Raw genomic sequence first — 54,759 nt, 5'->3', positions numbered from 1 at the left:
GGTGGGGTGAACGGCGGCGGGGCTTCGAGACGGGCCTGGCGGCCCTCCTCAGCCAGCGAACCGGCTCGGTCCCCGAGGAACGACGGAGTCGTGTCTCGAAGGGCCGAAATACTTAGCACGACTAATGAGTTATGCTAAGCAACCATGACCCCCTCCGTGCAGGCCGCCTCGCGCACCGACACCGGGCTCGCCAGCGAGCTCCGGCTCTCGGTGATGCGGTTCTCGCGTCGGCTGCGCAGCGAGCGGGAGCCCGACAACACCTTGAGCGTGGCGGCGCTGAGCGCGCTGGGGATCCTGTTCCGCGAGGGGGAGTGCACCGTCGGGGCCCTGGCCGCCCACGAGCGGGTGCAGCCCCCGTCGATGACGCGCACGGTCGCGAGCCTGGTCGAGGAGGGGTACGCCACGCGGCGGCCCTCGGAGACCGACGGCCGCGCCTGGCTGGTCGCGCTGACCGAGCAGGGCCGCGAGGTCCTGCTGGCCGACCGCCGGCGCCGCGACGCCTGGCTCGCGCAGCGCCTGCGCGAGCTGACCCCCGACGAACGCGCCCTGCTGCGGCAGGCCGCCCCCCTGATCCAGAGATTGGCCACCAGTTGAGCCCCACGTTCCGCGCCCTGCACAACCGCAACTACCGGCTGTACGCCGCCGGCGGTGTCGTCTCCAACACCGGCACCTGGATGCAGCGGGTCGCGCAGGACTGGCTCGTGGTGCTGCTGGCCACCAACGCCGGCACGGCGCTCGGCATCACCACCGGGCTGCAGTTCCTGCCCGCCCTGCTGCTCTCGCCGTACGCCGGCCTGGTCGCCGACCGGATGCCCAAGCTGCGCCTGCTCAAGATCACCCAGACGGTGATGGCCCTGACCGCGCTGGTGCTCGGCGCGCTGGCCGTGACCGGCACGGTGCAGGTCTGGCACGTCTACGTGCTGGCGTTCACCTTCGGGATCGGCTCGGCCTTCGACGCCCCGGCCCGCCAGAGCTTCGTCAGCGAGATGGTCGGTCCCGACGAGGTCACCAACGCCGTCGGCCTCAACTCCGCGTCCTTCAACGCCGCCCGGATGCTCGGCCCCGCGGTCGCCGGCCTGCTGATCGCGGCCTTCGGCGGCGGCGTCGAGGCGACCGGCTGGGTGATCGTGATCAACGGCCTCAGCTACAGCGCGGTGCTGCTGGCGCTGGCCCGGATGAACCCCGCGCTGCTGCACCTGACGCCCGCCGAGAAGCGCCACAAGGGCATGATCCGCGACGCCGTGCGCTACCTGCGGGGGCGGCCCGACCTGCTGATGGTGCTGAGCGTGGTGGGCTTCGCGGGCACCTTCGGGCTCAACTTCCAGATGACCTCGGCCCTGATGGCCACGCAGGTCTTCGACAAGGGCGCCACGGAGTACGGCCTGCTCGGCTCCATCATGGCCATCGGCTCGCTCAGCGGTGCGCTGCTGGCCGCCCGGCGGACCCGGGTGCGGCTGCGGCTGGTGGTCGGGTCGGCGCTGCTGTTCGGCGTGGTCGAGATCGCGGCCGGCCTGATGCCGACCTACACGGCGTACGCCGTGATCGTGCCGCTGCTCGGCCTGTCGGCGCTGACCATGATCACCGCGGCCAACACCACCATGCAGCTGGCCACCGCGCCCCACCTGCGCGGCCGGGTGATGGCGCTCTACCTGATGGTCTTCATGGGCGGCACCCCGATCGGGTCGCCGTTCATCGGCTGGATCGGCGAGACCTTCGGCGCGCGCTGGACCCTCATCGGCGGTGGTGCGCTGGTGCTGGTCGGAGTGCTCGGCTCGGTGGCGCTGTTCGCCCGCAGCCGGCACCGCCTCGGCGAGGCCGTCGTGGTGCCCGAGCGCGTCGCCGTGGCCGCCAGCGCCTGAGGCGGCGCGCGCCGGGGTGACTAGGCTCCGGCGGGTGAGCGACGAGCTGCTGGTACGCCGCGCCGACGGCGTGGTCGAGGTGACCTTCCACCGGCCGGAGCGCCGCAACGCCTTCACGCGGGAGATGTACGCCGCCCTGCGCGACCTGTGCGAGGAGCTGCACGACAGCCCGCAGGTGCGGGCGCTGGTGCTGCGCGGTGCGGGAGGTCGGGCGTTCGCCGCGGGCAACGAGATCCGCGACTTCGTCGGGGCCGACGCCGTGGCGTACGAGCAGTGGATCGGCGAGCTGCTGCGCTCGCTGTTCACGCTGCCCCAGGTGACCGTGGCGGCCGTCGACGGCGTCTGCGTCGGTGGGGGACTGGCCGTCGCCGCCCACTGCGACCTGCGGCTGGCGACGCCGGGCTCGCGGTTCGGCTACCCGATCGCGCGCACCCTGGGCAACGCGCTCGCGGCGCCGATCGTCTACCGCACCGCCGCCGTCTTCGGGGAGTCGCTGACCCGGGAGATGCTGCTCGCCTCGCGGCTCGTGGGCGCCGACCGCGCCCACGCCGTGGGGGCGGTGATGGTGGTGACCGACGACCTCGACGGCGAGCTGGCCACCCTGCTCGAGGGGCTGGCCCACGCCTCGGGCGTCACGCTGCGGGCCACCAAGGGCCAGCTGCTCGACCGGGCGCAGCGGCTCGAGGTCGCCCCGGACGGCGACGAGGAGCTGCTCCGCGAGGTCTACACGGGCCCCGACTTCACCGAGGGCGTGCGGGCCTTCCTGGCCAAGGAGCGGCCGGCCTTCGAGGGGAGAGCCGAGCGGTGAGCCGGCTGCGCGCCTGGGCCGGCCGGGTCGAGCGCCGGGTCGAGGGGGCCCGGCGGGCGCGCGCGGCCGGACGGGTGCCGCTGGACTTCCGCATCGTGGCCTACGTCGCCCACGGCGCGGCCGGCCGGGTGGTGGTGCGCGCCCGGGTGCTCGACGACGAGGAGCCGGCCGAGACCATCGCCGGCGAGAGGGTGTGGGCGGCCGTGCGGCGCACCGTCCACGGCTTCGTCACCACCGAGCTGCCCGGCGTGCGCCTGCGGGTCGAGGTCGGCGGCGCGTCGGTGGTGGTGGAGAGCGACCAGGACGGCTACGTCCGCGCCGAGCTCGAGGGCGCGTCGCTCCGGGCGCCCTGGACGACGGGCCGGATCGTGCTCGACGAGCCCTACCGCGGCGTCGCGGAGGCCTCCGCCCCCGTGCGGGTCCGGGTCAGCGACGGCCGGGCCGAGCTCGGGGTGGTCTCCGACGTCGACGACACCGTGCTGGTGACCGGCGTGCAGCGCACCCGCGCGATGGTCCGCCAGACCCTGACCGGCTCGGCCCTGACCCGCACCACCTTCCCGGGGGCGCCGGAGCTCTACCGCGCCCTGGCGCGCGCCGACGACCGCAACCCGGTGGCGTACGTGTCCTCGAGCCCGTGGAACCTGCACGAGTTCGTGCTCGGCTTCCTGGCCCACCGCGGCTTCCCGGCCGGCCCGGTGCTGCTGCGCGACTTCGTCACCGGCGGCCACAAGCGCGACCGGATCGAGGAGGTGCTGCGGCTGCACCCCGACCTGCGGTTCGTGCTCATCGGCGACTCGGGCGAGCACGACCCGGAGATCTACGCCGAGACCGTGCGCCGCCACCCCGGCCGGGTGCTGGCCGTGCTCGTCCGCGAGGTCCGGCTCGACCCCGGCGACGGCCGCGTCGAGGCGGTCACCGACGGCTGGTCCCACGAGGTGCCGTTCGTGCTCGCCGCCGACTCGGGCGTGATGGCCCGCCGGCTCGGCGAGCTCGGGCTGATCACCGACGCCGACGTCGCCGTGGTCGCGGCGGCCGCCGCGCGGCGTACGGCCGGGGGCTGAGGGGGCGAAACGGGTGGTCGGGGCGGGCGAAACTGCCCGGCGGTGGGCGACATGTCCGACTCCGCGGGCAGTTTCCCCGGTCGACCGGGGAAACTGCCCCCAGCTCAGCGCAGCGCCATCGACCCCGACACCGTCGGCTCGAACTCGACCCCGCGGTGCTCGGCGACCCGGGCGTCGATCTGGGCGGCGACGTCGTCGGGCCAGGGGGAGGTGGTGCGGGTGGACATGTCCATGTGGAGGCAGATCTCCTCGATCACGCAGCTGATCTGCTCGCGGGTGTCGTCGAGCAGGTAGACCAGCACGTGCATCGCGCGCTCGGAGCGGCCGAGCAGCAGCACCCGCGAGGACACCCGGTCGCCGGTCAGCAGCTCGGAGATGTAGGTCAGGTGGTGCTCGGCGGAGAAGATCGCGAAGCCCTTGTCGACCCAGTTGGTGGGGATGCCGACCTCGGTCAGCGCCTCGTCGAGGCCCTCGCTGGCCATGCCGAGGTAGTAGCGGACGTTCATGTGCCCGTTGATGTCCTCGAAGAAGACCGGCACCGGCCGCTCGCTGTAGGACGGCAGGGCGGCGATCTGGGCGTACGTCGGAAGGGTGCTCACGCCCGCGACCGTACCGGGTCGCCGCCCCACGGCGCTGGACCTGCTCGCAGCCGCCCTAGACTTCGCCGCATGAACCCCCGCTACCGCCGACTGGTCATCCCGGTCGCCCTCGGCGGGCTCATCCTCGTCGTCGTGATCGCCGCCCTCACCAAGTAGCGCCCACGCCTCCTCCTGCCCCACCAGCCCCACCAGTCCCACGGAGCCCCCTGATCGTGGCCGAGCCCCTGCTCCCCGCCCTGTCCCGGCTGCGCGCCGAGATCCTCGACGACGAGCACCTCGTCCGCGCCCTGGCCACCGGTCGCCGACGCGGCCGCGAGGAGCCGCGCTACCGCCGCGTCGAGCTGCGCTACGTCGACCTCAAGGGCGGTCGCCACCTCCAGGTCACGGCGTACGACGGGACGCAGGCGCTCACCTCCAACCACCGCGACCCGCGCGAGGTCCTCGACGACCTGCTCGACCTGCCGTTCGGCAACTGGCACGTCGACACCGACGTGCGCAGCCACCAGCTGCGGGTCACCAAGAAGGGCGAGGCGCTGCTCCACACCACCGAGCGCGCCGAGGCCACCGCGCCGCAGCGCTCCCACGACCAGGCCAAGGAGCGGCTCCTGGCCGAGGACCACCCGGTGCTCCGCGCCCTGGGGATCGCCGACGAGCAGGGCCGGGTGAAGCCGTCGCGGCAGGCGAAGTACCGCCAGGTCGAGGAGTTCCTGCGCGCCCTCGACGCCGCGCTCGACGACGCCACCCGCGCGGGCAGGCTGCGGGTGCCCACCACCGAGGACCCGCTGCGGGTCGTCGACCTCGGCTGCGGCAACGCCTACCTCACCTTCGCCGCCCACGCCTGGCTCAGCGAGCGGCTCCCGGTCGCGCTGACCGGCGTCGACGTCAAGGAGCAGTCGCGCCGCCACAACAGCGAGGTCGCGGCCGGGCTCGGCGTCGACGGCTCGGTGCGCTTCGTGCAGGCCGGCATCGCCGACGTGCAGCTCGAGCAGGCGCCCGACGTGGTGCTGGCCCTGCACGCCTGCGACACCGCGACCGACGACGCGCTGTTCCGCGCCGTGGAGTGGGAGGCCGACCTCGTGCTGGCGGCACCGTGCTGCCACCACGACCTCTCGGCCCAGCTGCGGCGCGAGCCGACGCCGCCCGGGTACGACGCCCTCACCCGCGACGGCATCCTGCGCGAGCGCCTCGCCGACACCCTCACCGACGCCGTCCGGGCCTCGCTGCTGCGGATCGAGGGCTACCGCGTCGACGTCGTGGAGTTCGTCGACAGCGCCCACACCCCGCGCAACACCCTGCTGCGTGCCGTCCGGACGTCCGGCCCGGGCCGCGACCGCAGCGGCGACCGCGAGGACTACGACCGCCTGGTCGGCACCTGGCGGCTGCGGCCGGCGCTGGCCGAGCTGCTCGCCGGCCGCGGGGCGTGACCCGACCGCTCGTCGGCCTCGCGGCGGGGCTGGTGCTCCTCGTGGGCGCGACCACGCCCGGGGCCGCGTCGGCCGCCGACGGCGGGGGTGACGACGGCGGGGGCTCGCGGCAGGTCTTCTCGCTCACCGACCCGCGCATCGACGAGTCCAGCGGGCTGGTCGACCGCGGCGCCACGATGGTGACGACCGACGACTCCGGCAGCGACCCCGTCCTCTACCTGCTCGACGCGGCCGGGCGCACGACCGGCGTCACGACGTACGCCGCGCGGACGCTCGACGTCGAGGCCCTGGCCCCCGGTCGCGGCGACCGGGTCTGGGTCGGCGACATCGGCGACAACCGCCGGGTGCGGGAGACGATCACCGTCCACGACGTCGAGGTGCTGCCGGGGGAGCGGACCGTGGCCGCGCCGGCGTACGACCTGGCCTACCCCGACGGCCCCCACGACGCCGAGTCGCTGCTGGTCGGTCCCGACGGTCGGCTGCTCGTGGTCACCAAGGCGCTCTTCGGCGGCACGGCGTACGCCGCACCCCGCCGCCTGGATCCCGACCGCACCAACCGGCTCGAGCCCGTGGGCCGCGTCGCCGAGCTGGCGACCGACGCCGCCCTCACCCGCGACGGCCGGCACGCGCTGGTGCGCGGGCCGGGCGAGGCGGGCGTCTACGCGCTGCCGTCGTGGGAGCGGCTCGCCACGCTGCCGCTGCCCGCCCAGCCCCAGGGCGAGGGGATCTCGGTCGGCCCCGGCGGGCGGGTCCGGGTCAGCAGCGAGGGCGCCGGCACACCGGTGTGGCAGGTCGCGCTCCCGGACGAGGTGCGCGCGGTGCTGCGGGGCGGGACATCGTCCGGGCCGTCCGACGAGCCGGCGCAGGACCCGGTCGAGCCCGGGAGCGGGCGCCCGACGGCCCCGACGGTCGGCTCCTGGGCCCGCGAGCACCGGGCGGCCCTGGCCGGCGGCGGGATCGCGGTCCTCGCGCTGGCCGGCGCGGGACTGGCCCTGGGCCGCCGGCGCCGCTGAGCGGCGCGCGAGCGCTCAGGCCAGGTGCTCGACGACGTGGTCGACGCAGCGGGTGAGCGCCTCGACGTCGGCGGGGTCGACGGCGGGAAACATCGCGATCCGCAGCTGGTTGCGGCCGAGCTTGCGGTAGGGCTCGGTGTCGACGACGCCGTTGGCCCGCAGCACCGCCGAGACCCGGGCGGCGTCGACGGACCCGTCGAGGTCGACGGTGCCGACCACGAGGCTGCGGTGGGCGGGATCGGCGACGAACGGGGCGGCGTACGACGAGCGCTCGGCCCAGCCGTAGAGCGCCTGGGAGGACGCGGTCGTGCGCCCCACCATGGCGTCCAGACCGCCCTGCGCGAGCATCCAGTCGAGCTGCTCGGCGACGAGGAAGAGCGTGGCGATCGCAGGGGTGTTGTAGGTCTGGTCCTTGCGGGAGTTCTCGATCGCCGTCGGCAGGTCGAGGGAGGCCGGCACCCACCGCGAGGCCGCGACCTCGGCGGCGCGCTCGAGGGCGGCGGGCGACATCAGCGCGAGCCACAGCCCGCCGTCGGAGGCGAAGCCCTTCTGCGGGGCGAAGTAGTAGACGTCGGTCTCGCGGACGTCGACCGGCAGGCCGCCCGCCCCCGAGGTGGCGTCGACCAGCACCAGCGAGCCCGGGCCGCCGACGCGGCGCACCGGCGCCATCACGCCGGTCGAGGTCTCGTTGTGGGGCCAGGCGTAGGCGTCGAGCCCGTCCTCGTCGTGCGGCGACGCGAGCGAGCCCGGCTCGGCCGAGACCACGGTCGGCTCGCCGAGGAAGGGAGCGGCCGCGGCGGCCTGGGCGAACTTGGCCGAGAACTCGCCGAAGACCAGGTGCTGGCTGCGCTCGCGGACCAGTCCGAAGGTCGCGGCGTCCCAGAACGCCGTGGAGCCGCCGTTGCCCAGCACCACCTCGTAGCCCTCGGGCAGGTCGAACAGCTCGGCGAGCCCCGCGCGCACGCGGCCCACCAGCGCCCGGACCGGGGCCTGCCGGTGGGAGGTGCCCATCAGCTCCGCGCCGGAGGCGGCCAGCCGGTCGAGGCGGCCCGCCGGCACCTTCGAGGGACCCGAGCCGAAGCGTCCGTCGTGGGGGAGCAGGTCCTGGGGGATGACGAGGTCGGCCACGGTCCTAGTGTGTCAGCGGTGAGCTCCCGGCTGCGCCCCGTCCCAGGCTGGGAGGTCGTCCCCCGCCCGTTCGACCACCCCGACTCGCAGCGGCTGGTCGAGGAGGTGCAGCAGGAGTACGTCGTGCGCTACGGCGGTCCCGACCTGACGCCGCTCGACCCGTCGTACTTCGAGGCGCCGCTGGGCGCCTTCTTCGTCGGCTACCTCGACGGCGAGCCCGTCGCGACCGGCGCCTGGCGGCGGCGCGACGACGTGGCGTGGGCCGGGACCACCGCCACGGCCGAGGTGAAGCGGATGTACGTCGCGCCCCGCGCCCGCGGCCGGGGCCTGGCGCGGGCGCTGCTCGCCCACCTCGAGGCGACCGCGACGCAGGCCGGCGCCGAGGTGATGGTGCTCGAGACCGGGGAGCGGCAGCCCGAGGCGATCGCGCTCTACGAGTCGATCGGCTACCGGCGGATCGCGGGGTTCGGGTTCTACAGGGACGCCCCGCTGTCGCGCTGCTACGCCCGGGCGCTGGGGGAGCGGCGGTCGTGGGACGACGCCGCCGCCACCTTCGACGACGAGCCCGACCACGGACTGGCCGACCCGACCACCCGCGAGGCGTGGCGGGTGCTGCTGGCCGAGGCCCTGCCGCCCGCCCCCGCGCGGGTCCTCGACGTCGGCTGCGGCACCGGCACCCTGTCCGGCCTGCTGGCGGAGGCGGGCCACGACGTGACCGGCGTGGACTTCGCGCCGGCGATGGTCGACCTGGCCCGCGAGCGGCACCCGGGCGTGGAGTTCCTGCTCGGCGACGCCGCCGACCCGCCCGTGGGTCCGCGGGCCGGCGGCGGGGCGGCGTACGACGTGGTGCTGGGGCGGCACGTGCTGTGGGCGCTGCCCGACCCGGCGGCCGCGCTGCGGCGCTGGGTCTCGCTGCTGGCCCCCGGCGGTCGGCTCGTGCTGGTCGAGGGCCGCTGGCACACCGGCTCGGGCCTGCTCGCGGCCGAGACGTCGCGGCTGCTCGGGCAGGCGGGCCGCGAGGTGTCGCTGCGGGTGCTCGACGACCCGGTGCTGTGGGGCGGACCGACCGGCGACGAGCGCTACCTGGTGGTCAGCCGGCGCTGAGGTCGGGGCCGGGCCGACGTACGGGAGTGCCGGGCGGGCGAACGACGAACGCCCGCTCCGTCCCCGAGGGGACGAAGCGGGCGTCGATGTCGGCCGAAACTGCCCGCCGGGGCGGGCATTCCGGGCGCCGGCGGGCAGTTTCCCCGGTCGACCGGGGAAACTGCCCGCCGCCAGGAGCCTCAGGCCGCGGACGACCCGAACGTCGACACGTCGATCACGAACCGGTAGCGCACGTCGGAGTCGACGACGCGGTCCCAGGCCTTGTCGACGTCGTCGACCGAGATGACCTCGATCTCGGCGCCGAGGCCGTGCTCGGCGCAGAAGTCGAGCATCTCCTGGGTCTCGCGGATGCCGCCGATCTTCGAGCCGGCCATGCTGCGGCGCATGCCGGCGAGCGAGAACGCCTGGTAGGAGCTGTCGCCCTCGGGGATGCCGACGTGGACCAGGGTGCCGTTGAGGCCGAGCAGGCCGAGGTACTTGTCGATCGGCAGGTCGGCGGAGACCGTGTTGACGATCAGGTCGAAGTGGCCCGCGAGCTTCTCGAAGGTCTCCTCCTCCTTGGTCGCGTAGTAGTGGTCGGCGCCGAACTTCTTGCCGTCCTCCTCCTTGGAGGTGGTCTGCGACAGGACGGTCACCTCGGCGCCGAGCGCCGCGGCGATCTTGACGCCCATGTGGCCCAGGCCGCCCATGCCGACGATCGCGACCTTCTTGCCGGGGCCGGCCTCCCAGTGGTGCAGGGGGGAGAACAGCGTGATGCCGGCGCAGAGCAGGGGAGCGGCCACGTCGAGCTCGACGCCCTCGGGGATGCCGAGCACGTAGTTCTCGTCGACGACGATCGAGGTGCTGTAGCCACCGAAGGTGGGCTCGCCGTCGTACTGCTTGCCGTTGTACGTCGGCACCTCGCCCTGGAGGCAGTACTGCTCCTCGCCGGCCTTGCAGTTCTCGCACTCGCGGCAGGAGTCGACGAAGCAGCCCACCCCGACGCGGTCGCCGACGGAGTACTTGCTCACCTCGGAGCCGACCTCGGAGACGATGCCGGCGATCTCGTGGCCGGGGACCATCGGGAACAGGGCCGAGCCCCACTCCTCGCGACCCTGGTGGATGTCGGAGTGGCAGATGCCGGCGAACTTGATGTCGATGACGACGTCGTGGGCACGGGGGGCGCGGCGCTCGATGGTGCTGCGCTCGAAGGGCTGGGAGGCACCGCGCGTGACGAGGGCGTCGGCGGTGCGGGAAGTAGTTGTCGCTTCACTCATGCCCAGCACTGTGCCCAATCGCGGCCAGCTGAAGCAAAATCCGGACAAATACGAAGTGACGAACCTAACCTCGAGAGGACCCCTGGGAGGTCCCCGTGCGCCGATCGCTCTCGCTGCTGCCCCTCGCCGTCGTCTCGGCCCTGCTGGTCGTCGGCCCGACGACCTCGGCGCGTGCCGACGAGCCGGACCCGCCGCCCCCGGTCGAGGCCTACGCGAAGTACGACCCCCAGAGCACCTGCAGCCCCAAGGCCAAGCCCGGGACCGTCGTGGCGCTCGACTACGTCGTGGCGACGTACGGCGGCGCCAAGGGCGGCATCTCGCGGCCCTGCGGCGGCTCGGTCTCCGAGCACAAGGAGGGGCGCGCCTTCGACTGGACGCTGGACGCCGCGAAGGAGGCCGACCGGATCCGCGCGGCCAAGCTGCGCAAGGCGCTGTTCGCGGAGGGCCCGGACGGCGATGCCGCCGAGCTGGCCCGCCGGATGGGCGTCATGTACATCATCTGGAACGACAAGATGTACGCCTCCTACCGCCAGTTCGCGCCCACGCCGTACGTCAGCAGCGCGTGCAAGGGCAAGCCGCTGAGCAAGTGCAGCAAGACGCTGCGGCACCGCGACCACCTGCACGTCTCGCTCTCCAGGGCGGGAGGCGCCGGCACCACCAGCTGGTATGCCGGCCGCCTGCCCGCCCCGAAGTAGGCGACTGGGCTCAGACGACGAGGTCGTCGTCGGCCGAGGCGTTGCCCCAGGCGTCGTTCCAGCCGTCGATCGAGCTGGCCGGGCGCTCGCCCGGACCGGTGTAGATCGCGGAGGGACGGATCAGCCGGCCGGTGCGCTTCTGCTCCAGGATGTGCGCCGACCAGCCGCCCGTGCGGGCGCAGGTGAACATCGAGGTGAACATCGGCGCCGGCACCTCGGCGAAGTCGAGGACGATGGCCGCCCAGAACTCCACGTTGGTCTCCAGCACGCGGTCGGGACGACGCTCGCGCAGCTCGGCCAGGGCCGCCTGCTCGAGCCGCTCGGCGACCTCGTAGCGCGGCGCGTCGAGCTCCTTGGCCGTGCGGCGCAGCACCCGGGCCCGGGGGTCCTCGGCGCGGTAGACGCGGTGGCCGAAGCCCATCAGGCGCTCGCCGTCGTCGAGCAGCTTCTTGACGTACGCCGTGGCGTCGCCGCTCTTCTCGACGTCCTCGATCATCGTCAGCACCCGGGCGGGGGCCCCGCCGTGCAGCGGGCCGCTCATGGCACCGATCGCGCCCGAGAACGCCGCGGCCACGTCGGCACCGGTGGAGGTGATGACGCGGGCGGTGAACGTCGAGGCGTTCATGCCGTGCTCGGCGGCCGAGCTCCAGTAGGCGTCGATGGCCTTGACGTGCTTGGGGTCGGCCTCGCCCTTCCAGCGGATCAGGAACTTCTCCGCCAGCGTGGTGCCCTCGTCGACCTCGCGCTGCGGCACGATCGGCTGGCCCAGCCCGCGGGCGGCCTGCGCGGCGTACGACAGCACCATGACGGCGACGCGGGAGAGGTCCTCGCGGGCCTCGGCGTCGCTGATGTCGTAGGTCTGCTTCATCCCGAGCATCGGCGCCAGCATCGCGACGCCGGCCTGCACGTCGGCGCGCACGTCACCGGTGTGGATCGGGATGTTGTACGGCTCGGCGGGCGGCAGGCCCGGGTCGTAGGCCCCGTCGATCAGGAGCCCCCAGACCTTCTCGAAGGGGATGCGCCCCACGATCTCCTCGATGTCGACGCCGCGGTAGCGCAGCGCCGATCCTTCCTTGTCGGGCTCCGCGATCTGCGTCTCGAACGCGACGACGCCTTCGAGCCCGTGGTGAACCTCGGTCATCTGACCCCTTCCGTCTGCGGGGCATTCTGCACCCAACGCGCTGGTCCGCACGCACTTTGCCCGTGCCCGCCCACGGGCTGGCCGCCGGGGCTGCCCCCGGGAGCAGTGAGGGGCGTCGCGAGGGGTGGTCGGTCCGAGCCGTCGGGGGCACCTCCTAGGTTGGCCCCATGACCACCCCCGACCCCTCCCCGAGCCCCGCGCACGCGAGCGAGCGGCTGGCCTCGCTGCGCCGCGAGTACGCCGACACCGGCCTCGACGCCGCCGACGTCGACCCCGACCCGCTGGTCGTGCTCGCGCGCTGGCTCGACGAGGCCGAGGCGGCTGGGATCCACGAGCCCAACGCCGTGGTCGTCGCGTCGGTCTCGCCCGAGGGTCAGCCGTCAGCGCGGATCGTGCTGCTCAAGGGGCTCGACGAGCGCGGCCTGGTCTTCTACACCAACTACGACTCCCGCAAGGGCCACGAGCTCGAGGCCACCGGCCGCGCCGCGCTGCTCTTCCCGTGGCACGACCTGCAGCGCCAGGTCCGCGTCGAGGGCAGCGTCGCCCGGGTCGCGCCCGAGGAGAGCGCGGCGTACTTCGCCCAGCGCCCCCGCGGCTCCCAGCTCGGCGCCTGGGCCTCCCCGCAGTCACAGCCCGTGGCCTCCCGCGAGGAGCTCGACGAGCGCTACGCCGCGGTCGAGCAGCGCTTCGCCGACGACGCCGAGGTCCCGGTCCCGTCCCACTGGGGCGGCTACCGCGTGGTGCCCGAGGTCGTCGAGCTCTGGCAGGGCCGGTCGGGGCGGATGCACGACCGGCTGGTCTACCGCCGGGGGGCGGACGCCGCCCCGGGGGAGGGGTGGACGCTCGAGCGGCTGGCTCCCTGACGGGAGGTCGGCTCGCGGTGGCCGGGTGGCCGGTGGCGGTCGTCGTGTGGCGGTCGTCGTGTGGCGGGACGTCATGCGAGGTGGCTGCCCGGACGACCGCTCCGCATGACGTCCCGGCGGACGTCGTACGAGGTGGCTGCCGGGGCGACCACCTCGCACGACGCCCGCGCCGGCGCGGCGACCACCTCGTGCGCCGTGGATCCCCACCACCAGTCTTGTGAGTGAGTGCTCACTCACTTAGGATCGGCCCATGACCCCACGCGCGACGCCGATGGCGCCCGAGGAGCGACGGGCGGCGATCGTGTCGGCCGTGGCGCCGCTGGTGCTCGAGCACGGCCGGATGCCCAGCACCCGCGAGATCGCGCAGGCGGCCGGCATCGCCGAGGGGACGATCTACCGCGTCTTCGAGGACAAGGGCGCGCTGCTGCACGCCGTCCTCGAGGAGGTGCTGCGACCGCCCGACACCGCCGACCAGCTGGTCGGGCTGATGGCCTCGCTGCCGGGGCTCGCGACGCGGCTGCTCGTCCTGGCCGAGCGGTCCCAGGCGCGGATGCGCGAGGTCCACGCCACGATGATGGTGATGCGGCCGCTGATGGAGCAGGCCGCCCACGGCCGTGGAGCGCCGCTGGGCCCGCCGCGCTTCCTCGTCGAGGCCAACGAGGCGCTGATGGAGCGCCTGACCCGGGTCTTCGAGCTCTCCGCCGACGAGCTGCGCGTGGAGCCGCTGGTGGCCGCGGCCGCCTTCCGGGCGCTCATGCTCGGCGCGCACAGCCCCGGGATGCCCTCGCCCTCCCCGCTCACTCCCGAGGTCGTGACCCGGCTGCTGCTCGAGGGGTTCGCGCGACCCGACTCCCGCCAGGAGGGGGACGCCTGATGCTGCTGCGGCTCGTGCGCACCCGGTTGCGCCCCTACCGGACCTGGCTGGGCGCGGTCGTGCTCCTCCAGCTGGTCGGCACCATGGCGGCGCTGTACCTGCCCAGCCTCAACGCCGACATCATCGACCGCGGCGTCGCGACCGGCGACACGGCGTACGTCGTGCGCACCGGCGGCGTGATGCTCGTCGTCGCCCTGCTCCAGGTGGCGTGCTCGATCGCGGCGGTGTGGTTCTCGGCGCGCACGGCGATGAGCTTCGGCCGCGACGTGCGCCGCGAGCTGTTCCACCGGGTGGGCAGCTTCTCCCAGCGCGAGGTGACCCGCTTCGGGGCGCCGTCGCTCATCACCCGCGAGACCAACGACGTCCAGCAGGTGCAGATGCTGGTGCTGATGAGCTGCACCCTGATGGTGACCGCGCCGATCATGATGGTCGGCGGCGTCGTGATGGCGATGCGCGAGGACCTCGGGCTGTCGTGGCTGCTGGCCGTGGCGGTGCCCGTGCTGGTGCTGGTGATCGGGCTGATCATCCGCCGGATGGTGCCCAGCTTCCGCGCGATGCAGGAGCGCATCGACGAGGTCAACCGGCTGCTGCGCGAGCAGATCACCGGCGTGCGCGTGGTGCGGGCGTTCGTGCGCGAGCCCTACGAGACCGAGCGCTTCGCCCGCGCCAACGGCGACCTGACCGACGTCTCGATCCGCGCCGGGCGGTGGCTCGCGGCGATGTTCCCCGCGGTCATGCTCATCGCCAACGTCTCCTCGGTGGCGGTGCTGTGGTTCGGCGGCCACCGCGTCGAGGCCGGGCAGATGCAGGTGGGGGCGCTGACGGCGTACCTCGCCTACCTGATGCAGATCCTGATGTCGGTGATGATGGGCACCTTCATGCTGATGATGGTGCCGCGCTCGGCGGTCTGCGCCGACCGGATCATGGAGGTGCTCGACACCGAGTCGTCGGTGGTGCCGCCCCGCGAGCCGGTGACCGAGCTGGCCGACGCCGGCACGCTCCGCTTCGAGCACGTCGGGTTCAGCTACCCGGGCGCCGCGTCCGCGGTGGTGCGCGACGTCTCCTTCGAGGCCCGGCCGGGCCAGGTGGTGGCGATCATCGGCTCGACCGGCGCCGGCAAGACGACGATGGTCGACCTGGTGCCGCGGCTGGTCGACGTCACCGAGGGCCGGGTGCTGGTCGGCGGGGTCGACGTGCGGCGCCTCGACCCCGACGTGCTGCACCGCTCGGTCGGGCTGGTGCCCCAGCAGGCGTGGCTGTTCTCCGGCACGGTGCGCTCCAACCTGGCCTACGGCCGCCCCGACGCGACCGAGGCCGAGCTGTGGGAGGCGCTGACGACCGCGCAGGCCCGCGACTTCGTCGAGGCGCTGCCCGAGGGGCTCGACGCCCCGGTCTCGCAGGGCGGCACCAACCTCAGCGGTGGCCAGCGGCAGCGGCTCGCGATCGCCCGGGCGCTCGTGCGGCGACCCCTGGTCTACCTGTTCGACGACTCGTCCAGCGCGCTGGACCTGGCCACGGACGCCCGCCTGCGTGAAGCCCTGCGACCGGTGACGCGCGACGCGACGGTGCTGGTCGTGGCCCAGCGGGTCTCGAGCATCCGCGACGCCGACCTGGTCCTGGTGGTCGAGGACGGCGCCGTGGTGGGGCGCGGCACGCACGACGAGCTGCTCGAGACGTGCGCGACGTACCAGGAGATCGTCGCCTCCCAGCTGGGCGCGGAGGCGGTCGCATGAGCGCCGACGTCGCGCGTCCCGAGGGCGAGCAGGCCCCCGGCCAGCTCCAGGAGACCGAGCGCGTCCAGTCCGGGGGAGGCCCCGGGCGGGGTGGTCCCTTCGGTGGCGGCATGGTCGGCCAGAAGGCCTCCAGCTTCGGTCCCTCGGCCCGACGGCTGGTCGGACGGCTGGCGCCGGAGCGCGCCAAGGCGGTCGCCGTGGTGGTGCTGGCCGTGGTCAGCACCGGCCTCACCGCGCTGGGGCCGTGGCTGCTCGGCCGGGCCACCGACCTGATCTTCGCCGGGCTCCTCGGCGCACGCCTGCCCGAGGGGCTGTCCCGGGCCCAGGCCGTGGCCCAGCTGCGCGGGCGCGGCCAGGACGAGCTGGCCGCGATGGTGTCCTCCATGGACCTGGTGCCGGGTCGGGGCGTCGACTTCGACGCGGTCGGGCGCGTGCTGCTCGTCGTCCTGGCGGTGTACGCCGTCGCGGGGCTGCTCGCGTTCGTCCAGGGCTACCTGCTCAACGACGTCGTGCAGAAGACCGTGCGGCGGCTGCGGGCCGAGGTCGAGGACAAGGTCAACGCCCTGCCGCTCGGCTTCGTGGACCGCCAGGCCCGCGGCGAGCTGCTGAGCCGGGTCACCAACGACATCGACAACGTCAGCCAGACCCTGCAGCAGACGATGAGCCAGCTGCTGACCTCGCTGCTGACGGTGCTCGCGGTGATCTCGCTGATGTTCTGGATCTCGCCGCTGCTGGCCCTGGTCGCGCTGGTCTCGGTGCCGGTCTCGGTGCTGGTGGCCAAGGTCGTCATGGGCCGCTCGCAGGGCCTGTTCGTGACGCAGTGGCGGCGCACGGGGCGGCTCAACGCCCACATCGAGGAGTCCTTCTCCGGGCACGCGCTGGTGACCGTGTTCGGCCGTCGCCAGGAGGCCGAGGAGGTCTTCGCGGTGGAGAACGACGAGCTCTACCGCGCGAGCTTCGGGGCGCAGTTCGTCAGCGGCCTGATCATGCCGATCATGATGTTCGTCGGGAACCTCAACTACGTCGTCATCGCGGTCGTCGGCGGCCTGCGGGTCGCGAGCGGCTCGCTGTCGCTGGGTGACGTGCAGGCGTTCATCCAGTACTCCCGCCAGTTCACCCAGCCGCTCACCCAGGTGGCCTCGATGGCCAACCTGCTGCAGTCCGGGGTGGCCTCGGCCGAGCGGGTCTTCGAGCTGCTCGACGCCGAGGAGCAGAGCCCCGACCCCGAGCCCGCGGTGGCCGGCGGCACCCGGCCGGGGCCGTCCGGCGTACGCCGCGGGGAGGTGCGCTTCGAGCACGTCGACTTCTCCTACGACCCCGAGCGGCCGCTGGTCCAGGACCTGTCGCTCGTCGCCCGGCCGGGCCAGACCGTGGCCATCGTGGGGCCGACCGGGGCGGGCAAGACCACGCTGGTCAACCTGGTGATGCGCTTCTACGAGGTCAGCGGCGGCCGCATCACCCTCGACGGCGTCGACGTCGCCTCGGTGCCCCGGGCCGAGCTGCGCCGCCAGACCGGGATGGTGCTGCAGGACACCTGGCTGTTCGCCGGGACGATCCGCGACAACATCGCCTACGGCAACCCCGACGCCGGCCCCGAGGACGTCCTCGCAGCGGCGCGCGCCACCTTCGTGGACCGCTTCGTGCACTCGCTGCCGGACGGCTACGACACCCTCGTCGACGAGAACGGCTCCAACCTGTCGGCGGGGGAGCGGCAGCTGGTCACCATCGCGCGCGCGTTCCTGTCCGACCCCGCGCTGCTGATCCTCGACGAGGCCACCTCGTCGGTCGACACCCGCACCGAGCTGCTGCTCCAGCACGCCATGCGGGCCCTGCGCAGCGACCGGACGTCGTTCGTCATCGCCCACCGGCTCTCGACGATCCGTGACGCCGACCTGATCCTGGTGATGGAGGCGGGCTCGATCGTCGAGCAGGGCAGCCACGAGGAGCTGCTCGCCGCCGAGGGTGCCTACGCCCGGCTGCACGCGGCGCAGTTCGCCGCGCCCCTCACGACCTAGGCCGACGCGTCCGCGACGCGAGGAGGGGCCGGACCCGGGGTGTCCCGGGACCGGCCCCTCGTGCCGTGGTGGGGAGGAGCAGGCTCAGCCCGCGCCGCCCCCGCCGTTGTCCAGGGTGTCGGAGCCGTCGTCCTCCTCGGCGGTGGCGCGGCCGTCGGAGGTGCCGTCGCCCCCCGACGAGCCGGACCCGCCCGAGCCGTCCGAGCCGCCGGAGCCGTAGTCGGCGTCGGCGGCCGTCAGCGGCGCGGTCTCCGGGTCCTCCTCGCGGTCGGCCCCGATCGCGTCGTCCTCGTCACCGGTCTGCTCCGGGTGGCGGGCCAGCGGGTTGTCCTCGGTGGGGCGCAGGTCCTCGGGCAGGTCGGCGTCGGCCACGTCGCCCGGCCCTCCCTGGTCGAGCTCCTCGGTCGAGCTGGTCTCCTCGGACGTGTCGGTCGAGGCGGTCTCGTCAGGGGTCTCACTCATGGGTGCGACGTACCCCCGTCCGCTCGGTGCACACGCGACCGACCGGCGGGTCGTCTTACGCCTCGTGCGTCCCACTGGACGTCCTTCCCGGACACCTGGCAGGTGTTGCAACAGACGTCAGGTCACCGATCACCCGGACGTCCGGGTAATCAGCGGCCCCGCGAGACCCCCGGAAAAAAAGTCGTTGAGTCCGGGCGTCGGGCGATCTACCGTGGTCGGACACGGGAAAGGAGGTGGTCCGAGGAATGAGTTCTTCGAGGACGCGTGAGGTGGCTGCCCACTAGCAGCGCACCGCCCAGCCGCGTGAGCGCGCTGGTGAATTCCAAGCAGTCACCCGACCCGCAGACGATCCGGGAACACGTCCCCCGGAGCGGCCCCATCCCGGGGCCACGTCTGCGGGTCGCTGCTTTTCACTAGGATCCGCCCATGGCCGACGACGAGACGATCCTGGCGCTGGAGCACGAGATGAGCGTGCTCATCCGGCGCCTGCGCCGCCGCATCGCCCTGAGGGCGCGGATGGTGCACCCCGACCTGGCGCCCGTCGCCTACTCGATGCTGATGGCGCTGCACGACGGCGGGCCGCAGCGGGCGAGCGCGCTGGTCGAGCTGTTCGCCGTCGACAAGGGGGCGATCAGCCGGCAGGTCTCGACGCTGCTCGAGCTGGGGCTCATCGAGCGCACGCCCGACCCGGACGACCGGCGGGCGGCGATCCTGGCGCTGACGCCGCACGGCCTGGAGCGGATGGAGGCGGTGACGCTCGACCGGCGGGCGGAGTTCCGCGAGAAGCTCGGCGACTGGACCCACGACGACCTGCGGGGCTTCGTCGACGTGATGGCGCGCTACAACGCGTCACTCGAGACCGGCTGACCGCCGGACTCGTCGGTCTCGGGTGCCTTCGGGACCGCAGAGGGGCGCGGCGGGTCCGGGAAGGCGAGCAGCGCCAGCACGTTGAGGGCCAGCCAGGTGACCACGGCCAGCACCAGCACCCGCTCGACGGCGTCCTGACCGGTCAGCAGGCCGCGGTGCAGCAGCCAGGCGACGGGGGAGGAGACCAGCGCGCTGGCGGCGACCACGACGGGCAGCGGGACGCTCACGGCGCGACCAGCATGGCCTCGGCGTCCACGACGCCGACCGAGCGGATCTGGGCCGTCCCGTGGAGCTCGGTGTAGGACAGCACGCCGAGACCGGGCTGGCTGGGCCGCAGCAGCCGCCGCAGGGCGGGACGGATCTGCGGGGCGCAGACGAGCACCGGCTCCTGGCCGGTCTCCTGGCTGGCGCGGACGAGCTGGTCGAGCTGGGTGAGCAGCCGGTGCCCGACCTCGGGGTCGAGGGCGAGGACGGCGCCATGCTCGCCGGGCCGCATCGACTCCAGCATCCGCTGCTCGAGGCTCGGCTCGAGGCTCAGCACGTGCACGGTGCCGTCGCGGGTGTGGGCGGCGACCAGGGCGGGGCCGAGCGCCGCGCGGGCGCTCTCCACGAGCAGGTCGACGTCCTTGGTGACCTGGGCCCGCAGCGAGAGGGCCTCGAAGATGCGGACCAGGTCGCGCACCGAGATGCCCTCGTCGAGCAGCGCCTGGAGCACGCGCTGCACCTCGCCCAGGCTGAGCAGCGTCGGCGTCAGCTCCTCGACCACGACCGGGTGGGTGCGCTTGACCACGTCGGTCAGCAGCCGCACGTCCTCGCGCGAGAGCAGCCGCGAGGCCTGCGTCTGCACCACCTCGGCGAGGTGGGTGGTGATGACGGAGGTCCGGTCGACGACGGTGGCGCCGCTCAGCTCGGCCTGGGTCTTGAGCTCGGTGGCGATCCACTTGGCGTCGAGGCCGAAGACGGGCTCCTGGGTGGGGGTGCCGGGCAGCGAGCCCAGGAACTCCCCGATGGCCAGGACGTGCCCGCGCGGGGCCTCGCCGCGGGCGACCTCGACCCCGAAGACCTTGATGGCGTAGGTCTGGGCCGGCAGGTCGAGGTTGTCGCGGGTCCGCAGCGGCGGGATCACGATGCCGAGGTCGCCGGCGATCTTGCGCCGCAGCGCCTTGACCCGCGGCAGCAGGTCGCCGCCGCTCGCCGGGTCGACGACGTCGATGATGTCGGCGGAGAGGTCGAGGCCGAGCGGGTCGACCTGGATCTCCTGGGCGAGGTCCTCGGGCGTGTCCTGGGAGCGGGCCTCGACCGCGGGCACCTCCTCGGCCGCGGCCGCGGCGGCCGCCTGCTCCTTGCCGGCGCGGGTGGAGGCCAGCAGCAGCAGGCCGCCGGCCAGGATGAACGGCAGCTTGGGCAGCCCGGGGATCAGGCACAGCGAGAGCCCGGCGAAGCCGGCCACGCGCAGCGGCATCGCCTGCGCGGTCACCTGCCGCACGATCTCCGAGCCCATGTCGTCCTTGCCCGTGTTGCGGGTGACGATGAGGCCGGTGGCGACCGAGAGCAGCAGGGCGGGGACCTGGGAGACCAGGCCGTCACCGACCGAGAGCAGGCTGTACGTCGTGACGGCCTCGCCCATGGACATGCCGTTCTGGGCGACCCCGACGGCGAAGCCGCCGACCAGGTTGACCAGCGTGATCACGATGGCGGCGATCGCGTCGCCCTTGACGAACTTCGAGGCGCCGTCCATCGCGCCGTAGAAGTCGGCCTCCGCGTGGACCTCGCTGCGGCGCAGCCGGGCGGTGTCCTCGTCGATGAGGCCGGAGTTGAGGTCGGCGTCGATGGCCATCTGCTTGCCGGGCATGGCGTCGAGGGTGAAGCGCGCCCCCACCTCGGCGACGCGGCCGGCACCGTTGGTGATGACGACGAACTGGATGACGAGCAGGATCGAGAACACGATCAGGCCGACGATGAGCGAGCCGCCGACGACGAAGTGGCCGAAGGTGTCGATCACCTTGCCGGCGTACCCGTCGAGGAGGACGAGCCGGGTGGCGCTGACGTTGAGCGCGAGCCGGAACAGCGTCATCACCAGGATCAGCGCCGGGAACGCCGAGAAGTCGAGGGGGCGGCTGACGAACATCGCGGTCAGCAGGATGAGCAGCGCGACGACGATGTTGAGGGCGATCAGCAGGTCGAGCACGATCGGGGGGAGCGGGACGACCAGCATCACCACGATCATCACGATGCCGACCGGGACACCGAGCTGTGTCAGGCGCTTGAGGGGCAACGGAAGCCTTCCGGGATCGGGCACGACTGTGGGGTCGCACCGTCCCTGGCGCCTCCGTCACCGTCCTGGCGACTCCTGGCTCATCGGCCGGTGGCGGCCGGTCCTGAGGAGAACCGGCGACGTCGTCCGCGGGGCAGCACGTCGGGCACGGCGTCCTCGAGCCGGGGGGAGCGGTGCTCGCCGCCGTGCTGTCCCGACGCCTTGCGGCTGATGACGAACGCCAGCACGGAGGCGACGGCCGCGAACAGCTCGGCGGGGATGGTCTGCCCGACCTCGGTGGAGCGGTGCAGGGCGCGTGCCAGGGGCACGTCGCGCACGATCGGGACCCGGGCCGCGGCGGCGTTCTCACGGATCTTCAGCGCCACCGCACCGGCGCCACGGGCCACCACCAGGGGGGCGGACCGCTCGGGGTCGTAGCGCAGGGCGACGGCGATGTGGGTGGGGTTGACCAGCACGACGTCGGCCGACGCCACGTCCGCGATCATCCGGTTGCGCGCCATCGCCATCTGCTTGGAGCGGATCGCGCCCTTGAGCTGCGGGTCGCCCTCGCTCTGCTTGTGCTCCTGCTTGACCTCCTGCTTGGTCATCCGCGTCTGCTTGCCCATCCGGCGACGCGCGACGGCGTAGTCGACGGCCGCCAGCACCAGGCCGGCGAGGGCGACGTTGCGCAGCAGGGTCATGGCCTCGTCGTTGACCAGCCCGATCGTGGCGCCGAGCGGCACCATGCCGCCGACCAGCGGGACCAGGTGCGCGACCGCCGACCACACGAGCAGCCCCACCAGGGCGCTCTTGATGATCATCTTGACGCCCTCCCACAGCGCCTGCGGCCCGAAGATCCGCTTGAAGCCGGAGATCGGGTTGAGCTTCTTGGCGCTGGGCTTGACCTGCTTGGTGGCCAGCAGGAAGCCGCCCTGGGCCAGCGCGGCGGCGACGCCGACCACCATGACGCAGGCGCCGAGCACCAGCAGGCTCGTGAAGACGTGCATCACGGCGTCCTTGAGCAGTCCGGCCGCGACGTCGAGGGACGCGTCCTGCACGGCCCCGAGCGAGCGGGCCATGATGTCCTGCCACGCGGAGAGCTCCTCGCGCAGCAGCACGGGCGCGGCCATGCCCGCGATCAGCACGGTGGTCCAGCCGCCCAGCTCCTGGGTGCGGGCGACCCGCCCCTCCTTGCGGTTCTCCTTGCGCTTCTGCGGTGTGGCCTGCTCTGTCTTCTCCTCCGACGACATCCGTGGCTCACCCCGCCCCGGCGATGGCGGCCATGGCCTCCTGGCTGAGCTGGACCAGCTTGTCCATGGCCAGGGGGAGCACGGGGAAGGAGAGCCCGAGGAGCAGCAGCGTGAGGCCGATCTTGGCCGGGAACATCACGTTGATGGCGTTGAGCTGCGGCGCCACCTTGGTCAGCAGCGCGAGCCCGACGTCGGCCAGGAACAGCACCCCGATCATCGGCAGCGCGATCTGGACGGCGGTGACGAAGAAGACCTCGAAGGCCTTGCTGATGACCTGGGTGGTGGTGCCGATGTCGGGGCTCTCGCCCAGGGGCAGGAAGCGGAAGGTGCTGAGCAGCCCCCCGATGACCAGCAGGTGGGCGTTGCTCGCGAAGAGCAGCATCGTGGCCAGCATCTGGTGGAAGTTGCCGAAGACGGTGTTGGAGTTCATGCCCAGCGGGTCGTAGGCCTGGGCCAGCGCGAAGCCTCCGAAGACGTCGATGAGGCTGCCGGCGGCCGCCAGCGCGGCGAACAGCAGGAAGGTGGTCATCCCCATGGCGGCGCCGATGGCGACCTGGGTGACGGCGGCGGTCACCAGCCCCAGCAGGTCGGTCGGTACGCCGGTCGCGGCGACGCTCGGCACCACGGTCACCGCCAGGCCCAGCGAGAGCACGACCTTGACCGTGGCCGGGATCGAGCGGCCCATGAACGGCGGGACCACCACCAGCCACGCCGCGATCCGCAGCGAGGCCAGCAGGTAGCCCACCAGGGCGTCGCCGGGGACGGTCAGGGTCATGGCGTGCTCACCCGAGGAGGCCGGGGATGCTCTCGAAGAGCTGCACGGTGAAGGTCTCGAGGGTGTGCAGCATCCAGTTGCCGCACAAGAGCAGGACCACGCCCACGCCGACGAGCTTCGGCACGAAGGAGAGCGTGAACTCCTGGATCTGCGTCATCGACTGGAACAGCGAGACCGCGAAGCCGATCACCAGCGAGGTGACGAGGATCGGGGCGGAGAGCTTCAGCGCGACCAGCATGGTCTTGAGCGCGAGCTCGATGATGGCGGTGTCGGTCACGGCAGCTACCCGTAGCTCGCGACGAGGGCCTTGATGAGCAGCGCCCACCCGTCGACCAGGACGAAGAGCAGCAGCTTGAACGGCAGGCTCACCATCACCGGCGGCATCATCATCATGCCGAGCGCCATCAGCGCGCCGCTGACCACGATGTCGATGACCAGGAAGGGGATGAAGATGATGAAGCCGATCGTGAAGGCCTGCTTGAGCTCGCTCAGCACGAACGCCGGCACCAGCGTCGAGAGCGGCGTCTCGGCCCGGTCCTTCGGCAGGTCGCGCTTGGCCACGTTGGTCAGCAGCTCGAGCTGGGCGTCCTCGGTGTTGTCGAGCATGAACGCCTTGAGCGGCGCGCTGCCGTCGTCCCACGCCTGGGCGGCCGTCTTGGTGCCGTCCATGTAGGGCCGCACGCCCTCGTCGTTCATGCTCGAGAGCACCGGGCTCATGATGAACAGGCTCAGGAACAGCGCCAGCCCCGCGAGCACCTGGTTGGGGGGCGTCTGCTGCAGCCCCAGCGCGTTGCGGGTGAGGCTGAGGACCACCAGGATCTTGGTGAAGCTGGTGCAGGTCAGCACGATGGCCGGCAGCAGCGAGAGCAGCGTGAGCGCCAGGATCGTGGTGACCGAGGTGCTCGGCTTGTCGGTCAGCCCGTCGAGCCGGACCGTGACGTCGCCGTCGCCCTTCCTGCTCGGCCCGACGGGGCCACCGGGGCCGCTGACGTCGGCCTGCGGCACGCCGACGCGACTCGCGACGCGGTCGGCGACCTGGCTCGTGACCTGACCGGTGACCTGGGCAGTGGTGGTCTGGCCGGTGGTGGTCCGCGAGGTCAGCGGGTCGGCCTGCGCGGGAGCCGCGAGGGCCAGCGGCAGCGCCAGGGCGAGACCGCCCAGCACGAGGGCCGCGAGGAGGTGCAGACGGCGGGTCATGCACGCCCCATGGCGACGGTCATCGCCTGACGCCAGGTGCCGGGGCTGAGGATCGAGCCGTGCAGGGGGCCCTGGGTGACGGGCTCGGAGCGGGTCGGGGCGAGGGCGTCGCCGGCGTCCAGGTCGTCGAAGAGCAGCGTCGCGGGCGTCCGGGGCACGACCTCCTCGGCGGGGACGGGCAGCGGCTGGAGCCGGGCCAGCGCGGCGTCGAAGGTGGCGGCGAAGTCGGCGGGCAGTGCCGCGGCGGGTGCTGCCGCGACGGCCGGGGCGACGACGGGCGCGACGACGGGGGCGACGACGGGCGCGAAGGCCGGTGCGGGAGCGGTGACAGGGGCAGGAGCGGCCGCGCGGGCGGCCACCGGGGCCGCGACGGGGGAGACGTGGCCACCGGGGGTGCTGGCGGGCCCGGCCGCGGGGGCGCGGCGGGCGGCCCGACGGGTCCGCCGGTCGGGACGGGCCTCGGAGCCGCCGGAGCGGCCCGGGCGACCCGCGCGGCCGGAGCCACTCGTGCCGGCCTGGGCGCGGGCCGGGGCGAGCAGCGACTCGGGGTCGAGCTCGGTCAGCAGGCTGATCTGGTGCTCGGTGGTGCCCAGCACGAGGGTGCGGCCCCCGACCTCGACGACGGCCACGGCGGTGGATCGGCTCAGCGGCTGGCGGTGGACCACCCGGAGGGGCGCGCTGCTGCCACCGCCCCCGCGGCGGCGGGCGAGGCGGGCGAGCACGAGCACGAGGCCGACGACGACGGCCAGCGACGACAGCAGCCGCACGGTCAGGTCGAGCACGGTCAGCTCGCCCGCGAGTCGATGATCTGGGTGACCCGGAGGCCGAACTCCTCGCCGACCACGACGACCTCGCCGCGGGCGATGAGCCGGCCGTTGACCAGCAGGTCGGCGGGGCTGCCGGCCGCCCGGTCCAGCTCGAGGACGTCGCCCGGCGCGAGCGAGAGCAGGTCGCGCACCGCCATCCGGGTGCGTCCCAGCTCGACGGTCAGCTCCATGTCGACGCCGTGGAGCAGCTCGATGCCGCGTCCGGTGGCGGGCCGTGCCGCGGGCGCCGGCGTCGGGGTCGGGGCAGCGGCGGGGACGACCGCGGCGAGCAGGTCCTCGCTGATCAGCAGGGCCGCGACCGGGCCGAGGCCCTGCAGCGGCACCGCGGTGGCACCGGGCCCCATGATGCCGAGCAGGTCGGCCACGCCGATGTCCTGGGCGGCGTCGGCGCTGCGGCCCAGCGCCGCGGCCGCCGCGTCGACGGCCGGCTGGGTGGCGGCGGCGACGGTGAGGCCGGGCGTGGGGCTGGCGGCCATCGCGTCGACCAGCTCGTGACCGACGAGCAGCCCCAGCAGGTGGGTGGCGGACCCACCCGTGGGGACGAGCACACCGGCGGCGAAGGCCTGGGCGAGGTCGGGGGTGAGCGCCTGGGCGACGCCGGGCTCGACCGGGGTCGAGGACGGCAGCAGCTCGGCGGCGCGGGCCGCGGCGCGGGCCGCGGGGGTCCCGGCGTCGGTGGGGGCGAAGGCGGGGGCGGTCATCGGTCCTCCAGCGAGGCGGCGACGATGAGGGCCGCGAGACGCGTCCCCTTCGTCCCGGCGGTGGCGTGGGCGAACGACGTGGCGTCGGTGACCACGTCGAGGGGCGCACCGGACGGGTGTCCGAGGCGGATGACGTCACCGACGCACAGGTCGTCGAGGACGTCGGGGGAGATGGTGGTGGGCCGGAAGCGGACGCCGACCTCGACCGGGATGGTGTCGAACTGCTCCCGCAGCAGGACCTCCGAGCGGGCCCGGTCGGCGCGCTCGCGCTCCGACACCGGCGCCGGGGCGACGGCGGTGCGCAGGAACGGCAGCAGCCCGCTGAAGGGCAGGCAGACGGTGAAGCGGAACTCCGCGGCGTCCAGGCGCAGGTGCAGCACGGCGACCACGACGGTGTCGCTCGGTGCCCCGACCTGGGCGAACTGCGGGTTGTACTCCACCCCGGTGACCTCGGGCTCCAGGGGCACGATCTCCTGCAGCGAGGCGGTCAGGCCGGTCAGCAGCCGGCTGGTCAGCCCGGAGAAGACGCTCTCCTCGATGTCGGACAGCGGCCGGTCCGGCTGGGGGCCGCCGGCGCCGCCGAGCATGTGATCGACGCAGGTCATCGCGGCCGAGGTGGGGATCTCGAGCACGCCGAGGCCGGGCAGCGGCTCGGCACGGAAGAGGGTGAGGCAGGTGCTGCTCGGCACCGAGGCGGCGTACTCGGCGTAGGTCCGCTGCTCGACCAGGTCGGCGCTGACCTGGGAGACCCGGCGCAGCGTCGAGCTGAAGACCGCGCCCGCCTGGCGGGCGAACTCGTCGAACGCGAGCTGCAGCGCGCGGGCGTGCTCGCGCGAGAGCTGGATCGGCCGACGGAAGTCGTACGCCGCGACCGGACGCTCGCCGGTGCGCCCCTGACGCCGGGTGGCGTGGGGGCTGCGCACACCGGGCGCGGAGGAGGTCATGCCGTACCGATCGACCAGCAGCGACCGGACCTGAGGAGAAAATCAGGTATCGGATCTCGTCGGTCCGTCGTGGGCACCGGACCCGGGTGGGTCGGTGAGGCTCACCGGTGGCTCAGCGGCCACTCACTGGGTGACGAACTCGGTGAAGTACACCTCCATCACCTCGTGGTGGTAGAGCTCGCCGAGCTCCTTCTCCAGCTCCTTCTTCATCGCCCGCCGCTCCTTCGGGTCCAGGACCTGCTCCAGCTTCGCCCCGCTGAAGGTGTCGATCGCGGCGTCCAGCGCCTTGGACCCGTCGGCCTCGTGCGCGTCGGCCGTCATCTGCAGCGCCATCCCCATCCGGAGGTAGTGGCTCTGGGCCAGGTTGATCTGGATCGGGTCGAGCGCCACGACCTCGCCGGGCTCGGGGGCGGTCTCGGGCTTGGGCCGCAGCACGAACCAGTACGCCGCGCCGGCCAGCAGCGCGACCACGAGCACGATGATGATCAGCTTCTTCTTGCCGCCCTTGGCGGGTGCGTCGGCGGCGTCGCCGGTGGCCGGGGGCATGGTGGTCACGGTCACGAGCCGTCTCCTCTCGGGGATTGGTCACGGGAGGCCCCGGCGAGCAGGGCCCTGGTCTCGGCGGGCTGGGTGGAGCGGATCACGATGTCGACCCGCTTGTTGACGGCCTGGGAGTCGGGCTTCGAGGGGTCGATCAGCGGCTTCTCGTGGCCGTAGGCGCTGGCCGTCATCCGCCGGTTGGGGATGCCCTCCTCCTCGTTGAGGTAGCGCAGCACCCCGACGGCGCGGGCTGCCGAGAGCTCCCAGTCGGTCGCGAAGTAGCGCGGCTTCACCGGCTCCTGGTTGGTGTGGCCCTCGATCGACAGCGGCTCGGTCAGGTCGGCCAGCACGGGGGCCAGCTGGTCGAGGACCTCCCGGCCGCGTGCCGACAGCTCGGCCACGTCGGGCTCGAACACCACGTGCCGCGAGACCAGGCTCAGCACCAGCCCGCGCTCGTCGATGGTGGCGCGCACGTCGCTGCCCAGGCCGCGCTTGGCCAGGGCCGCCTCGACCTTGCGCTGCAGGCCGGAGAGCCGCTGGGCCTCCACCTGCGCGTCCTTGCGCACCTGCTGCTCGCGGAGCTCGTCGTACCTGGCCAGCTGCGCGGCCAGCCCGGCGTCCTGCTTGCGCTGGCCGGGCGAGGACTGGCCGGGGGCGATCGGCATGGCGACGGCGAGGCCGGTCTCGTTGAGGATGTTGTCCGACCCGTCCTGGATCGAGACCGACTGCCCGAAGCCGGCGGCCAGGCCGGCCTTGAGCGCGTTGAACTTCTTCTCGTCGACCTGGCTCATGGCGAACATGACGATGAACAGCACCATCAGCAGCGTCACCATGTCGGCGTACGTCACCAACCAGCGCTCGTGGTTCTCGTGCTCCTCCTCGTGGGAGCCGCGGCGGCCCTTGGACACCTCACGCCGCCTCGGCCGTGCCGGGCGAGCCGATCAGGGAGCGCAGCCGCTGCGTCACGACGCGGGCGTTGGCGCCGGCCTGGATGGCGGCGATGCCCTCGATGGCGACCTCCATGTGGGCCACCTCCAGCTCGCTGAGCCGCTTGAGGCGGTTGCCCAGGGGCAGGAAGATGACGTTCGCCGAGGTGACGCCCCACAGCGTGGCCACGAACGCCGCGGCGATCAGGTGGCCGAGCTCCTCGGGCGCCGACAGGTTCTCCAGCACGTGCACGAGGCCCATGACGGTGCCGATGATGCCGATGGTGGGGGCGTAGGCACCCGCGTCGGCGAAGAACTTCGCGGCCTGCTTGTCGTTGGCCCGCTTGGTGTAGACCTCCGACTCCAGGATCTCGCGCAACTCCTCGGGGTCGGTGCCGTCGACGGCCATGGTGATGCCGCGCCGCAGGAAGTCGTCGTCGACGTCGCGGGCGGCCTGCTCGAGGGCGAGCAGGCCCTCCTTGCGGGCCTTCTCGGCGAGCGTGACGACCTGGGGCAGCAGCTCCTCCGGATCGGCGGCGTCGCTGGTGAAGGCGCGCTTGAGGGAGAGGCCGGCGGTCTTGGCGTCCTTCATCGTCCCGCCGGCGATGGTGACCAGGATGGTGGTGCCGAAGACGAGGAGCAGGGGCGGCATGAGCAGCAGGCTCATGGGGTTGCCGCCCTCGAGGACGTTGGCGGTGACGACGACGGCGAAACCGGCGCCGATGCCGATCGCGGGTGCCGCGTCCATCAGTGCTCCTGGGAGATCGGGGTGACGCTGGACAGTCGCGACCGGTCCGGCTGCGCCGGCAGCTCGGGCAGCTCGGCCGAGGACATCCGGTGGCTGAGCGCGAGCACCTGGCTGCGGAAGTGGATGGCCAGCGCGGTGATGTCGCGGGGGCTCTCCAGGACGACGTACTTCTTGCCGTCCACGAGCGTGACGACGGTGTCGGGGGTCTGGTCGACGCGCTCGATGAGGTCGCAGTTCAAGACCAGCGGGGAGCCCGAGATACGGGTCAGGGAGATCACGGTTGCACCTTCCTAGTGCGGTTCCTGGCCGTCCGTGGCCCGGATACCTGGGTCATCGGCCGCCTGCGGGCGGACCTGAGCGGTTCCGGCGTGCACGGGGGCCGGGATCGCTCCCGGCCCCCGCGACGACGTCAGCGCTTGATGTTGACGAGCTCCTCGAGCACCTGGTCCGAGGTGGTGATGACGCGCGAGCTGGCCTGGAACCCGCGCTGGGCGAGGATCAGGTTGGTGAACTCGGCGGCGAGGTCGACGTTGGACATCTCGACCGCACCCGCGACCAGGACGCCGTTGCCGCCCTCGCTGGGCACGCCGAGCTGGGCCGCGCCCGAGTTGGCCGACTCGCGGAACGACGTCTCGCCGACCCGCTCGAGGCCCATCGGGTTGTTGAAGTCCGCGACCGCCACCTGCGCCATGTCGCGCTGCACCTGGTCGGTGAACAGGCCGCGCAGCTTGCCGTCGGGACCGATGGAGTACGACGTGAGCTCGACGCCGGCGGGCACGGCGGGAGTGGCGCCGGCCGTCGACAGCGTGATGTCGCTCAGGCCGCCCGTGCGCTGGCCCGCGGCGTCGAGCTTGTAGCCCTGGACCCGCGCACCCGTGGGGGTCACGAGGGTGCCGGAGTTGTCGAAGGTGAACGAGCCGGCCCGGGTGTAGAGCTGCTCGCCGCTGCGCCGGGTGACGAACATGCCGTCGCCCTGGATCAGCAGGTCGGTGGACCGGCCCGTGGTCTGGGTCGACCCCTGGTTGAGGTTGCTGCTGGTCGCGGCGACCTGGACGCCCAGCCCGACCTGCACCGGGTTGGTGCCGCCCCGGGCGGGGCTCTGGCCGGACGCGGCCGTCAGCATCTGGCTCAGGGTGTCCTGGAAGACCGTGGAGCTGCCCTTGTAGCCGATGGTGTTGGCGTTGGCGATGTTGTTGCCGGTGACGTCGAGCATGACCTGGTTGACGCGCAGGCCGCTGATGCCGGCGAAGAGGGAACGAAGCATGGTGTGTCCTTCGAGGAGAGCAGTGGCCGAGGACCGGTCGGTCCTCGGTGCGGAGCAGCGGGGGTGGGAGCGCCTAGACGCTCGTGGAGGGAACCGTCGGGACGGACGGCGTGGCCGTGCGGGTGCCGTCGTCGACGCGCTGGACCTGGCCGAGCGCGACGGTCGTGCCGCCGACGTCCAGGCTGGGTCCGTCAGCCCCGAAGCTGACCCCGTTGACGAGACCGGTCTGCGAGGTCCCCTCGGTGTCGGTCCAGGTCACGGTGCGACCCACCAGGCCGCTCGCCCCGAAGGACAGCTGGGCCGAGACCAGCTGCGCCGTCTGGTCGGCCACCGCCTGCATCTTCTCCAGCGCGGTGAACTGCGCCGACTGGGCGAGGAACTGTGCCGAGTCGGTGGGGTTGGTGGGGTCCTGGTACTTCATCTGGGCGACCAGCAGCTGCAGGAACATGTCCTTGTCCTGCGAGTTGCCCAGCTTGGTCTTGGCGCTCGTGTCGGCCCCGGGAACGGTGCCGAGCATGCCCGTGTGGGTCACGGGCTCGGTGGCTGCGATGGACACGTGTCCTCCTCACATGCGGAGGTCGACCGCTCCCGGTGGGGAGTCAGGCACGACCGAGGGATGCCGGGAGCTCCAGGTGGAGCCGGCAGTGGTGGTCGGGGTGCCCTCCGTGGCCGCGCCGTGCTCATCCGTCCGTGGATGACGGGCGCTGTGTCGTTGCTGCGGGTCGTGGCCTCCAAGGAGCTGCTGCTGGGGAGCGGACGGGTCGTGGGAGCGGCCTGGCAGGTCGCCGCCGGTCGGGGAGGAGAGGTCGGTCAGGACGATCCGGGCGTCCCGGATCCCGACCTGCTCGAGGGCGCGGGTCAGCTCGCCGCCGGAGCGGGCCAGCGCCGCGCGTGCCTCGTCGCCGGCGGCGAGGCGCACGTGCACCTCGCCCTGGCGGACGGTCAGCACGACGCGGACGTCGCCGAGCGCGGCGGGGGCGAGGTCGAGGGTGAGGCGGTGCACGCCGTCGCCGCGGCGGACCAGCGACGTCAGGTGGGAGCCGACCTCGGCGGGGCTCACCCGCGCCGGTGCGTGGCCCGCGGGGGCGGTGGGCAGCACGCTCGCGAGGGGCGAGCCCGCGCCCGCGGCGCCGGCCGCGCCGAGCAGCGCGGTCGGGACGGTCACGCCTGCGGGAGCAGGGACTGCCGCCTGGCCCGGCGTGGCCTGGCCCTGGCCGGCCGGGCCGGCCTGGCTGGCCTGTCCGTCCGGGCTGCCCTGGCCGGACCTGCCGTCCGGACCGGTCTGCCCGCTGTCCGGACCCGGCTGGTCGGTCCCGCCGGAGGGGACCGGGGTGTCAGGTGCGGCCGGGAGGTCGGTGGTGACGGACGTGCCGGGGTCGGGGGTCGGCGCCGCCGCGGTGGGGTCGGTCGTCGCCGTCGTAGCCGCTGCGGCGTCGGCGGGGGCGGCCGGGACGGCCGCGAGGGCGTCCGCTGCCGCGGGTGCGGTGCCGGGGTCGGCGGCGGCGCCGGACGCGGCGCCCGACGCAGGGCCGGACGCAGCGGCGGCGTCCACCGCGGCGACGCCGGGGTCGGCGGTCGGCGCGGCGGCCGAGGTGGCGGGCAGGCTGGCGGCGAGTCCGGGCACGAGGTGCAGCACCGAGAACACCAGCTCGCTGAGGCCCACCGGGGTCGTGACGACGGTGTCGCCCGTCGTCGACGCGTCGTCGGCGTCCCCGTCGGCGGCACCCTCGGTGACGTCCGCGATCCCGGTGCCGGTGGTCGTGGCGGTGGTCGTGGCGGCGGCGGGGGCGCCCGTCGGGGTGGCGCCGGCCGGCACCGGTGCCGTGGTCGCAGCGGTGGTCGCCCCGGCGGAGCCGGTGATGGCGGCCATGAGCAGCGCGAAGAGACCGGCCTCGGCGTCGGGCACTCCGGTGCCGCCGGCCGCGCCCGCGGCGGTCCCGGCCGTCCCGGGGACGGTGGCGGCGCCGAGGGGCGCCGACGAGGTCAGGCTCATGCGGCCCTCCCGAGGGAGGTCATGATCTTGCGCACGTAGTTCTGGGTCTCCTGGTAGGGCGGGATGCCGTGGTACTTCATGACCGCGCCCGGACCGGCGTTGTAGCCCGCCAGCGCGAGGTCGGTCCGCCCGAAGCGGTGGATGAGGTCGCGCAGCATCCGGGCCGCACCGTCGACGGCCTGGGCCGGGTCGAAGGAGTTGGCCACCCCGAGGCCGCGGGCGGTGCCGGGCATCAGCTGCATCAGGCCCTGCGCGCCGGCGGGGCTGACCGCGCGGGGGTCGTAGTTGGACTCGGCCTTGGCGACGGCCGACAGCAGCGCGGGGCTGACGCCGTACTTGGTGCCGACCCGGTTGAACAGGTCGGCGTACGGCCCCTGCGCGGCGCCCCCGGCGCCGGTGGTGGCGGAGACGGTGGAGGCGCGGCCGGCCGAGGCCGCACCCGCCTCGGGCAGGATCCGGCGGATGACGTCGGGCTTGCTGGGGACGTCGACCAGGCGGATGTCGAGGCCCGTGCGAGGCGCCTCGATCATCTTGCCGCCGCCGATGTAGATGGCGATGTGGTCGACGCCGTTGTTGCGGCTGCTGTTGTCCCAGGCGATGAGGTCGCCCGGCTTGGCCTGGGCCATGCTCGCGACGGGACGCCCGGCGGCGGCCTGCTGGTAGGAGACCCGGGGCAGGTCGAAGCCGAGGTTCTTGTAGACGACCTGGACCAGGCCGGAGCAGTCCATGCCCTTGGTGGGGCTGGTGCCGCCCCAGACGTAGGGCAGCCCGATGTACTTCGACGCCTCGGTGACCACGTCGGCGCCCGTGACGCCCGAGCCCTTGCTGCCCGTGACGGGGACGCCGGGGACGGCGACGGACGTGCTGGGGGTGACGCCGGCCGCGCCGACCGTCGCGCCGGCGGTCAGCGGGTCGGTGCCGTCGGTGGCGGTCGCGGCGGCGACGGCCGACGACAGGCTCTGGGCGAAGTCGGTGCCGGAGGTCGGTGCCGCCCCGGGGGCGGCCAGCTTGGCCAGCGCGGCCTGGAGCTCGGCGATGCGTCCGGTGACGCCGGTGACGGTCACGACGCCTGCCCGCGGGTGCGCCGCCACAGCTGCGTGGCGGCCTCGTCCTGGGCGGCGGCCTCGAGGACGCGACGCTCCTCGAGCCGCGCCAGGCGGCGGCGCTCCTGCAGCATCTCGATCGAGCGCAGCCGGCTGCGGTCCAGCTGCCAGTGCGACATCGCGGAGGCCGCGAGACCGCGGGCGGCGTCGGCCTCCTGCTCGCGCAGCGTGACCACGGCGCTCAGGCCGAGCGCGAGCTCGCGCTGCGCCACGAACTGGGCGGCGTCGGCGGTGCCGGGACGCGGCGCGGCGAGCACCTGCGCCCGGGCCACCGCGAGGGCGTCCTCGGCCTGGCGCTGCTCGCGCGCGGCCTGGTGGTAGCCGAGCAGGCTGTCCTGCTCGCGGACCCGGCGGACCCGCGCCACGACGGCGAGGGGGTCGCGACGGGCGCTCACGGGGTCACCAGCCGGCTGAGGCGGTGCCAGGTGTCGGAGAGGTCGTCGTGGTCGTCCATGGGCTGCTGCAGGAACTCCTCGATCTGGGGCATCAGGGCCAGGGCGACGTCGGCGTCGCCGTCGGTGCCGGGCACGTAGGCACCGATCTCGACCAGCTCCTTGACGTCGCGGTGGGCGGCGAGCAGCCGGCGCACGAGCCGGGCGTCGCGCTGCTGGGTGGGGTCGGTGACCGCGTTGGTGACGCGGGAGATCGACTCGAGCACGTCGATCGCGGGGAAGTGGCCGGCGGTGGCCAGGCGGCGGGAGAGCACGACGTGGCCGTCGAGGATCGAGCGGGCGGTGTCGCCGACCGGGTCCTGGAGGTCGTCGCCCTCGACGAGCACGGTGTAGAGGCCGGTGATGCTGCCCGTGCTGCTGGTGCCGGCGCGCTCGAGCAGGCGGGGGAGCAGCGTGAAGGAGCTCGGCGGGTAGCCGCGGGTCGCCGGGGGCTCGCCGGCCGAGAGGCCGATCTCGCGCTGCGCCATCGCCACCCGGGTCAGCGAGTCCATCATGAGCACGACGTCGCGGCCGTCGTCGCGGAACCACTCGGCGATGCGGGTGGCGACGAAGGCCGAGCGGACCCGCTCGACCGGGGGCGCGTCGGAGGTGGCCACGACCACCACGGAGCGGGCCAGGCCCTCGGGGCCGAGGTCGTTCTCGATGAACTCGCGGACCTCGCGACCGCGCTCGCCCACCAGGGCGATCACGGAGATCTCGGCGTCCGTGCCACGGGCGACCATCGAGAGCAGGCTCGACTTGCCGACGCCGGAGCCGGCCATGATGCCGATGCGCTGGCCGCGCCCGCAGGGGACCAGCGAGTCCAGCGCCCGGACGCCGAGGCCCACCTGGCGCGAGATCCGGGGCCGCGAGAGGGCGGCGGGGGCGGGGTGCTCGACGCTGACGCGGGGCAGCGCGGCCAGGCTCGGCCCGCCGTCGACGGGACGGCCCAGGCCGTCCAGGACCCGGCCGCGCAGCGCGTCGCCGACCCCGATCGTCAGCGGGCCGCCGCAGGGCCGCACGAGCGCGCCGGGGGAGACCCCGGGCAGCGAGCCGAGGGGCAGGCACACCAGGCCGCGGCGGTTGCTCGCCACGACCTCGGCGAGCACGGGCGGCTGGTGCTCGATCTCGAGCAGGTCACCCACCGCTGCCCGCAGCCCCGTCACGGTGACCTGGAGGCCGAGCAGCTCGCCGACGGTGCCGCGCACCGCCGGGCGCACGGCCTCGTGGGCCCGCGCGACGAGGTCGGGGGCCAGCAGGGCGCTCACGCGAGCACCTCGCCGAGGCGCTGCAGGGCGTGGTCGACGCGCAGGTCGAGGACGCCCTCGTCGAGGTCGACGAGCACGTCGGCGCGACCCAGGTTCGCGTCGGCCCGCACCGTGACGCCGGCGGGCCAGTCGGCGTCGGGGTGGTGCGCGACGTCGGGGTGGGCGTGCAGCACGGCCCCGGGCGGCGGCACCGGCAGCGCGGAGCGGACGCGGGCCGCGACGGCGCCGACGCCGGCGGTGGCAGCGGCCTCGCCGACCAGCTCGCGGGTGAGCTCGAGGGCCAGGGCGGCCGCCTGCTGCTCCACCCGGGCGACGGCGTCGGCGATCGCGGCGTCCAGGGCGTGGGCGGCGCGGACCAGGTCGGCCAGCGCGCGGGCGTGCTCCTGCTCCCGGCGGTCGCGGTCCTCGGCGTGCTGGCGCTCCTCGGCCTCGCGGCGGGCGCGGGCCTCCTGGTCGGCGCGGCGGCTGCCGAGCGACCAGCCCACGGCGTACCCCTCGGCGTGCCCGGCGGTGCGGGCCTTCTCCGCGAGGTCCGACATGGCCTCCTCGGTGACGCGGTCGCCCAGGACGCCCCCGCTGCCGAGCCGGGTCCAGTGGCCGCTGCGCAGGTCGGTGACGACCAGCGGCGTGGTCTCGACGTGGTCGGCGAGGCGCAGCACGCGGGGCTCAGACGACGAAGTCATCGTCGCCTCCCCGTCGGACCGTGACCTGGCCCTGCTCCTCGAGCTCGCGGATGACGTGCAGGACGCCCTGCTGGGCCTCCTCGACCTGGGCCAGGCGCACGGCACCGAGGATCTCGACCTCCTCGAGCAGGTCGCTGGCGGCCCGCTCGGAGAGGTTGGAGGCGATCTTGTCGCGCACCTCGGGGGTGACGCCCTTGAGGGCCAGCGCCAGCTGGGCGGGGTCGACCTGGCGCAGCACCAGCTGCAGGCCGCGGTCCTCGATGTGGACGATGTCCTCGAACATGAACATCCGGCTGCGGACCTCGTCGGCCAGCGCCGGGTCGAGGGAGGCGAGTCCCTCCACGATCTGGCGCTCGGTGGAGCGGTCCGAGCGGTTGATGATGTCGACGAGGGGGGCGACGCCGCCGACGCGGGAGGTCTCGACGGGCTGGAGCATCGCCGAGAGGCGGCGCTCGAGGGTGCGCTCGACGGTGCGCACGACCTCGGGGGAGGTGCGGTCCATCACGGCGATCCGGTGGGCGACCTCGGCCTGGGCGGCGGGCGGCATCCCCGCCAGCACGGCGGAGGACCGCTCGGCCGGCAGGTGGGCGAGCACGAGGGCGACGACCTGCGGGTGCTCGTCGATGATGAAGCTGCGCAGCTGCGCGGGCTCCACGTGCTGCAGAGCCCGGAAGGGTGCCTGCACGCTGGCGGCGTTGATCCGCCCCACGATCTGGGCGGCGCGCTCGTCGCCGACGGACTCGGCGAGCAGCTGGGAGGCGAAGCCGATGCCGCCCTGCTGCACGCCCTGGCCGGTGGCCAGGCCGTGGAACTCGCCCAGCACCGCGGCGCCCTCCTCGGCGGAGACGTTCTGCAGCCGGGCGATCTCGGCGGAGATGGCCTCGATCTCGGACTCCTCGAGCCGGCTCAGCACGGCGGCCGCGGCCTCGCGGCCCAGCTGCAGCAGCACGATGGCCGCCTTGCGGGTGCCGGTCGTGGCCAGGGTGGAGACGGTCATCGGCTCTCCACCAGCCAGCCCCGCAGCAGCGCGGCGACGTCCTCGGGCTGGCGCTCGATGAGTTCGACGAGCTCCTCGCGCATGTCGTCCTCGCGGTTGGCCGAGCCCGAGGGCGGCGCGCCCAGGCTGAGCACCCGGTTGTTGGGAGCGGTGAGCTCGCGCTCCTGCTCGCGCTGGAGGGCGTCGGTGCGCAGCTGCTCCACGACGTACTCGGTCGCGTCCTGGCGCTGCTTGCGGCGGCGACGGGCCCGGAGCCAGGCCAGCAGGCCGGCGAGCAGGAGCAGCAGCGCGACGCCGCCGTTGCGGATCAGGGCGTTGCGCGAGCTGGCCGCCTCGGCCTTGGTCTGGGCCGCGAGGTCCTTGGCCGCCGCCTGCTCGGCGGTGCGGTCGAAGGGCAGCACCGAGACGCGCACGCTGTCGCCACGCTTGGGGGTGATGCCGACCGCCGACTCGATCATCGACTGGATCTCGTTGGGGTCGTTGTTGGCGGCCGCGGTGCGGTCCAGGGCGACGCCGATGTGGATCGACTTCAGCGAGCCGGGGGCGGTGTCGCGGCGCTCGACCGTGGTGTCGACGGCGTTGTCGCGGGTGACCGAGGACTTGTCGTACGTCGACCCGTCGGCGCCCGTGGTGCCGGTGGTCGTGTCCATCTGGCCGTCGGGGCCCACGACGCCGTTGGGCACGGCCGCGCCGTCGGCGCCGACGTACTTCTCCTTGTCGACGTTCTCCGAGAGGGCCAGGATCTTGTTCGGGTCGGCCGCGCGGTAGGTGCGCGAGTTGATCTGGGCCTTGTCGAAGTCGAGGTCGGCGGTCACCTGGACGGCGGAGTTGCCCGGGCCGACGACGCGGTCGAGCATCGCCTGGATCTTGCCGCTGACCTGGTCCTGGAAGTCGTTGACGGTCTGGGCGCGGTTGCTGGAGATGCCACCGCCCTGGCCCGAGCCGTCGGAGAGCAGCCGGCCCGAGGAGTCGGCCACGGTGACCTTGTCGGGGCTCATCCCGTCGATGCTGGCGGCCACGAGGTGCACGACCGACTGGACCTGCTGGGGGTCGAGGGTCTGGCCCGGGCTGGTCGAGACCAGGATCGAGGCGGTCGGCGGGGCCTGCTCGTCGGCGAAGACCTCCTTGGGCGGCAGCGCGAGGTGCACGACGGCGCTCTGCACGCCGTCCATCGCGCCGATGGTCTTGGCGAGCTCGCCCTCCATGGCCCGTTTGAAGTCGGTCTGCTCCTTGAACTCGGAGGTCGAGATGTCCTGGGAGTCCAGCAGCGAGTAGCCGCCGTCGCTGCCCGAGGGGATGCCCTGGCCGCTGAGCTGGATGCGCGTCTTGTAGACGTCGTTGCGGGGCACCATCACGGTGGCGCCGCCGTTGGTCAGCTCGTAGGCGATGCCCTGGGTGTCGAGCTCCTCGACCACGGCCGAGGCGTCGGCCGCGGAGAGGTTGCTGAACAGCGGGGCGTAGTCGGGGCGCGAGGCCCACTGGAACATCATGAACCCGGCCATCAGCAGGGCGGCGGTGCCGACGAGGGCGACCGCCTTCTGCCCGGCGGTGTACCCGCCGAAGCTGCGTCCCCAGCCGCTCAGGCGGCTCATCACCTGGTCCTTCATCAGACCGGCATCCTCATGATCTCGGTGAACGCCTCGAGCGCCTTGTTGCGCATCGCGACGGTCAGCTGGGTGGTGACCTGGGCCTCGGAGGCGGCGATCGTGTACTGGTGGATGGCCTGCAGGTCACCCGTGGCGGCCTTGACCGCGAGCTGGTCGCTCGTGGCCTGGGTCTGCTGGAGCCGCTCGACGCCCTTGACGACGAGGTCGCCGAAGCCGCCGCCGGCACCGCTGGCGCCGTCGGGGCCGCGGGGGGAGGTGAGGTCGGAGGCGGGGTCGAGCCGCGGGGTGGCGAGGGGCGCGAAGCCGCCGATGCCCTCGATGCCGGAGACGCTCATCAGCCACGACCGATCTGGAGCGCCGCGGCGTACTCCTCCTGTGCTTGCTTGGTCACCTGGACCGAGGCCTGGAAGCCGCGCTGGGCCATGACCAGCTGCGACATCTGGGAGGCCAGGTCGGTGTCGGGAGCGCGGACGAAGCCCTGCGCGTCGGCCATCGGGTTGTCGGGGGCCTGCTCGAGGCGGCCCTCCGCGGAGCCCTCGACGATCCGGGCGACGCCGACGCCGCCGCCGGCCTGGGCGCTGGCCACGACGTACTGGGGTCGGAAGGCGGCCTCGCTGGTCGGGCGGACGGTGTTGATGTTGGCGATGTTGTGCGCCAGCGTGTCGAGCCACGTCTGGTGCATCCCCAGCGCCGATCCCGCGATGCGCAGGGTGTCGAAGGCGCCCATCACATGCTCCCGAGGGCGGAGCGCAGGAGCGCGTGGCGGTCCGAGACCGCCCGGCTCAGCAGCTGGTACTGGTACTGCGTCTGGACCGCGGCGAGGGTCTCCTTGCGCAGGTCGACGTTGTTGCCGTTGGGGCCCACCGGGGTGTCGGTCGCGGTGCTCACCGCCTCGATGCCGCTCAGGCGGCCGCGGTCGACGTCCCCGCTCTCCAGCGCACCCCGCAGCGACGACTCGAAGTCGACGCTCGACGCACGGAAGTCCGGGGTGTCGACGTTCGCGATGTTGTCGGCGATGACGCTCTGACGCAGCGACACGCCGTCCAGGGCGAGGCCGAGCACCCGGTTGACGTTGTCGGACACGGCGAAGGACACAGGGGACTCCCAGTGCAAGGAGGGTGCCGGTCCTTCGGCGGGGGTGAGCGGTCCGTGCTCGCCCTGTGCTTCGGCACCCAGATGCCCGACCTGAGAGGTTTCGTCACGAACTTTCGTCCGGGACGGGGGAGCGGGCTCGGGTCAGCCGACGAGGTCGACGTACACCGACGGCGACAGCGAGCTCGACGCGCGCTCGGAGGCCTCCTGGCGACGCATCGTGGCCTCGAGCGAGACCGCGAGGCGCTGCATCAGCTCCTGCTGCCGGGCGTGGAGCTCGCGGGCGCGGGGGAGCAGGTACGCCGGCATCGGGCCGCGGTCCGCGGGGGCGATCCACTCGGGCGGGGCCTCGAGGCTGCGCGAGGCCGCCAGCAGCCGCTCGGCGCGGTGCAGGTCGAGCTCGAGGCGGTCCAGCTCGGTCTCCCAGGCCAGCCGGGACGCGCCCGGGACCCGGTCGTCCAGGGGTGACCCGGCGCTCATGCCGGCAGGGCCAGGGCGAGGGCGGCCTGCCGCCAGGTGTCGGCGATCTGGGTCGCGAGGCTGGCGCAGTGCTGCGTGATCTCGGGGTCGCGCCTCACGTTGGCGCGGACGAGCTCGGCGAACAGGTGCTCGTAGATCGCGGCCAGCTGCACGCCGCCCTCGAAGCCCGATGGGTCGAGGCTGCTGCGCAGCTCCAACGCGATGTCCTGGGCGTGGATCAGCTGCTCGCCCGCAGCGAGGTGCTCACCGGCCTGCTGGCACGCGAGCGCGCGCTGCACGTCGAGGACCATCCGGTCGCAGAGCATCACGAGGAGGCGCTGCGGGTCGGCGGTGGCGATCGAGGCCTGCACGTAGGCGGCTCGAGCGAGGGTGGATGTCGTCATGGGGTGCCCTCCTTGGCTTCCCTAGGACTGCGCGAGTGAGCTGATCTGGCCAGCGAGCCACTGGGACTGGCTGTTCATCTGGTTCAGCGCCGTCTCCATGGCGGTGAACTGACGGGTGAGGGTGGTGCGCCGCATCTCCAGCCGGGTGTCCCAGGCGGAGATGTCGCCCTGGGTCCGGGTGATGGCGGTGCCACGGCCCGTGATGGCCGAGGTGAGGGTGCCGGTGTAGCTGTCGCTGGCGCCGGCGGCCGCCTTGCGGAGGCGCTCGGCGAACCCGTCGGCGGGGGAGGCGGTGGTGCCCGCGGTGAAGGCCGCGGTGATCTTGGCGGGGTCCGCGGCGTACGCCTTGCCGAAGGCGTCGGAGTCGAGCACCAGCTTGCCCGACCGGTCCGTCTGCAGGCCGATCGAGGCCAGCGACGACCCGTCGGCCGGGTAGATGCTGTCGAGCAGGGCGTTGCGCAGGCTCCGGACGGCCGAGTCGCCCGCGAGCGGCCCGGACGTCTTGGTGCCCGCGTCGTAGTTGGTGAGGCTGTCGATGGTGGACAGCGCTGCGTTGACCTGGTCGACCAGCGCCTTGACCTTGTTCTGCATCGACGAGGTGTCGGTGGCCACCTCGACCTGGACCGTCTGGCCCACGGCCGCGGCGGTGGCGGTCAGGGTCAGGCCCGGGACCACGCCGGAGAAGGTGTTGGTCTTGGAGTGGACGGTGTCCTGGCCGATCTGGATCTCGGCGTCGGCGCCGGCGCGGACGGAGGCCGTCCCGAGGCCGTCGACCCCGGAGAGCGTGAACGACGCCCCGGCTCCCGGCTCGACGGAGGTGACCATCAGCCGCTGGGTGCCGTCGTCGAGCTTGACCGTCGTGGCCCGGACGCCGGTGCCCCCTCGGTTGAGCGCGGAGACCAGGCCGGCCAGCGTGTCGTCGTCCGGCGTGATGGTCTGGCTCTCGCCCCCGCGGGTCAGCGTCACCGGGCCGGTGACGACCGACGCGGTGGACGCGACGCTGGTGCCGAAGGTGAGCCGGTGGGTGGAGGCCAGCCGGTTGACGGTGACCTCGTAGCTCCCCGACGCGCTGCCGGTCGCGGCGGTGGCGACCAGGGCGGTGCTGGAGCTGGTCGCCGTCAGCGGCTGCCAGGCCTTGTCCGTGGTCAGGGCCTTGGCCGTGGTCGCCAGCGAGGCGATCCGGGCGTTGAGGTCCTGGAGGGTCTTGAGGTCCCGCTGCTGGGTCGAGAGGGAGGTCTTCAGCTTGGTCTGGGGGACCGCCTCGATCGACATGAACTGGTCGATGATCGTGGCCGTGTCGAGACCGCTGGCGAGACCGCCGATGGATGCGTTGGCCATCTCGGCCTCCTCTCGTGCTCACGGGGCAGGTGACGAGGGGGCGGTCCGGGCAGCGGCCCGCCCCCTCGTCACCGTGGTGGGGATCAGCGCAGCAGCTGCAGGACGCCCTGGGGGGCCTGGTTGGCCTGGGCGAGCATCGCCGTGCCGGCCTGGGACAGGATCTGCGAGCGGGTGAAGCTCATCATCTCCTGCGCCATGTCGGTGTCGCGGATCCGGCTCTCGGAGGCCGACAGGTTCTCGACGGCCACGTTGAGGTTGTTGATGGTGTGCTCGAAGCGGTTCTGCACGGCACCGAGGTTGGCGCGGGCCGTGGAGATGCTCTGGATCTGCGTGTCGATGGCGGTGATCGCCGAGCGCGACGAGGTGGCCGTCGCGAAGGAGATGCCGCCGGTGTTGGCGGTGCCGTTGGCCACGCCGGTGCCCGGAGCGGTCGTGGTGACCGTCGCGCCCGACTTGGCCGTGACGACCAGCTGCTGGTCCTGGTTGACCGTGGCCGTGAAGGACTGGGCGAACCCGGTGTCCGAGTTGAGGGCCTGGGCCACGTCGCCGGTCGACTTGTAGGTGCCCGCCGCGCCCAGCGTGACGCTGACCGAGGTGGTGCCGTCGGTGAAGGCCTGGGCCCCGGTGACGGCGGTGGGCGTGACGACGTCGAACTTCTGGCCACCACCGGTGGAGAGCGCGGAGGCCACGCCGGCCACGTTGGCGGTGTCGAAGTCGAAGGAGATCGCGTTGTCGCCGGCGGCGGCACCCGCACCCACCTGGAAGCTGAGGGTGTTGGCGGAGCCGTCGAGCAGCTTCTTGCCGTTGAAGTTCGTCGAGCCGGCGATGCGACCCAGCTCCTGCTGGAGCTGGTTGGCCTCGGTCGTGATGGCCTGACGGGCGTCGGGGCTGTTGGTGTCGTTGGCGGACTGGACAGCCAGGTCACGCATGCGCTGCAGGATCGAGTGGACCTCGGTCAGCGCACCTTCAGCGGTCTGGACGACGGAGATGCCGTCCTGGGCGTTGCGGACCGCGACCTTGAGCCCGCCGACCTGCGAGCGCAGGCCCTCGGAGATCGCGAGGCCGGCGGCGTCGTCGGCGGCCCGGTTGATCCGGAAGCCGCTCGACAGCTTCTCCAGCGACTTGGACATCTGGCCCTGGGTGACCGAGAGGTTGCGGTAGCTGTTGAAGGCGTCGGTGTTCTGGTTGATGCGAAGACCCATGATGGATTTCCTTCCTGGAAGTGAGTCACGTGCTGGAGCCCGTCCGTGGGCGCCGTACCTGGACCATCGGTTGGTCCGAGGTGGATCTGAGGGGAACGGCCGTTTTCTTTTTCGGTCAGGCCGTGGCGTCGTACGCCGCCTGCGCGGAGCCGGCGGAGACCAGGAGGTCGGCGCGGCTCGCGACGGCGGCGTAGTAGGACTCGCGGCGGCGCACGGCGCAGCCGGTGCCGGCCTCGGCCGGGGCGGCGTCGAGGGTCCGGGCGAGCGCGCCGCGCAGCAGCACCAGCGCCTCGGCGCGGATCTGGGAGACCCGCGACTCGCTGACGCCGAGCTGCTCGGCGATCTCGGCCATGGGCCGCTCGTGCAGGAAGTACTGCTCGACCACGAGCCGCTGCCGCTCGGGCAGCTCGACGACGGCCGCTCGCAGGTAGCGGAGCTGCTCCTGGTCCTCCAGGGCCTGCTCGGGGCTGGGGATGCTGCTCACCAGCAGGCCCGCGAGGTCGTGGTCCTCCGAGCCCTGGAGCGAGATGACCTGTGCGCGGGCGACGTCGTGCTCGTTGGCGGCCACCTCCTCGCTGGTGAGGCCCAGCGAGGCGGCCAGCTCCTCGGTCGAGGGGGTGCGGCCCAGGGCGGTCGCCAGGGCGCTGCGCGAGGCGTCGAGGTCGCGGGCCCGGCGGCGGACCGAGCGCGAGGCCCAGTCGACGCTCCGGAGCTCGTCGAGGATGGCGCCGCGGACGCGGACCGTGGCGTAGCCGCCGAAGGGCACGCCGCGCGAGGCGTCGAAGCTGCGGGCCGCCTGGACCAGCGCCATCAGGCCGGCGGAGTGCAGGTCCGCGGCGTCCACGTGGCTGGGCACCTTGCCCCGCACCTCGCGCACGAGGTGCGCGACCAGCGGGAGGTGCTGGCTGGCCAGGTCGTCGACGGTGGTTCCCAGGTGCGTGCTCACGAGGAGAAGCCTCAGCGGGCAGGGGTGACGAAGGTGGCGGAATCGGACGCTTGGGACGTTTGCAGCAGGCCTTTGGGACATTTGACCTAGACCGCCCCGGCTGGAACGGACTAGACCAGCGGCGTGTCGCGTCGAACTTTCTTGTCGCGAGATTTCCCCTCACGTCCCCGCGGGGGTGGCCGATGGGTAGGGAAGCACGAAGGTCGTGCGTTCGTGGAGGTGCCCGGTGGACAAGCTGTCGCAGATCCTGTGGCGCGAGCGGGAGCTCATGGAGTCGTTGCTGTTCAAGCTCGAGGTCGAACAGCTCGTCGTCAGCTCCGGCCGCACCCGGTGGTTGGCACGCTCGGCCGAGGAGGTCGAGATGGTGCTCGGCCTGCTGCGCGAGACCGAGGTCCTGCGCGCCGTCGTCTCGGACGAGGCCGCCGAGAGCGTGGGCCTGCCCCCCGACGCGAGCCTGCGCGACCTCGCCGCCGCGGCCCAGGAGCCGTGGAGCTCCATCCTCGACGACCACCGGACCGTGTTCCAGGCCCTCGGGGCCGAGATCGCTGCCCTGGCGCAGACCAACCGCGAGCTGCTCACCGCCGGGCTGCGCTCGGCGCGCGAGACCCTGCTCAGCTTTGAGAGCGCCGTCACCGGGTACGCCGCCGACGGCGCGGCCGTCGCCGCGGGCGCCTCCAGCTCCCTCGTGGACCGGAGCCTCTGACGTGGGGACCGGCTTCAGCACCCTCGGGACCGCCATGAGCGGCCTGCGCGCCAGCCGGGCCGCGCTGGACGTGGCGGCCAACAACGTCGCCAACGCCGGCACCGAGGGCTACGTGCGCCGCCGCCTCGAGACGTCCTCCGTGGGCGCGCCGGCGGTCCCGGCCCTGTGGTCGCGCTACGACGGCCAGGGGGAGGGGGTGCGTGTCGACGGCGTCCAGCGGATGACCGACGAGCTGCTCACCGCCCGGGTCCGCCGCGAGCACGGCACCCAGAGCTACCTCGACGTCCGCAGCCGGAGCCTCGGGCGCATCGAGGGCGGCCTGGCCGAGCCGGGGGAGAACGGCCTCGCCGCCGCGCTCACCGCGCTCCAGGCCTCCTGGCAGGAGGTCTCCACCTCGCCGACCTCGAGCTCGGCGCGCAGCCAGGTGCTGCAGCGCGCCGAGGCCGTGGTGCGCGGCGTGGCCGGGCAGGTCGCGGCCTTCGGCGACGAGGCGGCCGACCAGCGGGTGCGGCTCCAGGGCGACCTCGTCGAGGCCAACGGCGTCGCGGCCAACCTGGCCCAGACCAACGAGGCGATCGCGGCCGGCCACCTCGCCGGCACCGACGTCAACTCCCTGCTCGACGCCCGCGACGGGTTCGCCCGCCGGCTCGCCGAGCTGACCGGGGCCAGCACCACCATCGCCCTCGACGGCACGGCGCAGGTCTCCGTCGGCGGCACCCCCTGGGTCGCCGGCGCCAGGGCCGGCACGCTCGCGGTCACCGCCGGCATCACCCCCGCCGGGGACGCCGACGGTCGTCCCGTCGCGCTGGCCGTCACCCTGGCGGGCGCCACCACCGCGACCGGCCCCCTCGGGGGCGAGGTGGGCGGCATCACCGACGTGCTCGACCACGCCGTGCCCGACTACCTGGCCGACCTCTCGCGCCTGGTGTCCTCGCTCGCCGACAAGGTCAACGCCCAGCACCGCCAGGGCTTCGACGCCGATGGCAACGCCGGCGGCGACGTCTTCACCTACGACCCGGCCGACGTCCTGGGCAGCTTCGCCGTGGCCGTCACCGACGGCCGCAAGCTCGCGGTCTCCGCGGTGCCGGGCGGCGGGCTCGGGACCGGCAACGGCGAGGCCCTCGCCCGGACCGGGGTGTCGGCGGAGTACTCCCGCGTGCTCAGCGGGTTCGGGACGACCGTGGCCGACGCCGGGCGTCGCGCCACCGTGCAGAAGGTCGTGACCGGCCAGGCCGACACGGCCCACGACCAGCTGGCAGGAGTCAGCACCGACGAGGAGATGGTGGCCATGGTCTCGGCCCAACGGGCCTTCGAGGCGGCATCGCGGGTGATGACCGCGGTCGACTCGATGCTCGACACGCTCATCAACCGCACCGGGCTGGTGCGCTGATGGCACTCACCCGCGTCACCGAGGGGATGGTCGGCCGGCTCTCGCTCGCCGCCTCCCAGGACGGCCTGGTCAAGCTGGCCCGCCTCCAGGAGCGCCTCACCACCGGTCGGGTCCTCAACCGCCCCTCCGACTCGCCGGTCGACACCACCACGTCGCTGCGGCTGCGCGATGCTGTCGCGATGAACCAGCAGCACCAGCGCAACGCCCAGGACGCGCAGGGCTGGATGGGCACCGTCGACGCCGCCCTGGCGTCGGTCACCGAGCAGACCCGCCAGGCCCGCGACGTCGCGCTCCAGGGCGGGAGCTCGGCGGCCATGGGCCAGGCGGCGCGCGACGCGCTCGCCAGCACGGTCGACGGGCTCCGGTCCTCGCTGCTCGCCACGGCCAACACCACGCTGCTCGGCCGCCCGGTCTTCGGGGGCACGACGGCGGGCGAGGCGGCGTACGCCCAGGACGGGAGCTACGTCGGTGACGGGGGAGCGGTCCTGCGCACGGTCGGGCCCCAGGAGCAGGTCCGCGTCGACGTCGACGGCGCCAGCGTCTTCGGTGCCGCGGGCAACACGGTCTTCGACCACCTCACGGCCCTCTCGACGGCCCTGCGGGCCGGCGACGAGGCGGGGGTGCGCACCGGCATCGGTGCCCTCAACCGGGACCTCGAGCAGGTCACCACCTCGCGCGCCGAGATGGGCACCCGCCAGGCCCGCGTCGAGGCCGCCGTGTCGGCCACCGCGGCCCGCGAGCTGGACCTGCGGTCGTCGCTCTCCTCGGTCGAGGACGCCGACCTGCCCGAGACGATCATCGACCTCAAGCTCCAGGAGGCCGCGTACCAGGCGGCGCTGGGCGCCACGGCTCGTGTCCTGCAGCCCAGTCTGATGGACTACCTGCGGTGACGATCACCGCGCCACCGTCCCTGCGTTCGAGGAGCAGCATGAGCGACCTGCCGGTCATCGAGTTCGTCGAGCCCATGCTGGGGTTCCCGCAGCTGCACGACTTCGCCCTCGTCGAGCTCGACGAGGCCGGGGTGCTGTGCGCCCTGCGCTCCCTCGAGGAGCCCCAGGTGCGGTTCCTCGTGACCGCGCCGCACGCCTTCTTCCCGGGCTACGAGCCCGAGATCGACGACAGCACCGTCTCCGAGCTCGACATCACCCAGGTGGAGGAGGTGCTGCTGCTCGTGGTGGTCAACGCCGGACGCAGCCTGGCCGAGTCCAGCGCCAACCTGGTGGCGCCCGTGGTGCTCAACACCCGCACCCGGCGGGCCCGCCAGGTGATCCTCGACGACCCCTCGTTGACCATCGCTGCGCCGCTGGTGCCGGCCTGACCGCTAGCCTGGTCCCATGCTGGTCCTGAGCCGCCGCCCCGGCGAGAGCGTCACCATCGGCGACGGCATCGTGGTGACCGTGCTGGAGGTCCGCGGTGACGTCATCCGCCTGGGCGTCGACGCGCCCCGATCCATCGCCGTCCACCGCTCCGAGCTGCTGGTGCAGCTGGAGCAGAGCAACCGGGAGTCCGCGTCCCCCTCGGAGGACGTCGTCTCGCAGCTGGCCAGGGACCTGGGCGAGCGCCGCTAGTCGACGGTCGTCAGACCGGTGCGCACGGCCAGCAGCGCGGCCTGCGTGCGGCGCTCGACGCCCAGCTTGGCCAGGACGGCCGTGACGTGGTTGCGCACGGTCTTCTCCTGCAGCGTCAGCGTCTCCGCGATCTGGCGGTTGGTCAGCCCGCGGGCGAGGAGCTCCAGGATCCGCTGCTCCTGGCGGGTCAGGCGCGGCCCCGGCTCGGCAGCGGCACGGGCCTCGACCTCGGCCCCCGTCGCCTGCGCCACGATCCGCACCCGGTGCTCGGGGTCGGCGGGGGGACGCCCGTCGACCATGGAGCGCGCGGCCGCGATCAGGTGCTCGGCCGAGACGCTCTTGGAGATGAGGGCGTCGGCGCCCGCGACCCGCGAGCTCTCGAGCACCTCGGGGCTCTCCTCGGTGGTCATCACCAGCACCCGCAGCCACGGGTGGCGGACCCGCAGCCGGGAGAGCACCTCGAGCTCGTCGAGCTCGAAGGCGCGCACGCCGACCAGCGCGACGTGGGCGTGCACGTCGTCCGGCAGCTCGGCCAGCTCCGCGAACGACGAGGTCTCGCGGACCAGGTCCGTGGAGGGGTCGTCGAGCAGGACGGCAGCGACCCCACGACGGAAGATGTCGTGAGCGTCGTGGAGCACCACGCGAATCCGAGTCGTGTGCACGGAATGACCTTATCGTCCCAAGTCCACGATGTGGGCCAACCGGTGGATCGGGCCCCTGGCGGGCGATGCGAGAATGACCCGGTGAGCGATCTCATCGACACCACGGAGATGTACCTCCGCACCATCTACGAGCTCGTGGAGGAGGGCATCGTGCCGCTGCGCGCCCGCATCGCCGAGCGGCTGCACCAGAGCGGCCCCACCGTGAGCCAGACGGTCGCGCGGATGCAGCGCGACGGCCTGCTGACCGTCGAGGGTGACCGCCACCTCCAGCTCACCGACGAGGGCCACCACCTCGCCACCCGCGTGATGCGCAAGCACCGTCTCGCCGAGCGGCTGCTCACCGACGTCATCGGCCTCGACTGGGAGCTGGTGCACGAGGAGGCGTGCCGCTGGGAGCACGTGATGAGCGAGACCGTCGAGCGGCGGCTGCTCGAGCTGCTCGACCACCCCACCGAGTCGCCCTACGGCAACCCGATCCCCGGCCTGACCGAGCTGGGGCAGGCCGACGAGGGCGAGCACTTCCGCGACGGGGTGGAGCCGCTCACCAGCGTGGTCGGCCCCGAGTCGCGCCGCGTCCAGGTGCGGCGCATCAGCGAGGAGATGCAGAAGGACGAGGCCCTCATGGGGGCGCTGCGGCGTGCGGGCGCCATCCCGGGGGCCGTGGTGGCCGCCGTGGCCACCGCCGAGGGCGTGCTGCTGGGCAGCTCGGGCGAGACGGCCGAGATCGTGCCCGAGGCCGCCGAGCACATCTTCGTCACCCCCGCCTGACCCGCGTCCCGCTCACCCGGCGCGGCGACCCTCGACCGCGTCGGCCAGGGCGCTCAGCCACGGGCCGCAGCCGGTGTCGAGCTTCGCGGTCACCAGGTCGTCGCCGCGGGTCGCGCCGCGGTTGACCAGCACCACCGGCGTGCCGGTCTTCGCCGCGTGCCGCACGAAGCGCAGGCCGGACATCACCGTCAGCGACGACCCGGCGACCAGCAGCGCGTCGGCGGCGTCGACCGCGTCGTAGCAGCGGGCCACCCGGTCCTTGGGCACGTTCTCGCCGAAGAACACGACGTCGGGCTTGAGGCGGCCGCCGCACGCCTCGCAGGGGGGTACGACGAACCGACCGGTGTCCTCGAGGTCGACGTCGCCGTCGGGGCGGACCGGCGCCGCGGCGTACGTCTCGAGCCAGCCGGGGTTGAGCTCGGCCAGTCGGCGCTGCACCTGCTGGCGGGGGACCGTGAGCCGGCAGTCGAGGCAGACGACCTCGCTGATGCGCCCGTGCAGGGCGACCAGGGCCTGGTGGCCGGCGCGCTCGTGCAGGCCGTCGACGTTCTGGGTGATGAGGAACGACACCTGGCCGAGACGCTCGAGCCGGGCCAGCGCCCGGTGGCCCGCGTTGGGCTCGGCCTCGCGCATCCGCGACCAGCCCACGTGGGCGCGGGCCCAGTAGCGCTGCCGCCCGGCGTCGTCGGCGACGAACTCCTGGTAGGTCATCGGGCGCCGCACCGGCGCCCCGGGGCCGCGGTAGTCGGGGATGCCGGAGTCGGTCGAGAGCCCGGCGCCGGTCAGCACCGCCGTCCGGGCACCGAGCAGGTCGAGCAGCTCCGGGGTGGGGCCCGTCGCCGCGCCGGTCGCCGTGCCGGGCGGGACCACCGCCACCGAGGGGGCGGCCGGCTCAGCCACGGGCGTAGCGCACCTCGGCACGGCGGCGGGCCTTGGCGGCCTCCACGTCGCGGTCCTTGGGCGGTGCGGTCGTGGTCAACCCGTCGAGCAGCCGGTGGGTGGCGGCCTCGACCTCGGCCACGGCCTGCTCGAAGGCGTCGGCGTTGGCCTGCGAGGGCCGCGCCGAGCCGCTGATCTTGCGGACGTACTGCACGGCGGCGGCCCTCACCTCGTCACGGGTGGCCGGCGGCTCGAAGTTGTGCAGGGTGCGGATGTTGCGGCACATGCCCCGAGGGTACGTCGCGGGCCGGCGCCCGTCATGGGCCCGCCATGGGGCAGGATGAGCCGCCCCGCCAGCCGACCCAGGAGGCCCCGTGCCCGACGCTCGCCCCACCCGCGACCACGACCTGGTGCTGCTCGGCGCCACCGGCTTCACGGGCGAGCTGACCGCCGCCTACCTGGCCGAGCACGCCCCGGCGGACCTGCGCTGGGCGCTGGCCGGGCGCAACCGCGCCAAGCTCGAGGCCGTGCGCGACCGGCTGGCCGCGATCGACCCAGCGCTGGCCGAGCTGCCGCTGCTCCAGGCCGACAGCGGCGACGAGGGCTCGCTGCGCGCGCTCGCCCGCTCGACCCGGCTCGTCATCACGACCGTCGGTCCCTACCTGGCCCACGGCGCCCCGCTGGTGGCGGCGTGCGCGGCCGAGGGCACCGACTACGTCGACCTGACCGGCGAGCCGGAGTTCGTCGACCAGATGTACCTCGACCACCACGACGCCGCCGTCGCCTCCGGAGCCCGCCTGGTCCACGCCTGCGGCTTCGACTCGATCCCGCACGACCTCGGCGCGTGGTTCACGGTGCAGCAGCTCGGCGAGACCGAGCCGATCCGGCTGCGCGGCGTGGTCCGCTCGGTCGGCACCTTCTCCGGCGGCACCTTCCACTCCGCGCTGGGCGCGATGAGCCGGGCCAAGCAGATGCGCGAGGCCGGCAAGGCGCGCCGGGCCAAGCAGGGCCGGCCCGAGGGACGCAGCTCGCGGGCCGTCGCGGGCAAGCCGCACCGCGACTCCGTGCTCGGCCTGTGGCTGCTGCCCCTGCCGACCATCGACCCGTTCGTCGTGGCCCGGTCGGGGGCCGCGCTGGCGGCGTACGGCCCGGACTTCCGCTACAGCCACTATGCCGGCCTGAAGACGCTGCGCTACACCGCCGGTGCGGTGGTCGGCCTGGGCGCGCTCGTCGCCGCGGTGCAGGTGCCGCCGCTGCGCTCGGTGCTGGAGAAGCGGGTGCCGCAGGGCCAGGGTCCCTCGGAGTCGCGCCGCGCGACGTCGTGGTTCACCGTCGACTTCGTCGGCGAGAGCGCCGGGCGCACCGTCCGCACCCGGGTCTCGGGCGGCGACCCGGGCTACACCGAGACGGCCAAGATGCTCGCCGAGTCGGCGCTGTGCCTGCTGCTCGACGACAACCCGGAGACCTCCGGCCAGGTCACCACGGCCGAGGCGATGGCCGCGCACCTGCTGCCCCGCCTCGAGGCGGCGGGGATGAGGTTCGAGGTGGTCTGAGGGCGCCGGTGGTCGGGTAGTCCGAGACGTTCGGCATGCCGAAAGGGACGAACCACCTGCCGAACGTCTCGGACTATCCGTCCCGGACGCCTCAGACGAACAGGGTGTCCCCGATGAACCCGGTCTTGGTGCGTACGCCGGGTGGTACGGCGAACAGGCCCGAGCCGGTGTGCTGGAGGTACTCCATGAGGCCGTCCTGGCCCGAGAGCCTGGTCTGCATCGGGATGTAGTGCTGGTCGGGGTCGCGCACGAAGGCCACGAAGAACAGGCCCGCGTCGAGCCGGCCGAGCGCGTTGCTGCCGTCGGTGAAGTTGTAGCCGCGACGCAGCATCTTCACGCCGCCGTTCTGCGTGGGGTGGGCGAGGCGGACGTGGGAGTCCATCGCCACCAGCGGGCCCTCGCGGCCCTGGAGCTCGAAGTCGGGCTCGCTGAACTCCGTGCCGCCCGAGAGCGGGGCGCCCTGCTCCCGGTCGCGACCGACCAGCGTCTCCTGCTCGCGCAGGCTGGTGCGGTCCCAGGTCTCGATCTGCATGTTGATGCGGCGCGCGACCAGGTAGCTGCCGCCCGCCAGCCAGTCGGCCCCGGCGTCGTCGCCCTCGCCGACCCACACGAAGTCGGCGATGCCCGCGCGGTCCTCGGACTTGAGGTTGGCGGTGCCGTCCTTGAAGCCGAACAGGTTGCGCGGCGTGACCTGGCTGGTCGAGGTGGAGGAGGTGCGGCCGAAGCCGAGCTGGGCCCAGCGCAGCGCGACCGTGCCGAACCCGATGCGCGACAGGTTGCGGATCGCGTGCACGGCCACCTGCGGGTCGTGGGCGCAGGCCTGCACGCACAGGTCGCCGTTGCTGCGGGCCGGGTCGAGCTGGTCGGCGGGGAAGTGGGGCAGCTCGCGCAGCGCCTTCGGCTGCTTGCCGCCCAGCCCGAAGCGCGGCTTGCCGTTGCGCTCGAAGAGCGAGGGGCCGAAGCCGAAGGTGAGGGTCAGGCCCGAGGCGTCGAGGTCGAGGGCCTCGCCGGTGTCGTCCGGCGGCGCGTCGTACGACGTCGCGACGCCCTCGCCGACGGGCAGCCCCGACGTCATCGCCCGCGCGGCCGCGGTCCAGGCGCGCAGCAGCAGCACCAGGTCGTCGCGCGACTCGGTGGTGACGTCGAAGGAGGCGAAGTGGAGCCGGTCCTGCGCGGGCGTGACGATGCCGGCCTGGTGCCGCCCCGCGAAGGGGTACGTCGCCTGGCCCTCGCGGCCCGGGTCGTCCTCGGTGTGGCCGTAGGCGTAGCCGCCCACGCCTGCCGCGCCGACGGCGAGCGCGCCGGCGCCGGCGACGCCGAGGAGGCGGCGCCGGCTGACGGCCGAGGTGGCGGAGGTCGGGGTCTCGCTCACAGGGTGATGGCCCCGGTGAGCTTCGAGAGCGGCTCGGCCAGCGCGTTGACCAGGTCGGAGAGCTTCTTGCGCTCCGGGTCGGTCACGGTGTCGTAGGACACGAAGCCGTCCTTGCCCTGGCGGAAGGTGTCGAGCTCGGCCTGGAGCGCGTCGAAGGCGGTCTTGATCTTCTGCGACAGCGCGGGGTCCTTCACGTCGAGCAGCGGCTGGAGGCCCTCGTAGGCCACCCGCGCGCCGTCGACGTTGGCCTGGAAGTCAAAGAGGTCGGTGTGCGACCAGATGTCCTCCTCGCCGGTGATCTTGCCGCTGGCGACCTCGTCGAGCAGGCCCTTGGAGCCGTTGCCGATCTGGTCGACGGTGTAGTCGAGGTCCTGCACGCGCTCGTCGAGGACCTTGGTGTTGGCCAGCAGGTCCTGGCCGTACGTCGTCCGCTCGGCCTTGCTCAGCGGGGTGTAGCCGCTGGCCGGCGGCCACAGGTCCTTCTCGATCCGGTGCCAGCCGGTCCACTTCTGGCCCGGCGCCAGGTCGGCCTCGCGCAGGTCCATCTTCGGGTCGAGGTCGCCGAAGGACTCGGCCACGGTCTCGATCCGCTCCCAGTAGGTGCGGGCCACGGGGTAGAGCGCGCGGGCCTTGGCGTCGTCGCCCGCGGCGTACGCCGTGACGAAGGCGGTGGTCTGGTCGACCAGCTGCGAGGCCTGGTCCTTGACGTAGGCGGCGTACTGGGTGGTCGCCTGGTCGATGTCGGCCTGGTCGACGCCGGTGATCTTGGTGTCCGCGCCGGAGTCGGTGACGGTGAACTCCGAGCGCAGGCCCTTGCCGCTCATGCCGGGGCGGCAGGAGGCGACGTAGGTGCCGGGGGCGGCGCGGACGACGAGGTCGCGCGACAGCCCGGGGCCGACGTTCTCGATCTCGCCGACGATGCGCAGGCCGTCCTCGGCGTAGAAGTAGAACTCCGTGACCTCGTCGCCGGTGTTCTTGACGTTGAAGACCAGGTTGCCCGAGGGCGCCTTCGTGCTGGTCAGGTCGCACGCGTCGGCCGAGGAGTCGACCGTGATGGTGCCGTCGCCGGCCGCCGCGGCCTGGTCGTTGGACTCGGTGAGCGAGCAGGCGGACGTGCCGAGCAGGAGGGCTCCGGCGCAGGCGGCCACGAGGACGTGCTTCACGGGGTGGGGATCCTTTGTCTGGGCGGGGAAGGGGAGGGGACGGCGTCAGACGCCGGCGGGGCTGGCCGCGCGCGGGGCGGTGCGGCGGGGCGCGGCGGGGGTGCGCACGCGGTGCAGGAAGAAGGCCATCGTCGGGACGACGTACGCCACCCAGACGACCGCCTCGAGCCAGGTCGTGGCGGGGGAGAAGTTGAGGGTGCCCTTGAGGATCGTGCCGAGCAGGGAGGCGGGCGGGATCGCGTCGCTGACGTCGAAGGCCAAGGTGTTGAGCCCAGGCAGGATCCCGGCCTCCTGCAGGTCGTGGACGCCGTACGCCAGCACGCCGGCCGCGACGACGATGAGGATCGCGCCGGTCCAGGTGAAGAAGCGCGACAGGTTGATCCTCAGCACGCCCTTGTAGAAGGCGAAGCCCATCGCGACGGCGGTGAGGATGCCGCCGAGGGCGCCGAGCAGCGGCACCAGCTGGGACCCGCCCGAGCCGGTGGCCTGGGTCGCGGACCAGAGGAACAGCGCCGTCTCGAGGCCCTCGCGGCCGACGGCGAAGAAGGCCACGACGGCGAGGCTGGCACGGCCGGCCGAGGCGGCGTGGTCGATCTTGCCCCTGAGCTCGCCGCTCATCTCGCGCGAGTGGCGCGCCATCCAGAAGACCATCCAGGTCACGAAGCCGACGGCGACGATCGACAGGATCCCGCCGAGCGCCTCCTGGGCCTCGAAGGTGAGGCGGCGGGGACCGAAGGTGAGCAGCGCGCCGAACCCGAACGACAGGGCGACGGCGGCGCCGACGCCGGCCCAGATCCGCGGCAGCAGGTGGGACCGGCCGGACTTGACGAGGTAGGCGACCAGGATGACC

At 73.4% G+C, this 54,759-nt stretch carries 61 protein-coding genes (1 of these 61 cut by a window edge); 20 read left to right on the top strand and 41 right to left on the bottom strand.

What is annotated here, in order from left to right:
• The first annotated feature begins 144 nt into the window (after positions 1–144).
• From BLU55_RS09475 to BLU55_RS09460, 4 genes are read left to right on the top strand one after another with little or no spacing between them, the layout of a single operon-like run.
• Entirely contained in the window at positions 145–594 is a 450-nt protein-coding gene (locus tag BLU55_RS09475) for a MarR family winged helix-turn-helix transcriptional regulator (RefSeq protein ID WP_091728857.1), read from the top strand.
• Complete coding sequence (locus BLU55_RS09470) at positions 591–1,859, top strand: MFS transporter (RefSeq protein WP_091728854.1); 1,269 nt, start codon at positions 591–593, stop codon at positions 1,857–1,859. The genes BLU55_RS09475 and BLU55_RS09470 overlap by 4 nt, the downstream gene beginning before the upstream one ends.
• Positions 1,860–1,893: 34 nt before the next feature.
• A complete protein-coding gene (locus tag BLU55_RS09465; RefSeq protein ID WP_091728852.1) occupies positions 1,894–2,667 on the top strand; it encodes an enoyl-CoA hydratase-related protein in 774 nt (257 codons plus the stop codon).
• Positions 2,664–3,728: an App1 family protein gene (locus BLU55_RS09460; protein WP_091728850.1), complete on the top strand. Its 1,065-nt coding sequence runs from the start codon at positions 2,664–2,666 to the stop codon at positions 3,726–3,728. Before BLU55_RS09465 ends, BLU55_RS09460 begins: the two co-directional genes overlap by 4 nt.
• Before the next feature lie 104 nt (positions 3,729–3,832).
• On the opposite strand, the gene BLU55_RS09455 is transcribed toward BLU55_RS09460, so the two are convergent.
• On the bottom strand, positions 3,833–4,327 hold the full coding sequence (locus BLU55_RS09455; protein ID WP_091728848.1) for a thioesterase family protein: 495 nt from the start codon (positions 4,325–4,327) through the stop codon (positions 3,833–3,835).
• 212 nt (positions 4,328–4,539) lie between these two features.
• Between BLU55_RS09455 and BLU55_RS09450 the strand changes: the two genes are divergently transcribed.
• Positions 4,540–5,751, top strand: a complete 1,212-nt coding sequence (locus BLU55_RS09450; RefSeq protein WP_091728845.1) for a class I SAM-dependent methyltransferase — start codon at positions 4,540–4,542, stop codon at positions 5,749–5,751.
• Positions 5,748–6,764: an esterase-like activity of phytase family protein gene (locus BLU55_RS09445; RefSeq protein ID WP_091728843.1), complete on the top strand. Its 1,017-nt coding sequence runs from the start codon at positions 5,748–5,750 to the stop codon at positions 6,762–6,764. Before BLU55_RS09450 ends, BLU55_RS09445 begins: the two co-directional genes overlap by 4 nt.
• Before the next feature lie 15 nt (positions 6,765–6,779).
• Here the strand turns inward: BLU55_RS09445 and serC are convergent, their stop codons facing one another.
• Positions 6,780–7,892 (bottom strand): phosphoserine transaminase, encoded by a 1,113-nt coding sequence (gene serC, locus BLU55_RS09440; protein ID WP_091728840.1) that lies wholly within the window; start codon positions 7,890–7,892, stop codon positions 6,780–6,782.
• 18 nt (positions 7,893–7,910) lie between these two features.
• On the opposite strand from serC, the gene BLU55_RS09435 reads away from it, so the two are divergent.
• Complete coding sequence (locus BLU55_RS09435) at positions 7,911–8,996, top strand: bifunctional GNAT family N-acetyltransferase/class I SAM-dependent methyltransferase (protein ID WP_197681148.1); 1,086 nt, start codon at positions 7,911–7,913, stop codon at positions 8,994–8,996.
• Between the two features lie 179 nt (positions 8,997–9,175).
• Here the strand turns inward: BLU55_RS09435 and BLU55_RS09430 are convergent, their stop codons facing one another.
• Complete coding sequence (locus BLU55_RS09430; protein WP_091733692.1) at positions 9,176–10,252, bottom strand: NAD(P)-dependent alcohol dehydrogenase; 1,077 nt, start codon at positions 10,250–10,252, stop codon at positions 9,176–9,178.
• Positions 10,253–10,347: 95 nt separating this feature from the next.
• Between BLU55_RS09430 and BLU55_RS09425 the strand changes: the two genes are divergently transcribed.
• Entirely contained in the window at positions 10,348–10,947 is a 600-nt protein-coding gene (locus BLU55_RS09425) for a hypothetical protein (protein WP_091728838.1), read from the top strand.
• Positions 10,948–10,957: 10 nt separating this feature from the next.
• Here BLU55_RS09425 and BLU55_RS09420 read toward each other — a convergent pair whose 3' ends face one another.
• Positions 10,958–12,088: a citrate synthase 2 gene (locus BLU55_RS09420; protein ID WP_091728835.1), complete on the bottom strand. Its 1,131-nt coding sequence runs from the start codon at positions 12,086–12,088 to the stop codon at positions 10,958–10,960.
• 167 nt (positions 12,089–12,255) lie between these two features.
• On the opposite strand from BLU55_RS09420, the gene pdxH reads away from it, so the two are divergent.
• The 4 genes from pdxH (at position 12,256) to BLU55_RS09400 (ending at position 17,573) form a co-directional block, all read left to right on the top strand.
• On the top strand, positions 12,256–12,951 hold the full coding sequence (pdxH, locus tag BLU55_RS09415) for a pyridoxamine 5'-phosphate oxidase (protein ID WP_091728832.1): 696 nt from the start codon (positions 12,256–12,258) through the stop codon (positions 12,949–12,951).
• A gap of 250 nt (positions 12,952–13,201) precedes the next feature.
• Positions 13,202–13,825, top strand: coding sequence for a TetR/AcrR family transcriptional regulator (locus BLU55_RS19740; RefSeq protein WP_197681147.1), 624 nt, complete (start codon positions 13,202–13,204; stop codon positions 13,823–13,825).
• A complete protein-coding gene (locus BLU55_RS09405) occupies positions 13,825–15,558 on the top strand; it encodes an ABC transporter ATP-binding protein (RefSeq protein ID WP_091728829.1) in 1,734 nt (577 codons plus the stop codon). Before BLU55_RS19740 ends, BLU55_RS09405 begins: the two co-directional genes overlap by 1 nt.
• Positions 15,555–17,573 (top strand): ABC transporter ATP-binding protein, encoded by a 2,019-nt coding sequence (locus tag BLU55_RS09400; protein ID WP_091728826.1) that lies wholly within the window; start codon positions 15,555–15,557, stop codon positions 17,571–17,573. Before BLU55_RS09405 ends, BLU55_RS09400 begins: the two co-directional genes overlap by 4 nt.
• 84 nt (positions 17,574–17,657) lie before the next feature.
• Here BLU55_RS09400 and BLU55_RS09395 read toward each other — a convergent pair whose 3' ends face one another.
• Positions 17,658–18,035: a hypothetical protein gene (locus tag BLU55_RS09395; RefSeq protein WP_091728824.1), complete on the bottom strand. Its 378-nt coding sequence runs from the start codon at positions 18,033–18,035 to the stop codon at positions 17,658–17,660.
• Between the two features lie 426 nt (positions 18,036–18,461).
• On the opposite strand from BLU55_RS09395, the gene BLU55_RS09390 reads away from it, so the two are divergent.
• The gene (locus BLU55_RS09390; RefSeq protein WP_091728821.1) at positions 18,462–18,902 is read left to right on the top strand and encodes a MarR family winged helix-turn-helix transcriptional regulator; all 441 of its coding nucleotides are present in this window, start codon (positions 18,462–18,464) and stop codon (positions 18,900–18,902) included.
• Here the strand turns inward: BLU55_RS09390 and BLU55_RS09385 are convergent.
• From BLU55_RS09385 to BLU55_RS09240, 30 genes are all read right to left on the bottom strand, one after another.
• Positions 18,875–19,129 (bottom strand): hypothetical protein, encoded by a 255-nt coding sequence (locus BLU55_RS09385; protein WP_091728819.1) that lies wholly within the window; start codon positions 19,127–19,129, stop codon positions 18,875–18,877. The two genes, BLU55_RS09390 and BLU55_RS09385, sit on opposite strands and share 28 nt — an antisense overlap.
• Entirely contained in the window at positions 19,126–21,177 is a 2,052-nt protein-coding gene (gene flhA, locus BLU55_RS09380; RefSeq protein ID WP_091728816.1) for a flagellar biosynthesis protein FlhA, read from the bottom strand. Before flhA ends, BLU55_RS09385 begins: the two co-directional genes overlap by 4 nt.
• An 80-nt stretch (positions 21,178–21,257) precedes the next feature.
• Positions 21,258–22,406, bottom strand: coding sequence for an EscU/YscU/HrcU family type III secretion system export apparatus switch protein (locus BLU55_RS09375; RefSeq protein WP_091728813.1), 1,149 nt, complete (start codon positions 22,404–22,406; stop codon positions 21,258–21,260).
• Between the two features lie 7 nt (positions 22,407–22,413).
• Positions 22,414–23,181 (bottom strand): flagellar biosynthetic protein FliR, encoded by a 768-nt coding sequence (locus BLU55_RS09370; protein WP_091728811.1) that lies wholly within the window; start codon positions 23,179–23,181, stop codon positions 22,414–22,416.
• A gap of 7 nt (positions 23,182–23,188) precedes the next feature.
• Positions 23,189–23,458: a flagellar biosynthesis protein FliQ gene (fliQ, locus tag BLU55_RS09365; RefSeq protein WP_091728808.1), complete on the bottom strand. Its 270-nt coding sequence runs from the start codon at positions 23,456–23,458 to the stop codon at positions 23,189–23,191.
• A gap of 5 nt (positions 23,459–23,463) precedes the next feature.
• Positions 23,464–24,378, bottom strand: a complete 915-nt coding sequence (gene fliP / locus BLU55_RS09360; protein ID WP_091728805.1) for a flagellar type III secretion system pore protein FliP — start codon at positions 24,376–24,378, stop codon at positions 23,464–23,466.
• Positions 24,375–25,160 carry a flagellar biosynthetic protein FliO gene (fliO, locus tag BLU55_RS19620; protein ID WP_172833894.1) on the bottom strand — a complete coding sequence of 262 codons (786 nt, stop codon included), beginning with the start codon at positions 25,158–25,160 and terminating at the stop codon, positions 24,375–24,377. The genes fliP and fliO overlap by 4 nt, the downstream gene beginning before the upstream one ends.
• Before the next feature lie 2 nt (positions 25,161–25,162).
• Positions 25,163–25,906: a flagellar motor switch protein FliN gene (fliN, locus tag BLU55_RS09350; RefSeq protein WP_091728802.1), complete on the bottom strand. Its 744-nt coding sequence runs from the start codon at positions 25,904–25,906 to the stop codon at positions 25,163–25,165.
• Positions 25,903–26,850, bottom strand: coding sequence for a flagellar motor switch protein FliM (locus BLU55_RS09345; RefSeq protein ID WP_091728800.1), 948 nt, complete (start codon positions 26,848–26,850; stop codon positions 25,903–25,905). Before BLU55_RS09345 ends, fliN begins: the two co-directional genes overlap by 4 nt.
• Positions 26,851–26,973: 123 nt before the next feature.
• Complete coding sequence (locus tag BLU55_RS09340; RefSeq protein ID WP_091728798.1) at positions 26,974–27,411, bottom strand: flagellar basal body-associated FliL family protein; 438 nt, start codon at positions 27,409–27,411, stop codon at positions 26,974–26,976.
• A complete protein-coding gene (locus BLU55_RS09335; RefSeq protein WP_091728795.1) occupies positions 27,408–28,298 on the bottom strand; it encodes a flagellar motor protein MotB in 891 nt (296 codons plus the stop codon). Before BLU55_RS09335 ends, BLU55_RS09340 begins: the two co-directional genes overlap by 4 nt.
• A gap of 1 nt (position 28,299) precedes the next feature.
• Positions 28,300–29,064: a motility protein A gene (locus BLU55_RS09330; protein WP_091728793.1), complete on the bottom strand. Its 765-nt coding sequence runs from the start codon at positions 29,062–29,064 to the stop codon at positions 28,300–28,302.
• Positions 29,064–29,342 (bottom strand): flagellar FlbD family protein, encoded by a 279-nt coding sequence (locus BLU55_RS09325; protein WP_091728790.1) that lies wholly within the window; start codon positions 29,340–29,342, stop codon positions 29,064–29,066. Before BLU55_RS09325 ends, BLU55_RS09330 begins: the two co-directional genes overlap by 1 nt.
• A gap of 131 nt (positions 29,343–29,473) precedes the next feature.
• On the bottom strand, positions 29,474–30,328 hold the full coding sequence (locus BLU55_RS09320; RefSeq protein ID WP_091728787.1) for a flagellar hook-basal body complex protein: 855 nt from the start codon (positions 30,326–30,328) through the stop codon (positions 29,474–29,476).
• A 73-nt stretch (positions 30,329–30,401) separates the two neighbouring features.
• Positions 30,402–30,884 (bottom strand): flagellar hook capping FlgD N-terminal domain-containing protein, encoded by a 483-nt coding sequence (locus tag BLU55_RS09315; protein WP_197681146.1) that lies wholly within the window; start codon positions 30,882–30,884, stop codon positions 30,402–30,404.
• A gap of 9 nt (positions 30,885–30,893) precedes the next feature.
• Positions 30,894–32,321: a flagellar hook-length control protein FliK gene (locus BLU55_RS20030; RefSeq protein WP_091728784.1), complete on the bottom strand. Its 1,428-nt coding sequence runs from the start codon at positions 32,319–32,321 to the stop codon at positions 30,894–30,896.
• Positions 32,318–33,385 (bottom strand): transglycosylase SLT domain-containing protein, encoded by a 1,068-nt coding sequence (locus tag BLU55_RS09305; RefSeq protein WP_091733688.1) that lies wholly within the window; start codon positions 33,383–33,385, stop codon positions 32,318–32,320. The genes BLU55_RS20030 and BLU55_RS09305 overlap by 4 nt, the downstream gene beginning before the upstream one ends.
• Positions 33,382–33,819: a hypothetical protein gene (locus BLU55_RS09300; protein ID WP_091728782.1), complete on the bottom strand. Its 438-nt coding sequence runs from the start codon at positions 33,817–33,819 to the stop codon at positions 33,382–33,384. The genes BLU55_RS09305 and BLU55_RS09300 overlap by 4 nt, the downstream gene beginning before the upstream one ends.
• On the bottom strand, positions 33,816–35,123 hold the full coding sequence (locus BLU55_RS09295; RefSeq protein WP_091728779.1) for a FliI/YscN family ATPase: 1,308 nt from the start codon (positions 35,121–35,123) through the stop codon (positions 33,816–33,818). Before BLU55_RS09295 ends, BLU55_RS09300 begins: the two co-directional genes overlap by 4 nt.
• Positions 35,120–35,806: a FliH/SctL family protein gene (locus BLU55_RS09290; protein WP_091728777.1), complete on the bottom strand. Its 687-nt coding sequence runs from the start codon at positions 35,804–35,806 to the stop codon at positions 35,120–35,122. The genes BLU55_RS09295 and BLU55_RS09290 overlap by 4 nt, the downstream gene beginning before the upstream one ends.
• Positions 35,790–36,803: a flagellar motor switch protein FliG gene (gene fliG / locus BLU55_RS09285; protein ID WP_091728775.1), complete on the bottom strand. Its 1,014-nt coding sequence runs from the start codon at positions 36,801–36,803 to the stop codon at positions 35,790–35,792. The genes BLU55_RS09290 and fliG overlap by 17 nt, the downstream gene beginning before the upstream one ends.
• Positions 36,800–38,410, bottom strand: coding sequence for a flagellar basal-body MS-ring/collar protein FliF (gene fliF / locus BLU55_RS09280; RefSeq protein WP_091728772.1), 1,611 nt, complete (start codon positions 38,408–38,410; stop codon positions 36,800–36,802). The genes fliG and fliF overlap by 4 nt, the downstream gene beginning before the upstream one ends.
• A complete protein-coding gene (fliE, locus tag BLU55_RS09275; protein ID WP_091728770.1) occupies positions 38,410–38,745 on the bottom strand; it encodes a flagellar hook-basal body complex protein FliE in 336 nt (111 codons plus the stop codon). Before fliE ends, fliF begins: the two co-directional genes overlap by 1 nt.
• Complete coding sequence (locus BLU55_RS09270; RefSeq protein WP_091728767.1) at positions 38,745–39,137, bottom strand: flagellar basal body rod protein FlgC; 393 nt, start codon at positions 39,135–39,137, stop codon at positions 38,745–38,747. Before BLU55_RS09270 ends, fliE begins: the two co-directional genes overlap by 1 nt.
• Positions 39,137–39,505, bottom strand: coding sequence for a flagellar basal body rod protein FlgB (gene flgB, locus BLU55_RS09265; protein WP_091728764.1), 369 nt, complete (start codon positions 39,503–39,505; stop codon positions 39,137–39,139). The genes BLU55_RS09270 and flgB overlap by 1 nt, the downstream gene beginning before the upstream one ends.
• Before the next feature lie 141 nt (positions 39,506–39,646).
• A complete protein-coding gene (locus BLU55_RS09260; RefSeq protein WP_091728761.1) occupies positions 39,647–39,982 on the bottom strand; it encodes a hypothetical protein in 336 nt (111 codons plus the stop codon).
• Positions 39,979–40,365, bottom strand: a complete 387-nt coding sequence (gene fliS, locus BLU55_RS09255) for a flagellar export chaperone FliS (RefSeq protein ID WP_091728757.1) — start codon at positions 40,363–40,365, stop codon at positions 39,979–39,981. Before fliS ends, BLU55_RS09260 begins: the two co-directional genes overlap by 4 nt.
• Before the next feature lie 21 nt (positions 40,366–40,386).
• A complete protein-coding gene (gene fliD / locus BLU55_RS09250; RefSeq protein WP_091728753.1) occupies positions 40,387–41,703 on the bottom strand; it encodes a flagellar filament capping protein FliD in 1,317 nt (438 codons plus the stop codon).
• An 83-nt stretch (positions 41,704–41,786) separates the two neighbouring features.
• A complete protein-coding gene (locus BLU55_RS20025; protein WP_091728750.1) occupies positions 41,787–42,905 on the bottom strand; it encodes a flagellin N-terminal helical domain-containing protein in 1,119 nt (372 codons plus the stop codon).
• 115 nt (positions 42,906–43,020) lie between these two features.
• A complete protein-coding gene (locus tag BLU55_RS09240) occupies positions 43,021–43,851 on the bottom strand; it encodes a sigma-70 family RNA polymerase sigma factor (RefSeq protein WP_231917129.1) in 831 nt (276 codons plus the stop codon).
• 226 nt (positions 43,852–44,077) lie between these two features.
• On the opposite strand from BLU55_RS09240, the gene BLU55_RS09235 reads away from it, so the two are divergent.
• Genes BLU55_RS09235 through csrA form a run of 5 tightly spaced genes read left to right on the top strand, consistent with a single transcriptional unit; the run spans position 44,078 to position 47,512 of the window.
• Entirely contained in the window at positions 44,078–44,554 is a 477-nt protein-coding gene (locus BLU55_RS09235; RefSeq protein WP_091728745.1) for a flagellar protein FlgN, read from the top strand.
• Between the two features lies 1 nt (position 44,555).
• Entirely contained in the window at positions 44,556–45,944 is a 1,389-nt protein-coding gene (gene flgK / locus BLU55_RS09230) for a flagellar hook-associated protein FlgK (RefSeq protein WP_091728742.1), read from the top strand.
• Positions 45,944–46,834: a flagellin N-terminal helical domain-containing protein gene (locus BLU55_RS09225; RefSeq protein ID WP_091728739.1), complete on the top strand. Its 891-nt coding sequence runs from the start codon at positions 45,944–45,946 to the stop codon at positions 46,832–46,834. Before flgK ends, BLU55_RS09225 begins: the two co-directional genes overlap by 1 nt.
• A gap of 38 nt (positions 46,835–46,872) precedes the next feature.
• Positions 46,873–47,262 carry a flagellar assembly protein FliW gene (gene fliW, locus BLU55_RS09220; RefSeq protein ID WP_091728736.1) on the top strand — a complete coding sequence of 130 codons (390 nt, stop codon included), beginning with the start codon at positions 46,873–46,875 and terminating at the stop codon, positions 47,260–47,262.
• 16 nt (positions 47,263–47,278) lie between these two features.
• Positions 47,279–47,512 carry a carbon storage regulator CsrA gene (csrA, locus tag BLU55_RS09215; RefSeq protein WP_091728733.1) on the top strand — a complete coding sequence of 78 codons (234 nt, stop codon included), beginning with the start codon at positions 47,279–47,281 and terminating at the stop codon, positions 47,510–47,512.
• Here csrA and BLU55_RS09210 read toward each other — a convergent pair.
• A complete protein-coding gene (locus BLU55_RS09210) occupies positions 47,509–48,150 on the bottom strand; it encodes a LuxR C-terminal-related transcriptional regulator (RefSeq protein ID WP_172833892.1) in 642 nt (213 codons plus the stop codon). The genes csrA and BLU55_RS09210 overlap by 4 nt on opposite strands.
• Before the next feature lie 105 nt (positions 48,151–48,255).
• Between BLU55_RS09210 and BLU55_RS09205 the strand changes: the two genes are divergently transcribed.
• On the top strand, positions 48,256–48,942 hold the full coding sequence (locus BLU55_RS09205; protein ID WP_091728727.1) for a metal-dependent transcriptional regulator: 687 nt from the start codon (positions 48,256–48,258) through the stop codon (positions 48,940–48,942).
• A 12-nt stretch (positions 48,943–48,954) separates the two neighbouring features.
• Here the strand turns inward: BLU55_RS09205 and BLU55_RS09200 are convergent, their stop codons facing one another.
• On the bottom strand, positions 48,955–49,842 hold the full coding sequence (locus BLU55_RS09200) for an NAD-dependent protein deacetylase (RefSeq protein WP_231917128.1): 888 nt from the start codon (positions 49,840–49,842) through the stop codon (positions 48,955–48,957).
• Positions 49,835–50,107 (bottom strand): DUF2277 domain-containing protein, encoded by a 273-nt coding sequence (locus BLU55_RS09195; RefSeq protein WP_091728724.1) that lies wholly within the window; start codon positions 50,105–50,107, stop codon positions 49,835–49,837. Before BLU55_RS09195 ends, BLU55_RS09200 begins: the two co-directional genes overlap by 8 nt.
• Positions 50,108–50,195: 88 nt before the next feature.
• Between BLU55_RS09195 and BLU55_RS09190 the strand changes: the two genes are divergently transcribed.
• Positions 50,196–51,374: a saccharopine dehydrogenase family protein gene (locus BLU55_RS09190; RefSeq protein WP_091728721.1), complete on the top strand. Its 1,179-nt coding sequence runs from the start codon at positions 50,196–50,198 to the stop codon at positions 51,372–51,374.
• A gap of 91 nt (positions 51,375–51,465) precedes the next feature.
• On the opposite strand, the gene efeB is transcribed toward BLU55_RS09190, so the two are convergent.
• The 3 genes in view from efeB to efeU are tightly spaced (at most 45 nt apart) and all read right to left on the bottom strand, a layout consistent with a single transcriptional unit that may run on beyond the window.
• On the bottom strand, positions 51,466–52,746 hold the full coding sequence (gene efeB / locus BLU55_RS09185) for an iron uptake transporter deferrochelatase/peroxidase subunit (protein WP_091728718.1): 1,281 nt from the start codon (positions 52,744–52,746) through the stop codon (positions 51,466–51,468).
• A complete protein-coding gene (efeO, locus tag BLU55_RS09180) occupies positions 52,743–53,909 on the bottom strand; it encodes an iron uptake system protein EfeO (RefSeq protein WP_091728715.1) in 1,167 nt (388 codons plus the stop codon). Before efeO ends, efeB begins: the two co-directional genes overlap by 4 nt.
• Positions 53,910–53,954: 45 nt before the next feature.
• On the bottom strand, positions 53,955–54,759 hold the 3' portion of the coding sequence (gene efeU / locus BLU55_RS09175; protein ID WP_091728712.1) for an iron uptake transporter permease EfeU. It continues 68 nt past the right edge of the window; the window shows 805 of its 873 coding nt (coding positions 69–873); its start codon lies beyond the right edge, outside the window; the stop codon is at positions 53,955–53,957.

The sequence above is a fragment of the Nocardioides scoriae genome (assembly GCF_900104965.1).
GTDB lineage: Bacteria > Actinomycetota > Actinomycetes > Propionibacteriales > Nocardioidaceae > Marmoricola > Marmoricola scoriae.
Note: the sequence above shows the minus strand (reverse complement) of the source record. Positions and strands in the feature narration are given on the sequence as shown.

What these genes read in the sequence shown, in the direction of transcription:
- BLU55_RS09475 (WP_091728857.1), top strand. Translation starts at nt 145, where the DNA reads ATGACCCCCTCCGTGCAGGCCGCCTCGCGCACCGACACCGGGCTCGCC.
- BLU55_RS09430 (WP_091733692.1), bottom strand. Translation starts at nt 10,252, where the DNA reads ATGAGTGAAGCGACAACTACTTCCCGCACCGCCGACGCCCTCGTCACG.
- BLU55_RS09420 (WP_091728835.1), bottom strand. Translation starts at nt 12,088, where the DNA reads ATGACCGAGGTTCACCACGGGCTCGAAGGCGTCGTCGCGTTCGAGACG.
- pdxH (WP_091728832.1), top strand. Translation starts at nt 12,256, where the DNA reads ATGACCACCCCCGACCCCTCCCCGAGCCCCGCGCACGCGAGCGAGCGG.
- BLU55_RS19740 (WP_197681147.1), top strand. Translation starts at nt 13,202, where the DNA reads ATGACCCCACGCGCGACGCCGATGGCGCCCGAGGAGCGACGGGCGGCG.
- BLU55_RS09405 (WP_091728829.1), top strand. Translation starts at nt 13,825, where the DNA reads ATGCTGCTGCGGCTCGTGCGCACCCGGTTGCGCCCCTACCGGACCTGG.
- BLU55_RS09400 (WP_091728826.1), top strand. Translation starts at nt 15,555, where the DNA reads ATGAGCGCCGACGTCGCGCGTCCCGAGGGCGAGCAGGCCCCCGGCCAG.
- BLU55_RS09395 (WP_091728824.1), bottom strand. Translation starts at nt 18,035, where the DNA reads ATGAGTGAGACCCCTGACGAGACCGCCTCGACCGACACGTCCGAGGAG.
- BLU55_RS09390 (WP_091728821.1), top strand. Translation starts at nt 18,462, where the DNA reads ATGGCCGACGACGAGACGATCCTGGCGCTGGAGCACGAGATGAGCGTG.
- BLU55_RS09375 (WP_091728813.1), bottom strand. Translation starts at nt 22,406, where the DNA reads ATGTCGTCGGAGGAGAAGACAGAGCAGGCCACACCGCAGAAGCGCAAG.
- BLU55_RS09370 (WP_091728811.1), bottom strand. Translation starts at nt 23,181, where the DNA reads ATGACCCTGACCGTCCCCGGCGACGCCCTGGTGGGCTACCTGCTGGCC.
- fliP (WP_091728805.1), bottom strand. Translation starts at nt 24,378, where the DNA reads ATGACCCGCCGTCTGCACCTCCTCGCGGCCCTCGTGCTGGGCGGTCTC.
- fliN (WP_091728802.1), bottom strand. Translation starts at nt 25,906, where the DNA reads ATGACCGCCCCCGCCTTCGCCCCCACCGACGCCGGGACCCCCGCGGCC.
- BLU55_RS09345 (WP_091728800.1), bottom strand. Translation starts at nt 26,850, where the DNA reads ATGACCTCCTCCGCGCCCGGTGTGCGCAGCCCCCACGCCACCCGGCGT.
- BLU55_RS09330 (WP_091728793.1), bottom strand. Translation starts at nt 29,064, where the DNA reads ATGGACGCGGCACCCGCGATCGGCATCGGCGCCGGTTTCGCCGTCGTC.
- BLU55_RS09320 (WP_091728787.1), bottom strand. Translation starts at nt 30,328, where the DNA reads ATGCTTCGTTCCCTCTTCGCCGGCATCAGCGGCCTGCGCGTCAACCAG.
- BLU55_RS20030 (WP_091728784.1), bottom strand. Translation starts at nt 32,321, where the DNA reads ATGAGCCTGACCTCGTCGGCGCCCCTCGGCGCCGCCACCGTCCCCGGG.
- BLU55_RS09290 (WP_091728777.1), bottom strand. Translation starts at nt 35,806, where the DNA reads ATGACTTCGTCGTCTGAGCCCCGCGTGCTGCGCCTCGCCGACCACGTC.
- fliG (WP_091728775.1), bottom strand. Translation starts at nt 36,803, where the DNA reads ATGACCGTCTCCACCCTGGCCACGACCGGCACCCGCAAGGCGGCCATC.
- fliF (WP_091728772.1), bottom strand. Translation starts at nt 38,410, where the DNA reads ATGAAGGACCAGGTGATGAGCCGCCTGAGCGGCTGGGGACGCAGCTTC.
- fliE (WP_091728770.1), bottom strand. Translation starts at nt 38,745, where the DNA reads ATGAGCGTCTCCGGCATCGAGGGCATCGGCGGCTTCGCGCCCCTCGCC.
- BLU55_RS09270 (WP_091728767.1), bottom strand. Translation starts at nt 39,137, where the DNA reads ATGGGCGCCTTCGACACCCTGCGCATCGCGGGATCGGCGCTGGGGATG.
- BLU55_RS09260 (WP_091728761.1), bottom strand. Translation starts at nt 39,982, where the DNA reads ATGAGCGCCGGGTCACCCCTGGACGACCGGGTCCCGGGCGCGTCCCGG.
- fliS (WP_091728757.1), bottom strand. Translation starts at nt 40,365, where the DNA reads ATGACGACATCCACCCTCGCTCGAGCCGCCTACGTGCAGGCCTCGATC.
- fliD (WP_091728753.1), bottom strand. Translation starts at nt 41,703, where the DNA reads ATGGCCAACGCATCCATCGGCGGTCTCGCCAGCGGTCTCGACACGGCC.
- BLU55_RS20025 (WP_091728750.1), bottom strand. Translation starts at nt 42,905, where the DNA reads ATGGGTCTTCGCATCAACCAGAACACCGACGCCTTCAACAGCTACCGC.
- BLU55_RS09225 (WP_091728739.1), top strand. Translation starts at nt 45,944, where the DNA reads ATGGCACTCACCCGCGTCACCGAGGGGATGGTCGGCCGGCTCTCGCTC.
- fliW (WP_091728736.1), top strand. Translation starts at nt 46,873, where the DNA reads ATGAGCGACCTGCCGGTCATCGAGTTCGTCGAGCCCATGCTGGGGTTC.
- csrA (WP_091728733.1), top strand. Translation starts at nt 47,279, where the DNA reads ATGCTGGTCCTGAGCCGCCGCCCCGGCGAGAGCGTCACCATCGGCGAC.
- BLU55_RS09195 (WP_091728724.1), bottom strand. Translation starts at nt 50,107, where the DNA reads ATGTGCCGCAACATCCGCACCCTGCACAACTTCGAGCCGCCGGCCACC.